At 52.4% G+C, this 57,671-nt stretch carries 56 protein-coding genes (1 of these 56 running past the window's edge); 17 read left to right on the top strand and 39 right to left on the bottom strand.

All coding sequences use genetic code 11. The features are described from left to right. Both G9C99_RS16595 and G9C99_RS16590 read right to left on the bottom strand, forming a co-directional pair. Positions 1-608 carry the 5' portion of a DMT family transporter gene (locus G9C99_RS16595; RefSeq protein WP_166418650.1) on the bottom strand. The gene continues 235 nt to the left of window position 1, outside the view, so only the first 608 of its 843 coding nucleotides appear in the window; its start codon is at positions 606-608; its stop codon lies off the left edge, out of view. Continuing rightward, complete coding sequence (locus G9C99_RS16590) at positions 608-1,981, bottom strand: FAD-dependent oxidoreductase (protein WP_166418649.1); 1,374 nt, start codon at positions 1,979-1,981, stop codon at positions 608-610. Before G9C99_RS16590 ends, G9C99_RS16595 begins: the two co-directional genes overlap by 1 nt. Positions 1,982-2,297: 316 nt before the next feature. Here G9C99_RS16590 and G9C99_RS16585 point away from each other — a divergent pair, with 316 nt between their 5' ends. The 5 genes from G9C99_RS16585 to G9C99_RS16565 all read left to right on the top strand — a co-directional run bounded on the left by G9C99_RS16585 (position 2,298) and on the right by G9C99_RS16565 (position 8,534). After that, the gene (locus tag G9C99_RS16585; protein WP_166418648.1) at positions 2,298-4,337 is read left to right on the top strand and encodes an ABC transporter substrate-binding protein; all 2,040 of its coding nucleotides are present in this window, start codon (positions 2,298-2,300) and stop codon (positions 4,335-4,337) included. 64 nt (positions 4,338-4,401) lie between these two features. Beyond that, positions 4,402-5,406 (top strand): ABC transporter permease, encoded by a 1,005-nt coding sequence (locus G9C99_RS16580; RefSeq protein WP_166418647.1) that lies wholly within the window; start codon positions 4,402-4,404, stop codon positions 5,404-5,406. A 4-nt stretch (positions 5,407-5,410) separates the two neighbouring features. Further along, positions 5,411-6,541, top strand: coding sequence for an ABC transporter permease (locus G9C99_RS16575; RefSeq protein WP_166418646.1), 1,131 nt, complete (start codon positions 5,411-5,413; stop codon positions 6,539-6,541). Next, entirely contained in the window at positions 6,538-7,533 is a 996-nt protein-coding gene (locus G9C99_RS16570; RefSeq protein WP_205859877.1) for an ABC transporter ATP-binding protein, read from the top strand. Before G9C99_RS16575 ends, G9C99_RS16570 begins: the two co-directional genes overlap by 4 nt. Next, entirely contained in the window at positions 7,530-8,534 is a 1,005-nt protein-coding gene (locus G9C99_RS16565; RefSeq protein ID WP_166418645.1) for an ABC transporter ATP-binding protein, read from the top strand. The genes G9C99_RS16570 and G9C99_RS16565 overlap by 4 nt, the downstream gene beginning before the upstream one ends. 48 nt (positions 8,535-8,582) lie before the next feature. Here the strand turns inward: G9C99_RS16565 and G9C99_RS16560 are convergent, their stop codons facing one another. The 3 genes from G9C99_RS16560 to rpiB all read right to left on the bottom strand — a co-directional run bounded on the left by G9C99_RS16560 (position 8,583) and on the right by rpiB (position 9,713). Beyond that, positions 8,583-8,780, bottom strand: coding sequence for a helix-turn-helix transcriptional regulator (locus tag G9C99_RS16560; protein WP_166418644.1), 198 nt, complete (start codon positions 8,778-8,780; stop codon positions 8,583-8,585). Then, the gene (locus G9C99_RS16555) at positions 8,780-9,148 is read right to left on the bottom strand and encodes a hypothetical protein (protein ID WP_166418643.1); all 369 of its coding nucleotides are present in this window, start codon (positions 9,146-9,148) and stop codon (positions 8,780-8,782) included. The genes G9C99_RS16560 and G9C99_RS16555 overlap by 1 nt, the downstream gene beginning before the upstream one ends. Before the next feature lie 124 nt (positions 9,149-9,272). Beyond that, the gene (gene rpiB, locus G9C99_RS16550; RefSeq protein ID WP_166418642.1) at positions 9,273-9,713 is read right to left on the bottom strand and encodes a ribose 5-phosphate isomerase B; all 441 of its coding nucleotides are present in this window, start codon (positions 9,711-9,713) and stop codon (positions 9,273-9,275) included. Positions 9,714-9,990: 277 nt separating this feature from the next. On the opposite strand from rpiB, the gene bioB reads away from it, so the two are divergent. The 6 genes from bioB to G9C99_RS16520 are packed head-to-tail and all read left to right on the top strand — an operon-like array spanning position 9,991 to position 15,391. Then, complete coding sequence (gene bioB / locus G9C99_RS16545) at positions 9,991-10,971, top strand: biotin synthase BioB (protein WP_166418641.1); 981 nt, start codon at positions 9,991-9,993, stop codon at positions 10,969-10,971. Next, positions 10,968-12,098: an 8-amino-7-oxononanoate synthase gene (locus tag G9C99_RS16540; protein ID WP_166418640.1), complete on the top strand. Its 1,131-nt coding sequence runs from the start codon at positions 10,968-10,970 to the stop codon at positions 12,096-12,098. The genes bioB and G9C99_RS16540 overlap by 4 nt, the downstream gene beginning before the upstream one ends. Next, a complete protein-coding gene (gene bioD / locus G9C99_RS16535; protein ID WP_166418639.1) occupies positions 12,095-12,715 on the top strand; it encodes a dethiobiotin synthase in 621 nt (206 codons plus the stop codon). The genes G9C99_RS16540 and bioD overlap by 4 nt, the downstream gene beginning before the upstream one ends. Continuing rightward, entirely contained in the window at positions 12,712-13,998 is a 1,287-nt protein-coding gene (bioA, locus tag G9C99_RS16530) for an adenosylmethionine--8-amino-7-oxononanoate transaminase (protein WP_166418638.1), read from the top strand. Before bioD ends, bioA begins: the two co-directional genes overlap by 4 nt. Continuing rightward, a complete protein-coding gene (locus G9C99_RS16525; RefSeq protein ID WP_166418637.1) occupies positions 13,995-14,615 on the top strand; it encodes a pimeloyl-ACP methyl esterase BioG family protein in 621 nt (206 codons plus the stop codon). The genes bioA and G9C99_RS16525 overlap by 4 nt, the downstream gene beginning before the upstream one ends. Beyond that, positions 14,612-15,391, top strand: a complete 780-nt coding sequence (locus tag G9C99_RS16520) for a methyltransferase domain-containing protein (RefSeq protein ID WP_166418636.1) — start codon at positions 14,612-14,614, stop codon at positions 15,389-15,391. The genes G9C99_RS16525 and G9C99_RS16520 overlap by 4 nt, the downstream gene beginning before the upstream one ends. Here G9C99_RS16520 and G9C99_RS18655 read toward each other — a convergent pair. The 6 genes from G9C99_RS18655 to G9C99_RS16490 all read right to left on the bottom strand — a co-directional run bounded on the left by G9C99_RS18655 (position 15,388) and on the right by G9C99_RS16490 (position 21,393). Continuing rightward, positions 15,388-15,996, bottom strand: a complete 609-nt coding sequence (locus tag G9C99_RS18655; protein ID WP_331460026.1) for a GntR family transcriptional regulator — start codon at positions 15,994-15,996, stop codon at positions 15,388-15,390. The two genes, G9C99_RS16520 and G9C99_RS18655, sit on opposite strands and share 4 nt — an antisense overlap. A gap of 105 nt (positions 15,997-16,101) precedes the next feature. Then, positions 16,102-16,467, bottom strand: a complete 366-nt coding sequence (locus G9C99_RS16510; protein ID WP_166418635.1) for a hypothetical protein — start codon at positions 16,465-16,467, stop codon at positions 16,102-16,104. A 141-nt stretch (positions 16,468-16,608) separates the two neighbouring features. Next, positions 16,609-17,754, bottom strand: coding sequence for an iron-containing alcohol dehydrogenase (locus G9C99_RS16505; RefSeq protein ID WP_166418634.1), 1,146 nt, complete (start codon positions 17,752-17,754; stop codon positions 16,609-16,611). Beyond that, complete coding sequence (locus G9C99_RS16500; RefSeq protein WP_166418633.1) at positions 17,751-19,133, bottom strand: aldehyde dehydrogenase family protein; 1,383 nt, start codon at positions 19,131-19,133, stop codon at positions 17,751-17,753. The genes G9C99_RS16505 and G9C99_RS16500 overlap by 4 nt, the downstream gene beginning before the upstream one ends. Positions 19,134-19,215: 82 nt before the next feature. Beyond that, positions 19,216-20,577 (bottom strand): glutamine synthetase family protein, encoded by a 1,362-nt coding sequence (locus G9C99_RS16495; protein WP_166418632.1) that lies wholly within the window; start codon positions 20,575-20,577, stop codon positions 19,216-19,218. Positions 20,578-20,601: 24 nt separating this feature from the next. Continuing rightward, entirely contained in the window at positions 20,602-21,393 is a 792-nt protein-coding gene (locus G9C99_RS16490; RefSeq protein ID WP_166418631.1) for an N-formylglutamate amidohydrolase, read from the bottom strand. 145 nt (positions 21,394-21,538) lie between these two features. On the opposite strand from G9C99_RS16490, the gene G9C99_RS16485 reads away from it, so the two are divergent. After that, entirely contained in the window at positions 21,539-22,411 is an 873-nt protein-coding gene (locus G9C99_RS16485) for a MurR/RpiR family transcriptional regulator (protein WP_166418630.1), read from the top strand. Here the strand turns inward: G9C99_RS16485 and G9C99_RS16480 are convergent. The 3 genes from G9C99_RS16480 to G9C99_RS16470 are packed head-to-tail and all read right to left on the bottom strand — an operon-like array spanning position 22,408 to position 25,661. Beyond that, the gene (locus tag G9C99_RS16480; RefSeq protein WP_166418629.1) at positions 22,408-24,081 is read right to left on the bottom strand and encodes a Na/Pi cotransporter family protein; all 1,674 of its coding nucleotides are present in this window, start codon (positions 24,079-24,081) and stop codon (positions 22,408-22,410) included. The two genes, G9C99_RS16485 and G9C99_RS16480, sit on opposite strands and share 4 nt — an antisense overlap. Continuing rightward, positions 24,081-24,848: an inositol monophosphatase family protein gene (locus tag G9C99_RS16475; RefSeq protein ID WP_166418628.1), complete on the bottom strand. Its 768-nt coding sequence runs from the start codon at positions 24,846-24,848 to the stop codon at positions 24,081-24,083. Before G9C99_RS16475 ends, G9C99_RS16480 begins: the two co-directional genes overlap by 1 nt. A 3-nt stretch (positions 24,849-24,851) precedes the next feature. Next, positions 24,852-25,661, bottom strand: a complete 810-nt coding sequence (locus G9C99_RS16470) for a DeoR/GlpR family DNA-binding transcription regulator (RefSeq protein WP_231704107.1) — start codon at positions 25,659-25,661, stop codon at positions 24,852-24,854. A gap of 114 nt (positions 25,662-25,775) precedes the next feature. On the opposite strand from G9C99_RS16470, the gene G9C99_RS16465 reads away from it, so the two are divergent. Then, positions 25,776-27,305: a sulfatase-like hydrolase/transferase gene (locus G9C99_RS16465; protein ID WP_166418627.1), complete on the top strand. Its 1,530-nt coding sequence runs from the start codon at positions 25,776-25,778 to the stop codon at positions 27,303-27,305. Positions 27,306-27,307: 2 nt separating this feature from the next. Here the strand turns inward: G9C99_RS16465 and G9C99_RS16460 are convergent, their stop codons facing one another. The 3 genes from G9C99_RS16460 to G9C99_RS18650 form a co-directional block, all read right to left on the bottom strand. Then, a complete protein-coding gene (locus G9C99_RS16460; protein ID WP_166418626.1) occupies positions 27,308-27,817 on the bottom strand; it encodes a GNAT family N-acetyltransferase in 510 nt (169 codons plus the stop codon). A 36-nt stretch (positions 27,818-27,853) separates the two neighbouring features. Next, complete coding sequence (locus G9C99_RS16455; RefSeq protein WP_166418625.1) at positions 27,854-28,357, bottom strand: hypothetical protein; 504 nt, start codon at positions 28,355-28,357, stop codon at positions 27,854-27,856. Positions 28,358-28,532: 175 nt separating this feature from the next. Further along, a complete protein-coding gene (locus G9C99_RS18650; protein ID WP_166418624.1) occupies positions 28,533-29,369 on the bottom strand; it encodes an alpha/beta hydrolase in 837 nt (278 codons plus the stop codon). Positions 29,370-29,611: 242 nt separating this feature from the next. On the opposite strand from G9C99_RS18650, the gene msrB reads away from it, so the two are divergent. Both msrB and msrA read left to right on the top strand, forming a co-directional pair. Continuing rightward, entirely contained in the window at positions 29,612-30,064 is a 453-nt protein-coding gene (gene msrB / locus G9C99_RS16445; RefSeq protein WP_166418623.1) for a peptide-methionine (R)-S-oxide reductase MsrB, read from the top strand. Then, the gene (gene msrA / locus G9C99_RS16440; protein ID WP_166418622.1) at positions 30,064-30,561 is read left to right on the top strand and encodes a peptide-methionine (S)-S-oxide reductase MsrA; all 498 of its coding nucleotides are present in this window, start codon (positions 30,064-30,066) and stop codon (positions 30,559-30,561) included. Before msrB ends, msrA begins: the two co-directional genes overlap by 1 nt. A 33-nt stretch (positions 30,562-30,594) precedes the next feature. On the opposite strand, the gene G9C99_RS16435 is transcribed toward msrA, so the two are convergent. The 22 genes from G9C99_RS16435 to G9C99_RS16330 form a co-directional block, all read right to left on the bottom strand. Then, positions 30,595-31,011: a hypothetical protein gene (locus tag G9C99_RS16435; protein WP_166418621.1), complete on the bottom strand. Its 417-nt coding sequence runs from the start codon at positions 31,009-31,011 to the stop codon at positions 30,595-30,597. A gap of 116 nt (positions 31,012-31,127) precedes the next feature. Further along, entirely contained in the window at positions 31,128-32,021 is an 894-nt protein-coding gene (locus G9C99_RS16430) for a carbohydrate kinase family protein (RefSeq protein ID WP_166418620.1), read from the bottom strand. Beyond that, positions 32,021-32,416 (bottom strand): RidA family protein, encoded by a 396-nt coding sequence (locus tag G9C99_RS16425; RefSeq protein ID WP_166418619.1) that lies wholly within the window; start codon positions 32,414-32,416, stop codon positions 32,021-32,023. Before G9C99_RS16425 ends, G9C99_RS16430 begins: the two co-directional genes overlap by 1 nt. Next, positions 32,406-32,816 carry an acyl-CoA thioesterase gene (locus tag G9C99_RS16420; protein ID WP_331460024.1) on the bottom strand — a complete coding sequence of 137 codons (411 nt, stop codon included), beginning with the start codon at positions 32,814-32,816 and terminating at the stop codon, positions 32,406-32,408. Before G9C99_RS16420 ends, G9C99_RS16425 begins: the two co-directional genes overlap by 11 nt. Positions 32,817-32,828: 12 nt before the next feature. Beyond that, on the bottom strand, positions 32,829-33,518 hold the full coding sequence (locus G9C99_RS16415; protein ID WP_166418617.1) for an ABC transporter ATP-binding protein: 690 nt from the start codon (positions 33,516-33,518) through the stop codon (positions 32,829-32,831). Further along, positions 33,515-34,258: an ABC transporter ATP-binding protein gene (locus G9C99_RS16410; RefSeq protein WP_166418616.1), complete on the bottom strand. Its 744-nt coding sequence runs from the start codon at positions 34,256-34,258 to the stop codon at positions 33,515-33,517. Before G9C99_RS16410 ends, G9C99_RS16415 begins: the two co-directional genes overlap by 4 nt. After that, complete coding sequence (locus tag G9C99_RS16405) at positions 34,251-35,234, bottom strand: branched-chain amino acid ABC transporter permease (protein ID WP_166418615.1); 984 nt, start codon at positions 35,232-35,234, stop codon at positions 34,251-34,253. The genes G9C99_RS16410 and G9C99_RS16405 overlap by 8 nt, the downstream gene beginning before the upstream one ends. After that, positions 35,234-36,151 (bottom strand): branched-chain amino acid ABC transporter permease, encoded by a 918-nt coding sequence (locus G9C99_RS16400; protein ID WP_166418614.1) that lies wholly within the window; start codon positions 36,149-36,151, stop codon positions 35,234-35,236. Before G9C99_RS16400 ends, G9C99_RS16405 begins: the two co-directional genes overlap by 1 nt. Before the next feature lie 54 nt (positions 36,152-36,205). After that, complete coding sequence (locus G9C99_RS16395; RefSeq protein WP_166418613.1) at positions 36,206-37,342, bottom strand: ABC transporter substrate-binding protein; 1,137 nt, start codon at positions 37,340-37,342, stop codon at positions 36,206-36,208. Positions 37,343-37,387: 45 nt separating this feature from the next. Beyond that, entirely contained in the window at positions 37,388-39,013 is a 1,626-nt protein-coding gene (locus tag G9C99_RS16390; RefSeq protein WP_166418612.1) for an AMP-binding protein, read from the bottom strand. Positions 39,014-39,016: 3 nt separating this feature from the next. Then, the gene (locus tag G9C99_RS16385; RefSeq protein WP_166418611.1) at positions 39,017-40,171 is read right to left on the bottom strand and encodes an acyl-CoA dehydrogenase family protein; all 1,155 of its coding nucleotides are present in this window, start codon (positions 40,169-40,171) and stop codon (positions 39,017-39,019) included. 3 nt (positions 40,172-40,174) lie between these two features. Beyond that, complete coding sequence (locus tag G9C99_RS16380; RefSeq protein WP_166418610.1) at positions 40,175-40,975, bottom strand: enoyl-CoA hydratase family protein; 801 nt, start codon at positions 40,973-40,975, stop codon at positions 40,175-40,177. Then, positions 40,968-41,417 (bottom strand): MarR family winged helix-turn-helix transcriptional regulator, encoded by a 450-nt coding sequence (locus G9C99_RS16375; protein ID WP_205859876.1) that lies wholly within the window; start codon positions 41,415-41,417, stop codon positions 40,968-40,970. The genes G9C99_RS16380 and G9C99_RS16375 overlap by 8 nt, the downstream gene beginning before the upstream one ends. Further along, positions 41,417-42,169 carry an SDR family NAD(P)-dependent oxidoreductase gene (locus G9C99_RS16370; RefSeq protein WP_166418609.1) on the bottom strand — a complete coding sequence of 251 codons (753 nt, stop codon included), beginning with the start codon at positions 42,167-42,169 and terminating at the stop codon, positions 41,417-41,419. Before G9C99_RS16370 ends, G9C99_RS16375 begins: the two co-directional genes overlap by 1 nt. Continuing rightward, positions 42,169-44,463 (bottom strand): bifunctional salicylyl-CoA 5-hydroxylase/oxidoreductase, encoded by a 2,295-nt coding sequence (locus G9C99_RS16365; protein WP_166418608.1) that lies wholly within the window; start codon positions 44,461-44,463, stop codon positions 42,169-42,171. Before G9C99_RS16365 ends, G9C99_RS16370 begins: the two co-directional genes overlap by 1 nt. Before the next feature lie 125 nt (positions 44,464-44,588). Beyond that, positions 44,589-45,521, bottom strand: coding sequence for a hypothetical protein (locus G9C99_RS16360; protein ID WP_166418607.1), 933 nt, complete (start codon positions 45,519-45,521; stop codon positions 44,589-44,591). A gap of 9 nt (positions 45,522-45,530) precedes the next feature. Further along, positions 45,531-46,535 carry a glycosyltransferase family 2 protein gene (locus tag G9C99_RS16355; RefSeq protein WP_166418606.1) on the bottom strand — a complete coding sequence of 335 codons (1,005 nt, stop codon included), beginning with the start codon at positions 46,533-46,535 and terminating at the stop codon, positions 45,531-45,533. Continuing rightward, positions 46,535-48,514: a glycosyltransferase family 2 protein gene (locus G9C99_RS16350; protein ID WP_166418605.1), complete on the bottom strand. Its 1,980-nt coding sequence runs from the start codon at positions 48,512-48,514 to the stop codon at positions 46,535-46,537. Before G9C99_RS16350 ends, G9C99_RS16355 begins: the two co-directional genes overlap by 1 nt. A gap of 22 nt (positions 48,515-48,536) precedes the next feature. Further along, a complete protein-coding gene (locus G9C99_RS16345) occupies positions 48,537-50,318 on the bottom strand; it encodes an FkbM family methyltransferase (protein WP_166418604.1) in 1,782 nt (593 codons plus the stop codon). A gap of 2 nt (positions 50,319-50,320) precedes the next feature. Continuing rightward, positions 50,321-51,127, bottom strand: a complete 807-nt coding sequence (locus G9C99_RS16340; protein WP_166418603.1) for a class I SAM-dependent methyltransferase — start codon at positions 51,125-51,127, stop codon at positions 50,321-50,323. A gap of 22 nt (positions 51,128-51,149) precedes the next feature. After that, on the bottom strand, positions 51,150-52,310 hold the full coding sequence (locus tag G9C99_RS16335; protein ID WP_166418602.1) for a GSCFA domain-containing protein: 1,161 nt from the start codon (positions 52,308-52,310) through the stop codon (positions 51,150-51,152). A 132-nt stretch (positions 52,311-52,442) separates the two neighbouring features. Beyond that, positions 52,443-53,432 (bottom strand): glycosyltransferase family 2 protein, encoded by a 990-nt coding sequence (locus tag G9C99_RS16330; RefSeq protein WP_166418601.1) that lies wholly within the window; start codon positions 53,430-53,432, stop codon positions 52,443-52,445. A gap of 233 nt (positions 53,433-53,665) precedes the next feature. On the opposite strand from G9C99_RS16330, the gene G9C99_RS16325 reads away from it, so the two are divergent. Both G9C99_RS16325 and G9C99_RS16320 read left to right on the top strand, forming a co-directional pair. Further along, entirely contained in the window at positions 53,666-56,926 is a 3,261-nt protein-coding gene (locus G9C99_RS16325; protein ID WP_166418600.1) for a glycosyltransferase family 2 protein, read from the top strand. A gap of 14 nt (positions 56,927-56,940) precedes the next feature. Continuing rightward, the coding region (locus tag G9C99_RS16320) for a class I SAM-dependent methyltransferase (protein WP_166418599.1) at positions 56,941-57,671 on the top strand (731 nt) is incomplete at its 3' end.

The following is a 57,671-nucleotide window of genomic DNA, read 5'->3' as shown; positions in this document are numbered from 1 at the left end:
CTGCGGGGAATGGCGCGCACGCGTTCCCACCGGGTGATAAACACAAAGCCTGTGATGAATATATGGGCAAACGCCCCCCAGGCGACGTATGAAATTGTATGGGCTGACAAACGCACGCCGATCCCATCAACCACTGAATAGGAAGATATACAAAGTCCGGTGCCAAGCGCAGACCAGACGGCCATTTTGCTGACGTGGCCCTTAAGAACATCCTTTGACAAAGTTAAAATGCCCAAAGCCACGCAAAGAATGCCGATCCATGCCCAAAATGGCAGAACCTCCCCAATAAGCAGTTGCGCCCAAAGGGTCACCAGAACCGGTGCGCTGCCTCGGGCAATTGCGTAGACAACGCTTAGATCCCCATGACGATAGGCCGTCCCCAACATTAAAAAATAACCAAAGTGTATAACCGTAGACAGCCCGACATAGGCCATTGCCTCCCATCCGGGGAAAGGCAGTATCGTGATAAGAATTGCGCCGGGGATAACTTGCCCCAGCGCAACCAGTCCTAGGATCACTGTGCGGTCCACTGCGCTTTTCACAATGGCATTCCAGATCGCATGCAGCACTGCTGCGCTGATCACCAGTGAAAAGGCAAAGGCGCTCATTAGTGGTGTCTACCGCCTTGGCGTTCGAGTTCTTTTTGAATGTCCGCTGGGTTCACTTCGGCCAGTGGTTTATCTGTTTTAACCGAAATCGCGGCGGCGATACCTGCGCCCTGCCCGGTTACAGCACAACAGGCCATATTGCGGGTTGCGGCGTGGCTGTCGCGATCACCCCCTGTTGCGCGGCCAGACACCAACAGGTTTTCAACGCCTTTGGGCAGCAGGTTACGATATGGAATTTGGAAATACCGGCCAGTCGTCGGCAGGATCAGAATACCGTACCCATCAATGAATTCCGGAAAAATACCGATGCTATCGTCAAAGCGGGCTTGTTCGCGCACATCATGGCTGGTCATGTTGTAGACTGTATCCACTTTGCGCGTGTCGCGAATGCCGATCGACATGCCAAAGTTACGCAACCGAATGCCTTCGCAGCCGGGGGTGTAATGGCGCAGGGCCTCAATCGCCAACATGGATTGACGACGCCCTTCGATTTCATACTTGGTCAGGCTGTCGGGGTCAGTGCCGTCGCAATCATCCATGTGGATGAGGTTCATATAGGTCAGCTCACCGGTGTCATGAACAGCCCCCCAAGTGCCCGCGATGGTGTTGAGATGCGGCGGGATCATCCCGTCCTTGATCGCCTGCTCAAATGGTTTTTTGAGGAAAGGTGAAAACATGTCGTCCTCTTTGCCAGAGGTTTCGATGTTCCATTCGCCGCCACCGCCCCAGTCTTTGTAGGTTTGGGGGTCGGATTTGATGCCATCCATGAATTTCTGTTTATCAACGCCCGCAACGTGGAACATGACAGAGGCGGCCATCATGTTTTCCTTGGGTGTCATAAAGGTCGGCGCGCCTGCGCGTTCTACCACGTCTGCGTCGCCGGTCGCGTCAATCACCCGTTTGGCAAGGATCGCTTCGCGGCCCGCTTTGGATTCCGTGATGATGCCGGTGATTTTGTTGCCGTCCATAATAGGGGCAACAAATTGGCGGTGCAGCATCGGGCGAATGTTTGGTTCATTCTCAACCATCTTATCCGCGACCAATTTGAACCCTTCGGAGTCAATTTCGTAGGATAAGGATTGGCTTTCGGGAACAGCCGCGCCCATTTCTTTGGCGCTTTCTTCAAATTCACGGGCGATGCCGTTGCTTTCGATGGTGTCCTCGTGGCGATACCAATGCATGCCTTCGACACCCACAACGGTCAAATTACCGCCAAAACAGCCAAACCGTTCAACCAAGGTGACTTCGACGCCGGCGCGTGCGGCGGCCAATGCGGCGGGTAAACCACCGGGACCAGAGCCAACAACCAGTACATCCGTTTGATGAATAACGTCAATTTCGCGAGCGGGTTCATTAATCTTGAGAGTCGCCATTCGATTCACCTCCGAATCACCTAATTTTATTGAACGCTACGCATAAATTATCAAATTGCACGCCAAATTTTATGACGGTTTGTTAAATTATTCACAAAAAGTACTCGCTCTGAAAAATTAATTACAAAAATATTGACAGAGTGTGTATTTCGCCGTCAAGTTACCTCCTACAGAATTGCCGTTGTAAGGGGATACGCATTTTGAATTTGCTTGAACGTGGGGGGAGCCACCGGGAGCAGATCAGGGACTCGTCACAAAAAATATACAAAAATGAGTCATTGCACCCTTAATGAACTGCTTGTCCAATGGAGGAAATATGAAACGTATATTGCTATCCGGAGTCGCATTTGTAGCGCTTCCCGTTGCTGCAATGGCCAGCTGCCCTGCGGTCACTGTCGCTGATATGCAAGGCGTTGCAGGTGGAATGTATCCACAGCAATACGACCTTGCTGAATTTCAATCTGCCGCATCTTGCGAACTGACATTTGCCCAAAACCCAGCGATTGCTGATCTGAATGCGCGCATTCGCGGCAATGGCGATTTGGCTGCTGTTGCTGATCGTCTGCCAGCCAACCCACTGGTTGTTGCGCCATATGACGAGGTCGGCCAATACGGTGGCGTTCTGGATGTTTTGTCCAACGCAACTGAATCTGGCACATCTGATTTCTTGTCTGTGCGTCACGTGAACCTTGTTCGCTATTCAGATGATCTGCAAACCATCGTGCCAAATGTCGCGTCTAGCTGGACTTGGAACGATGATTTCACCCAGTTGACGGTCAACCTACGCGAAGGCCACAAATGGTCTGATGGCGCTGCATTCACCGCGCATGATGTTGTGTTCTGGTATGACAACCTGATGATGGACACCAACGTAATCGCTGAGCCAAAAGGCTATGCGCTTGCTGGAGGTGAACCGATTGAGGTTCTGGCCATTGATGACACCACGGTTCAATTCAACCTTGCGGCACCAAAGCCCGGTTTGCTTGAAACCTTTGCGTCATCTTATGTGCAGCCATTTCAACCGCGCCACTTCTTTGAACAATTCCACCCGGCTTTGAATGACCAAGCAGACGCAAATGCACAGGCTGTAGGCTATGAAAACGGCTATGAGGCGATCAAAGCGTATTACGGCAACTCAGACTGGATGGATACGCCGTCACCGATGCTGACAGCGGGCGACAACTTGGCCGATCTGCCTGCAGATACAATGCCAACATTGGAAAGCCACATCTTGGTGTCTGAAAACACCGAGGGCCGCCATTACGTTGCTAACCCGTACTTCTTCCAAGTGGATACAGCGGGCAACCAGTTGCCTTATATCTCTGAAATGGACGAAACCTATGTGGGTGACGCCGAAGTTCGTATTCTGAAGCTGTTGAATGGCGAAGTTGACTACAAATCTCAGTCAATCGCGTTGGATTCAGCACCTGTTCTTCTCGAAGGACAAGAGGCCGGGAACTACACATTGGACGTTCGTCCAAGCATCTCTAGCCCGACCATTACGTTCAACGTGACAGCAAACGATCTTGATCGTCGTGCGATCTTTAATGATGTACGGTTCCGGACTGCGATGTCATTGGCGATCAACCGCGATGAACTAAATGAAGTTGCTTCATTCGGATTGGGCACGCCTCAGCAGTATATCGGGTTCTCTCCACGCCCTGCGTATATTGACGAAGCATGGTCCACCAATGGGCTGGCATTTGATCCTGATCAGGCAAACGCATTGTTAGACGAAATCGGTCTAGTTGATGCGGATGGCGACGGCGATCGTGACCTTCCAAATGGCGAACAATTTGTTCTGGATTGGCAGTTCTCTACGCAGCCAACGTCAGCACAATTCGTTGAATTGATCGCGCAAAACTGGACCGATGTTGGCGTTACAACCACCATTAAAGAGGTCACAGACGATGAGTTCCGCGCAGCGCAATCTGCAAACAACCTCGAAGTGGGGATGTGGAATAAAGGTCAGCCAGCCGGGTCTATCCTGGGTGATAGCGAAACTTGGATCCCGCCGTTTGATGGGTATTTCGATGTGCGTACCGGTATGCTTTGGGCTGAATACATCAGTTCTGAAGGCGCAAATGGAGTAGAGCCACCTGCATGGGTTGCAACGCTGAAAACAGCGCTGGATACTTACCAGTCATCCGCACCAGGTACGTCAGAATCTGAAGCGGCTGCACAGCAGATGGTTGAAATCATGGCAGGTGAAATGCTGTTCATTGGGACAGTGAATGCACCGGCTCCGGTTTATCACTCTAACAATCTGCATAACTTCCCGGATTTCCAGACTTCATCTTATGAATTCTACCGGACCTACCCTTACCGCCCATCACAGTGGTGGTTGGACGAATAATCCGCGCTTAGCGTAATACAGAGGCGGGCGTTTTCGCCCGCCTTTAGCGACCTTGGGGGAAGCCATGTTGCAATTTGGAAGGTTCGCCGCGACACGTGCGGTGATGGCATTGATCACACTGGTGATTGTGTCGTTTGTTGTTTTCTCACTTATGGAATTGGTTCCCGGAGACTGTGCGGAGCGCTATCTGGCGTATAAAACCACACAGGGTCAGGCGATCACGCTTGCCGACATTGACGCCGAACGGGTCCGCCTCGGGTTGGACCGCCCTTATATGATCCGCTGGGCCACGTGGCTGACGGGTGCGTTTCAGGGTGAATTTGGCGACAGCTGCATCCTGCGTGTAAACATTGCCCAGCTTTTGGGGTCTAAATTTTGGATTTCCCTTAGCATTTGCCTTGGCTCTTTGCTGTTGGCTTATGCAATTGCGATCCCGGTTGGGATCATCTCTGCAGCATCACGTAACGCGGCGATGAACAATACTTTGCGGATCGTCAGCTACCTTGGTCTTGCGATGCCAAACTTCCTTTTGGCTCTGATGATCATGCTGTTTTCAACGCTGTACTTTGGTGAAACGCTGACTGGTTTGTTTTCTGCTGAATACAAAGATGCGCCGTGGTCTTGGGCCAAATTTGTCGATTTGCTAAAGCATGCTTGGCTGCCGATCTTTATCTTGGGGTGGTCTGCTACGGCGTTTGCTTTGCAAACGGTTCGGGCGTTGATGTCTGATGAAATTGGCAAACTCTATGTGACAGCCGCCAGCGCGCGCGGCCTTTACGGTGGGCGTCTGCTGTGGCGCTATCCGGCCCGTCACGCGCTTGGCCCGATTGTGAATTCACTGGGCTTTGATTTGAACCGCATCTTTAATGAGCTGCCGATTGTGGCGTTGATCCTCACTTTGACTGAGGCAGGCTCACTCCTGCTTGAGGCCCTGGCCCGCTCCAATGACCAACAGCTGGCCGGTGCGATTATTTTCCTTTTGACCGCCTCCATCGTGACGCTGAACTTCTTTACCGATATTCTGCTGGCCGTTTTGGATCCGCGTGTACGCAAAAGCATTCTGAGGTAAGCCGATGACAACAACGACTGAAAATCAGAAAGCCAAAGAAGCCTATTTCACCGCCTCCCAAGGGCAGTTGATCTGGGCACGATTTAAAAAGCAACGCGCAGCGATGATTGCAGCGATGGTGTTGGCGATGTTGATCCTATCAGGGATCTTTGCGCCGATCCTGTCGCCCTATGACCCAACGATTGCGGGCCGCGATGCGGATTATCTGAATGGTGCCCCGCAGATCCCATCATTTTGTGACACCAACGGCTGTTCTATACGCCCCTTTTTACACACGGTGACACGGGAAAGATCGCTGGCAACAAATTTCCGCTGGGTTGAAACCATCAATGAAGATGAACGCCGCTATATGGAGTTTTTCGTCAGTGGTGACGAATACAAACTCTTTGGCCTGATCCCAATGGATACGCATTTGTTTGGCATGTCTGAGGGCTATGTGCATCTGTTTGGAACGGATAGTTCTGGCAAAGACATCTTCAGCCGCACCTTGCACGCGATTTGGACATCGCTTCAGGTGGGGACTATGGGGGTTGTGATTTCCTTTGTTCTGGCGCTGATCATTGGCGGGGTGTCGGGGTATTACGGCGGCTGGCTCGATAGCTTTATTCAGATGGTGACCGATGCCATTCGAACGGTGCCGGCTATTCCGCTCTTTATGGCGATTGCCGCGTTTATTCCGCCGGAATGGACAGCAGAGACCCGGTTTTTATTCATCTCGATGATCTTGGGGTTGATTGGTTGGCCAACCTTAGCGCGGCGCGTACGGACCCATTTGTTGACCGAACGAAACCAAGAATACGTGCTGGCGGCGCAACTGTGCGGGGCATCGGGTGGGCACATTATTCGCCGCCATCTTTTGCCGAGCTTTACCAGCTATATCATCGTCGATCTGGTGATTTCATTTCCGTATATGGTGCTGTCTGAAACCGCGCTGTCGTTCATTGGTTTGGGCCTAAAAGACCCGGTCAATAGCCTTGGCGTGATGCTTCAGAACGTGACCAGCGCGGATGTTTTGCTGAACTACCAATGGTACTTCATCCCGGTGATTTTCTTTGTCGCGCTTGTGATGGCCTTTGTGTTCGTGGGCGATGGTCTGCGTGACGCCGCTGATCCTTATTCGGAGGCAAATAAATGAGCCTGATCGATGTTGAAAACCTGACTCTCGAATTTGACACGGATGAGGGTCGCATCACCGCAGTTGACGATGTGTCGTTTTCACTGGCACCGGGCGAAGTCATGGGGTTGGTCGGTGAATCCGGTTCTGGAAAATCCGTCACCGCAAAATCTTTGATGAAGTTGAACGCGCGAAACGGTCACTACAGCCCAGATACCAAAATCACCCTGCATCTGGATGATGGCCCGGTCGATGTCATGTCCCTAACCAAGCCAAAGGATATGTCAGTGATCCGGGGCGGTGCTGTCTCGATGATCTTTCAAGAACCGATGGCCAGCTTTGCCCCGGCGATGACAGTGGGCAGCCAGATGGTTGAGCAGCTTTTGATCCACAGCGATATGAACAAAAGGCAGGCCAAAGAATTGTCTGTTGAAATGTTGGATCGTGTGGGCATTTCGGACGCGTCCCAGCGGTTTAACCAATACGCTTTTGAAATGTCGGGTGGTATGCGCCAACGCGCAATGATTGCTATGGCGCTGTCGACAAAACCAAAACTGTTGATCGCGGATGAACCCACCACCGCCTTGGACGTGACCATTCAGGCGCAGGTGATTGATCTGATGAAGGATCTGGTGGATGAATTTAAGATGGGCATCATCTTTATCACCCACGATCTGGGGGTTGTGGCCCAAACAGCTGACAAAGTTGCAGTGATGTATCTGGGTCGTATGATTGAACAGGGTCCGGTGCGCGATGTGATCCGCAATCCGCAGCATCCCTATACGCAGGGCTTGCTGGATGCATTGCCAAAGCTGGACGATCTTGGCGCGCCGTTGAAACCGGTACCGGGTGATATCCCCTCTCCGCTAGAGCGCCCATCGGGCTGCGTGTTCCACACCCGCTGTTCGCAGATCATGGGGGATGTGTGCAAACGCGACACCCCTGCATGGGCCAACACCAGCGAAGGCCACCGCGCCGCCTGCCATTTGCGTCATAAAGGGGCCTCAGCATGAGCGATCCTAACCTGATCAAAACCGATAAACTGTCTGTAGAATTCAACATCGGCGGCAGCATCTTTAACAAAAAGACGCTAAAGGCCGTGGATGGTATTTCCATCGACATTCCCAAAGGATCATTCTTTGGTGTTGTGGGGGAATCCGGGTCTGGCAAAACCACATTGGGCCGTGCGTTGTTGAACGCCGTGCCGATCAGTTCAGGGCACGCGACCTATGACGATGGTGAGGTGCAATATGACCTTGCCGAAATCAACGGGCCGGAACTGAAAGATTACCGCAAACGCGCACAGCTGATTTTCCAAGACCCCTACGCCGCGCTCAGCCCACGCATGACCGTGCGCGATATTATTGCTGAACCGCTTGAAGTTATGGGCCTGACCAAAACCCGCGAAGAAACCGACGCCCGCGTGCGCGAGATCGCTGAAAAATGTCGGCTGAACCTCGAACATTTGCGCCGCTTTCCACACGCGTTTTCTGGGGGGCAGAGGCAGCGTATTTCGATTGCGCGTGCGCTTGTTTCTGGACCGCAGTTTATCGTCGCTGATGAATCCGTGGCGGCGCTTGATGTGTCTATTCAGGCGGACATTTTGAACCTGCTCAAGTCGATCCAGGAAGAGATGGGCCTGACGTTTATGTTCATCAGCCATGATTTATCTGTGGTGGCGCATACCTGTGATCATGTGGCGGTGATGTATCTGGGCCGCATTGTCGAAAGCGCGCCAACCCGGCAGCTGTTTGAAAATGCTCGCCACCCGTACACCAAGGCATTGTTTTCGGCCATTCCATCCCTGGACCCGGATGACCGCGGCAAGGCGCAAAAGCTAGAAGGCGAAATTCCATCGCCAACCAATCAACCTTCGGGGTGCAAATTCCACACACGCTGCCCATTTGTCACTGACATCTGCAAACGCGAAGAGCCGCCGCTCGAAACCTGCGAAGAAGGCCACGCCGTGTCCTGCCACCGCTGGAAAGAGCTGCAATTGAACGATGTGGCGTGAATAAGACCTCCGAAGGGAGGGCTTATTCACGCCAATATTTTGATCGATCTAAGATGGGTCGTAGATAAATATGCCTTCGATCGGCTGGGCCAGAATTGTTGAAATTTTGAACGCCAGAGGCAAGCTAGGATCATACCTGCCGCGTTCCAGTGCATTGACTGTTTGACGTGATACTCCAAGCCGTGTGGCAAATTCAGCCTGTGACCAATTTTGCGCTTTGCGAAGCTCTTGAATACGATTTTCCATCAGTACCTCAGGCGGCCAAAGATCACACCTATAAGCCAAAAGGTGCCCATTAATGGCCAGATGACAAACATCGACATTTTGGGATAGCCAACATTTTCCAAAAACCCATAACCCAATGTGATCAGCCCTGTTGCTGCGAAAGAAATGGCCAGTGCCTCTAATTGCAATCTGCGTTGCATTTCATCTATGCGGTTAATTTCTTTGAAAATCACGATGCAAATTAAAAACGCAGGCAATACAGGCAAGAGGGTTATCCCAACACGCTGCCCTGGGTGATCGACGCCATTGGCCAATGTTGTAAGTGAAAAGACAAGTAAGATCACGTAGGCGGTGAAGCTTAGAAAAAGTGCAAATAAATATTTTTTCATGGTGCCCTCATTGTAAAGTATGCTTTACATATTTGAGGTGCTGAAAAAAGTAAAGCTCCCTTTACAAAAAAGAACGCCGTACAAGGGCGCTCTTTTGGATATTCAGGTAGATATAGTATCGTTTTTACGCCTCGATCATATCGACCCGCGTTGCGTGACGGCCGCCTTCAAATTCGGCGGTTAGAAACGCATCTACGATATCAAGCGCGATACCTTCGCCCACCACACGCGCGCCGAGTGAAAGCATGTTTGCGTTGTTGTGCTGACGGATCATGCGGGCAGAAAATGTGTCTGTGCAAACACCGCAGCGAATGCCTTCGACCTTATTTGCGGCCATCATGATGCCTTGCCCGGTGCCACAAATGATGATCCCTAGGGCACAATCACCTGAGGCCACGCGCTCAGCCGCAGCTTTGCCGTGAATGGGGTAATGGGTGCTTTCGGTGGTGGTGGGGCCAATATCAACAACCTCCCACCCGAGGGTTGCGATGTGTTTTGCAACCGCTTGGCGCAAGTCGATAGCGGCGTGATCACTTGAGAGGACAATGCGTTTGTTGATGGTCATGATAAAGCCGTTCCGTTTCCCAGGGCAATATAGCGCCACAACCTGATTGATTTTGGCGCGCTTTGATGTGGCGGATACCTTATTTGGCTGGGGTTTTCTAGGTCTCGCGTGCGGTGAGGTGTTAATTCAGTAATTCTAGTTGTCTGTTTTTCTCGAAATATGCGGTGAGTGTGAAACCCAAGATGTCGCGGTAGGCCGAAGGGATTTTTGTTGCGCTTTGCATTTTTATCGATAAATAAATAGTAAGTAATAATTCACTTAGGAAATTATCGATAAAATGACCCAAACGCAAACCACTTGGACGCGCGAAAGTGCAGAGCGCCTATACAACCAGCCTTTGATGGATTTGCTCTTCGAGGCACAAACAGTACATCGGGCGCATTTCGATCCGAATAGAGTCCAAATGTCCCGGTTGCTGTCGATTAAGACAGGCGGATGCGTTGAGGATTGTTCATATTGTTCTCAATCCGCACGCAATGGCTCTAAATTGCCTGCAGCCAAACTGATCGAGGTTGAGCGCGTTCTAAACGAAGCCCGCAAAGCCCGAGATGCAGGAGCAACCCGGTACTGTATGGGCGCAGCGTGGCGGGAACCTAAGGCCAGAGATATGGATGCGCTCACGGCGATGGTCGAAGGCGTTAAGGCGATGGGGCTGGAAACCTGTATGACGCTTGGCATGCTGGATGACACTCAGGTCGTTCAGTTGCGGGACGCTGGTTTGGATTATTACAACCATAATATTGATACCTCTGAGCGTTACTATTCAGAAGTCATCACGACACGCACATTCACCGATCGGATCGACACATTGAACCGTGTCAGAGATGCCGGAATAAAGGTGTGTTCAGGGGGCATTTTAGGGATGGGAGAGAAAGATATTGATCGCATCGATATGCTTTTAACCCTAGCAAATCTGCCGGTCGCGCCGGACTCTGTGCCGATCAATATGCTGATGCCGCAGGCCGACACACCCTTGGCCGATGTCGCACCATTAGATCCAATCGAATTCGTGCGCACCATTGCGTTGGCCCGTATTTTGATGCCGCGCTCGCATGTGCGTTTATCAGCGGGACGCAGCGAAATGAGCGATGAAATGCAGGCGATGTGCTTCTTTGCTGGCGCTAATTCTATCTTTGTGGGGGATACGCTGTTGACCGCTGACAATCCTGAGGAAGACAGCGATATGGCACTCTTTGCAAAACTTGGAATACGCCCAATGGAGGCAGAAACCCAAGCCCGCGTGGACGCGGCGGAATGAAAGCCAAGACAAGGCTGAAGGGGATTTTGGATGCCTTAACCACACGGCATAAACTACGGCAGCTTTCCCCTCAGCGCGGCATTGATTTTGCATCAAATGATTACTTGGGTCTCGCGGAATCTGACCTGTTGAAAGCTGCGGGTCAGCAGGCTTTGGCGCGTGGCGTTCCCGTTGGTTCTGGTGGATCACGCTTGTTGCGGGGCAATCATGCAGAGCATCAAGCGCTTGAAGCTGAAGCCGCAGCCTTTTTTGGCGCTGAAGCGGCCTTGTTTATGGGCGGAGGTTTTCAGGCAAATCAGGCGATATTTGCGACCCTTCCTGCGGCTGATGATCTGATCTTATATGATGAATACATCCATGCCAGCGCCCATGAAGGGATCCGGCTTGGGCGGGCCGAGGCGCGATCGTTTGCGCATAATGATGCGGCGGCCGCTCAGCAGATATTAGGCCAGTGGCGTGCTTCCGGTGGGAAGGGGCAGGTCTGGATTGCAGTGGAAAGCGTCTATTCCATGGAAGGCGATCTTGCACCGCTCGATGATCTGGCGGCGATTGCCCGTATAAATGGTGCGGTTTTGGTTGTGGATGAGGCGCACGCGACGGGTGTTTTTGGCCCCAATGGGCGCGGTCTGGCATATGGGTTAGATGCGGAAATACTAACGTTGCACACCTGTGGTAAAGGGCTCGGTATTGCGGGTGGGTTGGTCTGCGGTGCAAAGGTGATGATTGATTTTTTGATCAACCGGGCACGTCCATTCATCTTTGCCACTGCGCCGTCCCCGCTCAATGCTGCATTGGTCAGGTCGGCATTGGCCGCATTGCAAAATCAGGACAATCTCACAGAGCAGGCCCAAGAGCGTATGCGACGTGCGCATTCAGAGGCGCACAGGCTTTTGGGTCTCAGCGATCTACACAGCCAAATCATTCCGGTGATCATTGGTCGTGATGATCAGACGATGGCGCGTGCGGAGGCGCTTCAGGCGCGCGGGTTTGATGTGCGTGGTATTCGTCCCCCGACAGTACCGCGCGGTACCGCACGTTTGCGGATTTCACTAACGGGCAGTGTCACAAATCCAGACATCACCGCATTGTTTGAAGCCATTGCGCAATATCATTCAGAGGCAGCATGAACACTTTGGTTATCACAGGCACCGATACGGGTGTGGGCAAAACAATTTTCGCAGCAGGCCTGACCGCTGCGCTTGGGGCGAGCTATTGGAAACCGGTGCAGGCTGGTTTGGATGAGGCCACTGATAGCGAAGTTGTGGCATCGCTTTCACAATGTCAGGTATTGCCTGAAACTTATCGTCTTAGGCGTCCCGCATCGCCGCATTTGTCTGCTGAAAATATGGGTACAGAAATTAATCTGGCACGCTTGTCTTTGCCTCGGGTCGATGGCCCGCTGATTGTTGAAGGGGCTGGCGGTGTCATGGTTCCCTTAACGCGCGATGCTTTCTATTTGGATCTGTTTGCGCAATGGCAGGCCCCTGTTATTTTGGTGGCGCGTACTGCGCTTGGAACGATCAATCACACGGCGCTGTCGCTTGCGGCATTGCGGCGTGCGGGCTGCCCTGTTGTTGGGGTTGTGTTTAACGGTGCGCCTGAGCCAGATGTTGAGCAGACGATTGTTGAAATGTGTGCTGTGCGTCATTTGGGGCGTTTGTCCCCTATTCAAAACCTAACGCATGCTTCGCTTTTGCGTGCTTTTGATGCCATTGACCTCACATCAATTCGGAGCGCGCTGTGACCCCTCTGGAGTTTGACGCCCGCCATCTATGGCACCCTTATACAAATGTTGCAGAGGCTGGCCCAATGCATCTGATCACCGAAGCCAACGGCGTCTGGCTCACGCGTGATGATGGTGGGCAGATGATTGATGCGATGTCGTCATGGTGGTGCGCAATCCATGGTCATCGGCACCCGACCATAACACAGGCAATGCAACGTCAGCTGGCACAAATGCCCCACGTCATGTTTGGGGGGTTGTCGCATATGCCTGCGATCGAACTCGGTCAAAAAATGATCGGCCTACTTCCCGACGGGCTAGATCGGATTTTTTATTGCGACAGTGGCTCTGTGTCGGTTGAGGTCGCCTTGAAAATGGCCGTGCAGTACCAAATGGCGAAGGGGCACAAAGATAAGGTTGAATTTGCGACCATTCGCGGCGGGTATCATGGGGATACCTGGAAAGCGATGAGCGTGTGCGACCCTATCAATGGAATGCACGGGCTGTTTCGCGGCGCGCTATCGATCCAGAATTTTCTGCCGAGACCAAGTATTCAGATCGGCCAGGAATGGGACGATGACCCCCTCAAAAACGGGCTGGCATTGCTTGAAGGCTTGCTGATGGAAAAGGGGGCACAGATTGCAGGGCTGATCGTAGAGCCAATTGTCCAGGGTGCAGGCGGAATGTATTTCTACCACCCTAACTGGCTGAAGGGGGCCCGCGATTTATGTGATCAACATGATATTCTATTGATCTTTGATGAAATAGCGACCGGTTTTGGCCGTACGGGGAAACTGTTTGCGATGGAGCATGCTGGCGTGATCCCGGACATTGTGTGCTTGGGGAAGGCGCTAACAGGTGGGCATATCTCTTTTGCGGCCACAGTTTCGACTGATGCGGTGGCACGTGGTATCGGAGAAAGCGCAGCAGGCGTTTTTATGCACGGTCCGACGTATATGGCCAATCCTTTGGCGTGTGCAGCCGGTGTGGCCAGCTTAAGCCTGCTTGAAAGTGGGGCGTGGCGCACTCAGGTTTCTGGGATCGAAACCCAGATGCGCCAAGAATTGGAAGCCGCCCGAACCCTACCTGATGTTGTTGATGTCAGGGTGTTGGGGCCAATTGGCGTAATTGAAATGAAGCAACGGGTTGATCCGAAAATTGCGCATCAATTGGCGGTCGAAACGGGCGTATGGCTGCGTCCGTTTGCCCATAATATCTATTGCATGCCGCCCTATGTCATTTCGCAGCAGGACCTGAGCAAAGTGACTTCGGCAATGGTGGCATTGGCCCGTGGTGCACCATGAACAAACATTGGTTGACGCGGCAAAGCTCGGATAAATTGACATTGGTTTTTGGGGGCTGGGGGTTGGGGCCTGCCCCGTTTTTAGGCTTGGCTGGTGATCAGGATGTGTTGGTGGTGGATAACTATACCTGCATTGAAGATCCGTTGACCGAAACTAAAGACTACCAAAGCGTGCGCCTGTTAGCCTTCTCTTATGGTGTTGCGTCTGCGGCGCATTGGCTGTCGCGTTTTGGCCTGAAACCTGATCGTTCTGTTGCGGTGAACGGCACACTGTACCCCGTTGATAAGCGCAAAGGAATTGCACCCAATGTATTCACTGCAACAGTTGAGGGTCTGAGCGACGAAAGCTTTGCTCTATTTTGCCGACGCGCCGGGCATCCTGATTTGCCGCCCGTAATCGATGTTCTAGCCGCACAAGCAGAACTAAGGGCCATCGCGGCGCGTGGACCAGCATCAACATTTGCGTTTGATCGTGTATGGATATCTGACCGCGACCGGATCGTTCCCGCATCTGCACAAATAGCCGCTTGGGAAACGCATCTAAATGCCGTTCGGCATATTTCAGCGCCGCATCAACCCTTTCGGGCTGGCCAAGCTTGGCAGGAGTGGTTTGATTGATCTGCAACGTTTCAAATCGGGTCCAGCGCAGTTTTGACCGTAGTTTTAACAGTTATCATGGAACGGCAAGCCTGCAGGCGTATATCGCGCAATGCCTTGTGCGTCGTTTGCGGGATCTCGGGGCCCCACAGCATTTTTCGAACGGGTTTGAGGTTGGATGTGGAACCGGACATTTAACCAACGCCCTGTGTCAGACGACATCTTTTTCACGCCTAATCTTAAATGATCTGACCTTTGCTGCACACCAAACCGCGGAGCGCGCCAGCGCGCAGTTTATTCAAGGCGACGCGCGCGAAATTTCATGGCCAAAGGCGCCTGATTTGATTGTATCCGCTTCGGCGATTCAGTGGATGGATCATCCAGCAGACTTTGTGCAACGTGTTGGGCAGGCATTGGCGCCCGGGGGATGGTTGGCCATTTCTGGTTTTGGGCCTGCGCAATTTTTAGAATTGTCTGAACTTGGATCATCTGCAAATGCGCCGGGATTATGTGCAGTGGATGTTTTGTCATCCGCACTCAGACCGATGAATATTCCGGGCATCGAAATTCTTGAGGTACGCGAAAATCTCAGCACACTTTGGTTTGAGAGCCCGCAGCATGTTCTGCGGCATTTGCGCGAAACTGGTGTGAATGGAAAGGCGTCAAAGGTGTGGACGCGGTCATCTCTTTTGCAGTTTTGCGATGAGTATGTTCAAAAATTCGGTGGTCCAGACGGGGTGCCGTTGACCTATAATCCCACTTGGATTATTGCGCGCAAAACTCTCACGTGCGTTTAAGTTAACCGTGTTAAGTGACGTTGAAGCACGGCACTCGCCTTTGGCGCATCTCTGTCGAGTATCGCGGCGATAATGGCCTGGTGATCAGGATCCACACGGGATTTCCAGCGGTTGGCGTATTTCGCGAGAAAATGACGCGCATACAGCAGTTGCAGATTGTTTATCTCTTCGGTGAGGCGCGCCATGCCACAGCCCGCAATAATGGCCATATGAAACTGGCGGTTTGCCTCTTCCCATTCCAGGGCCGTTTCCGCCATATCGCATTGCTCTTGTACGTTGATGGCATGTTTGATCTGATCGCCTGTGAGGTTGGGCACGGAATGGAACAGCGCGAGAGGTTCCAGCGCCTGACGCATCAAACTCAATTCATCTACGGCCCCTTTGTCCAGCGGGGCCACACACATTCCGCGACGCGGCAGGCTTATAGCCAACCCCTGCGCAACAACACGCATCAACGCTTCGCGAACGGTTGCCTGACTCACCTTAAATTCCCGTGCAAAATGATCTTGGGGGAGCTTTTCGCCGGGTGCGAATTCTCCGCAGACAATCTTTTGAACAAGTTGCTGTGCGATCACGTCAGATTTTTTGTTATGTGGGTCCGTCACGGAAAATTCGCTGCTATGATTATTCTAGCTTGTTCAAATACAAGAAAACCCCCTTCGTTAGAAGGTTAAAGTGAATGAGGGACGCAGGCATTTTGCAGTCGTAATTCAGTGTATAATGCGAAATGTCCCTAACCGCGTATTTGCACCCGCCAAAAAGCCAACATAAGTCTCATCAGGAAGCTGACCAATACTTATGCAAAGTGTTTGGCCACGACGCAGGGCCTCCCAGCGACTACAGACTTGATTGCTGTCTAACCACCACACACCGCTGTCATTGCCCAATAGAGGTACGATTGCCTCAAAGGTATTGTCTGCCGAAATCGTTGCGGTACCTGAAAAACGAGTACGGCTAAAGGCGATCCTGTGATCTGTGCTGAACAGCTCCACCAGCTCCTCAGCCGTCAAGATTTCGACGTCTTCTTCACAAGCCATCAAAAACGTGGCGAGACACAAGGTGATAAAAAGGCGCATTTGATCCGTTTCTTTCGGGGGCACGGTCGAATTTGCCGGGTGGAGGCAAAACCATCAATCCCTGAGTTTACACATCTCCGTTAGGTAAAAACGCCAAAAGGCGACCCAAAGGCCGCCTTTGTGCATGATGCTTACCGCAATTTAGATGCAGTCGATGAACAGCTGCTTGGTGTTTTCGGTGGTCAACTCAATCGGGTTGCCGCCGCAGCTTGGGTCATTCAGGGCCATTGCTGTCAGTTCATCAACGCGATCTGTGCCAACACCCATGTCAGACAGTTTATGCGGGATCGCCATGCTGTCGTTCAGGTTTTGGACGTAATCGCGGAACCCTTTGAACCCGCCAGAAATGCCCAAATACGCAGATGCCATATCAAAGCGGTCTGCAATGGCTGGCGCGTTAAAGGCCAGAACCGCAGGCATACACACCGCATTGGTGGTGCCGTGGTGGGTGTTATAAACCGCGCCAATCGGATGGCTAAGCGCGTGAATAGCACCGAGACCTTTTTGGAACCCGGTTGCCCCCATCGCCGCCGCTGACATCATATGCGCGCGCGCCTCTAGATCAGTACCATCGGCATAGGCGCGTGGCAGGTATTCCTTGACCAGACGCATCCCTTCTAGCGCGATGCCTTGTGACATCGGGTGGTAATGCGGGCTGCTAAACGCCTCAACACAATGGGCAAAGGCATCAAGCCCGGTGCCTGCTGTGATAAACTTCGGCATTCCAACGGTTAGTTCAGGGTCACAGATGACAACCGCAGGCAGCACTTTGGGGTGAAAGATGATCTTTTTCACATGGGTGACGGAATCTGTGATGACCGACGCGCGACCCACTTCTGATCCGGTGCCTGCGGTGGTCGGCACAGCAATGATCGGCGCGATGGCATCTGCGTCGGCGCGGGTCCACCAATCGCCAATATCTTCAAAATCCCAGATCGGGCGGGTTTGACCGGCCATAAAGGCAACCATTTTGCCAAGGTCCAAACCAGAACCACCACCAAAGGCAATAACGCCGTCATGATCGCCCGCTTTATAGGCGGCAACGCCGGCTTCTAGGTTCAGCTCATTTGGGTTTGGATCAACCTCTGAAAACATACCACGGCCAAGGCCTGCGGCCTCCATGATATCGAGTGTTTCAGTTGTGATCGGCAGACCCGCAAGACCCTTATCGGTTACCAACAAGGGGCGTTTGATCCCAGCGGCTGCGCAGGCTTCGGGCAGTTCTTTGATCCGGCCATTGCCGAATTTCATTGTGGTCGGGTAGGACCAGTTGCCAACAAGGTTCATGATGTCACCTTTTTCAAGTGGTAGGATTTTGGGCGTGTGAGGTTGTGGTAGCCAATGACAGACAGACCGCCACCGCGCCCTGTGTCTTTGCACCCGGTCCAGCATAGGCCCGGATCAAGGTAGTCAGCCCGGTTCATAAACACGGTGCCGGTTTCGATTTGATCACCAACAGCGGCCGCGCGATCCAGATCAGCGGTCCACAGAGACGCAGTCAGGCCAAAGTTGCTGTCGTTCATCAATAGAATTGCTTCGGCATCTGATGACACCTTCATGATACCCACAACCGGGCCAAAGCTTTCTTCGCGCATCACGCGCATGTCGTGGGTTACGTTGGTCAGGATTTGTGGGGTGAGGTATGCACCGCCATCGTCTGCCGCCATCGTGTCGATATGGGCCACTGCGCCTGCTTCAATGGCTTCAGCGATTTGTGCGCGTACATCATTGGCAAAGCGCACGCTGGCCATCGGGCCGATGGTGGTTTCTGCGTCCATTGGGTTGCCAAGGGTATAGCCGTTTACGATCGCCACAGCCTTTTCAAGGAAGGCGTCATATAGGCTTTCGTGTACGTAAATCCGTTCAATGCCACAGCAGCACTGGCCAGAGTTGAACATCGCGCCATCAATCAACGTATCAACCGCTGCATCAAGGTCCGCGTCTTCCATCACATAACCCGGGTCTTTCCCGCCAAGTTCAGTGCCAACGCCGGTAAATGTGCCCGCCGCCGCGCGCTCCATCGCCTGACCACCGCCAACAGACCCGGTGAAGTTCACAAAGTTAAAGGCCTTGCGTGAAATCAGTTCAGATGTGGTGTCGTGGTCTAGGAATACATTTTGAAACACATCCGAAGGAACGCCAACGCTATGGAATGCTGCGGCCATACGTTCACCGACCAGTAGAGTTTGGGTCGCGTGTTTCAGGATCACGGTGTTCCCAGCAATCAGCGCAGGCGCCACGGTATTGATCGCGGTCATATAGGGGTAGTTCCAGGGGGCAACGACCAGGACCACGCCATGCGGCAGTCGTTTGATATAGCGTTTAAAGCTGTCGTCTTCGCCCACTTCGATATCGGCCAACGCGGTCTGCGCGATAGAGGCCATGTGGCTGGCGCGTTCGTTAAACCCACCAAATTCACCGCCGTATCGTACAGGGCGTCCCATCATATGGGCAATTTCGGGCACGATCACATCGTTCATTTCACCAACGGCCGCCACACCGGCCATCACCAGATCAATGCGTTCCTGCAACGGGCGTGCAGCCCATGCCGCCTGCGCGTTACGGGCGTTTTCTGCGGCGTCAAAGGCTTCGTCGCGCGTCAGACACGTGCGTTCAGCATAAACCGATCCATCAATCGGTGAGATACATTTCAGAACTTTGGTCATGGCATCCTCTTAAACCAAAGGCTCTGCCGACATGCGCCGACAGAAACCCAGTAGGCGTTCACCGCCGTATAAATCTATGCGCTTAGGCGCGTTCAAAGCCGCGGGCGATTTCATAATCGGTCACCACACGGTCAAATTCTTCGAGTTCCCATTCCGCTGCGCGGCTATAGTGATCAATCACATCTTCGCCCATGGCATCGCGTAGCATTTTGGATGACGTCAACGCCGCCATCGCATCACGCAGGTTTTGCGGAATGAACCCAGTATCCCCTGCATAAGCATCGCCAACGGTCGGCGGATCAAGCGGCAGTTGATCTTCGATCCCTTTGATACCCGCAGCCAATTGCGCAGCAATCGCCAGATATGGGTTCAGGTCCGATCCACCCACCCGGCATTCAACCCGCACAGATTTTGACCCAGCCGCACAGAGGCGGAACCCAGCAGTACGGTTATCAACGGACCAGATGGTGCGCGTCGGGGCAAAGGTGCCTTTCTGGAACCGCTTATAGCTGTTCACATATGGCGCGAGAAAATAGGTATAATCCGGCGCGTATTTCAGCAGACCCGCCATGTAGTTTTTCATCAGATCGGACATGCCGAGTTCATCATCCGCATCAAAGAACGCATTTTTTCCATCTTTCCAAAGCGACTGATGCACATGCGAAGAGGACCCGACCCGGTCATGAGACCACTTCGGTAAGAACGTCACCGCGCGGCCCTTTTGCCAGGCGATTTCCTTAATCGCGTGCTTGGCGATGGTGTGATAATCGGATGTATCCAGTGCTTCGGCGTATTTGATGTTTAGTTCTTCTTGGCCTGCTTCGGCCTCGCCTTTGGTGCCCTCAATCGGCAGTCCAGCGGCATAAAGATGATTGCGCACCGGGCGCATCAGGTCTTCTTCTTTGGTGGTTTGGAAGATGTGGTAATCTTCGTTATAGCCTGAAATAGGCTCTAGATCGCGGAACCCCGATTTGCGGATATCGTCAAAGCTTTTCTCAAAGATAAAAAATTCAAGCTCTGTCGCGGCAATCGCAGATAGGCCCATTTCCTCAAGCCGTGCGAGCTGCTTTTTCAGAACCGCACGCGGTGAATGGGGGATCGGTTCGTGGTGATGATGATCAAGCACATCACATAGCACCATAACGGTTGCATCCAACCACGGCACCGGGCGCAGCGTCGCCATATCGGGGCGCATCACGTAATCGCCATAGCCGCTTTCCCAACTGGTTGATGCATAACCATCTGGCGTTGCCATCTCCAGATCGGTGGCCAACAGGTAGTTGCAGCAATGGCTTTCTTCCCAGCCACCGTTCACAAAATGGGCGGCGTGAAACCGTTTGCCCATCAGGCGGCCCTGCATATCAACAAGGCACATCAAAACAGTATCAACCTCACCAGAGGTAACCTGCGCTTTTAGGGTCTCAAAACTCAGAATGCCGGACATATCAAGGTTCCTGTCTGGTTGGGGTTAGGTGTGGGAACGACCCAATTGGATCAGCCCCAGATGCACAAGCGCCGGACCAATGAGGGTCAGCAGCTCTTGCGCCATTTTGGCTTCGTCTTCGGGGTTGGTGGCCAGATCATTGCGCACCTCAATCATAACATTTGGCAAGCCGCGCGATTGACCGTGTAGCTTTAATGAATGGGTCACACCATCAGCGGGACCATAAGGTTCATTGCGCCGCACAACGCGTTCACCAAGGCTTGGGGCTTGATACAGCATTGCATCTGCAAAGGCGCTGTCGTCGTCATGCAGAACGCCAATTTCAACGTCGCGCATAGCGCCGTGGTAAATCGGGGTAAAGGTATGCATGGTGATGACTGCGGTTGGAATGTCCTGTGCAACCCGTCGAGCCAAAACCGCGTCTACTTCTGCGCAAAAAGGAACGTAAACTGTTTGTGTCCGTTCTGCGCGCGCCTCGGCCGAAAGGTTTACGTTGCCGGGGACATCAATCAATTCTGATTTAGACGGCATCGCGCTATCGGCTTCGGGTGGTCGGTTGCTGTCATAGACCAGACGTGACACCGTGCTGGTCACCAGAGGGGCGTCCAGTGCTTTTGATAGAATCTTCGACATTGCCAGGGCGCCAGGATCCCAAGCTGCGTGGCTTATGCGTGCTTCTGCTGTTAGGCCCAAGCCATGGTATCGCTCCGGGATAAAGTTCGATGCGTGTTCACATAGGATCACGACCGGACCCCGTCCCTCAGGATTGAGTGTCTCAACCACGGTCTCACATGGTTCAGCAGTGGTGTGCAGCATTGAAAATTCCCTCTTGTGATAAAATACTTTCTAAAAATACGCCTTGTGTCAATATATTTTCATAGCAGAAATACATTCCTTCGGCTTTACTGGCTTAATGCGTACAAAACGCATAGTATCCGGGTGAACAAGACAGGAATATGACGTGCCCAAAGCGACCTCGACCGTCCGTGAATTGATCCGGGAACATTATGATTCATTGACACAAGCCGAACGCAAATTGGCCAATTCTCTGCTTGAAAACTACCCTGCGGCTGGCTTGGCCTCCATTACCATTGTTGCGACGAATGCAGATGTATCAACACCAACGGTTGCCCGCATGGTTCAAAAGCTGGGCTTTAAGGGCTACCCGCAATTTCATCAGGCGTTGCGCAATGAACTCGAGGCCAAAGGATCAGGCCCAACGCAGCGGCGCGAAAACTGGGCGGCTGAGGTGCCGGATTCTCATATGCTGAATCGGTTTGCAGATGCGGTGATGAACAATCTCGGTCAGACGTTTACCAATATAGACACGGTTAAATTTGATGCCGCCGTTCAACAAATGGCAAATACTGATCATCGCCTTTATGTGGTGGGCGGGCGCATTACGCGCGCTTTGGCCGATTACGCGTTTACCCACCTTCAGGCGGTGCGCGAACGGGTCACGCATATGACCTCCTCCTCCGCAACCTGGCCGCACTATGTGTTGGATATGGTCGAAGGCGACACCTTGCTGATGTTTGATGTGCGGCGCTATGAAACCAATTTACAAAGACTGGCTGAACTGGCCGCCGCGCGTGGGGTAAAGGTGATTTTGATCACCGATCAATGGGCCTCTCCGGTGACAAAGGTTGCGTCACAGGTGTTCAATTGCTGGGTTGAAATCCCATCAGCGTGGGATTCCAATATCTCAACCATGATGCTGCTTGAGGCGTTGATCGCCGCCACCCAAGAAGAAAGCTGGCCAGAGACCCGCGACCGCTATGATCAATTGGATGAACTCTTTGACATGACGCGGCTGTTTCGCAAATTCAGTTAGGTATCGGCCTCGTCCAGCGATTCAATCAGGCGCGTTTCTAACAACTGTCCACTGCGATAGAGCAGCGGATAGGCAATCGCAGCGCATTGACTGTTGAGATCACGTAAACCCCTTAAAGTTTCAAGGTGAATATCGCTGGTTTCAAAGCTGGAAACACCGCCTTCGGCCAAACGCTTCAGGTGCTTTTTGCGGCTTTTGCGTTCAAACCTGGCGATTTCGCCTTTTTCGCCCACCAACAGACGCGCGCTTTCGATGTCTTCGGACAGCAGCACGTTTGAGGCAAGCCGCATACTGGCCAGAACCGTTTCATGCAGCGACCGTAATTCCGACCACCCCGCCGGGGAAAAGCTAAGGCCTTTTTTCGCTTTTTGACGGGCCAGCGGCATCAGGCGTTTGGCAACGGTATCGCCAGCAGTTTCAAGGCTGATGGCATATTCGGCCAATTCACGCGCGGCTTTGATATCCGGTTTGGACCACTCAGCCAAAGGCAGCGACGCCATATATTGGCGAATGCCTGATAGGGTTTTATTGACCAGTTGATCGAGCGCGATCAACTCTTCGATCCGGTCTTGATCGCCGCTTTCGTAGACTTCCATCGCAGGCGCGGCCATACGTTCAACCATTTCACCCATGCGCAGCACTTCGCGTTTCAGACTGGGCAGGGCAAGGCGTGGGTTGTTCAGAACACTATGGTCTAGCGCGCTCATGCTTTCATCCAGCGGATTTGTCCCGCCTTGGGCACCATCCGGCAGATAGGCTTCGGCCAAACCGCCCAAACGATGCACAAATGGCAAGGCGACAATCAGCAGCGTGACGTTAAAGGCAATATGCGTATTGATCAGCGTCTGCGCGGGACCAATCATCGTCAGGTATTGCGTGACCGGAATGAGGTTCACGGTCAACAACATCAAAAACGCCCAACTGCCCCGCAATCCAAAGTTGGCAAAGGGCACACGCCGCGCTAGCGGTGGCATCCCCCGCGTCAGCCAAATCGGGATCAAAGCAGACCCAAGGTTTGCCCCCAACACCAGCGATATGCCGGCCTCTAGCGGGATCGCCCCGATCGCAACCAACGTCACACACATCAAAATCGTCGCAACGCTTGAATGCATGATAAAGGCCAGCGCCGCCCCAACCAAAAACGCGGTGATATAATCGCGCGCCAGATAATCCGCGAGCGCGGGTAAAAACGCGCTTTCGCGGATTGGGTCCATGGCTTCGCGCAGAAACCGCAGTGAAATCAGGATAAAGGCGACACCCATCAGAATACGCCCATATTGGCGCAGGCGCTTTTGATCGCTTTTCACAAACAACCAACCCCCAACAGACAGGAGCAAAGGCACAAGCCAATCCAGCCGGAAACTTAGAACCTGAATGATCAAGGCAGACCCAAGATCACCCCCCAAAACAACCGCAAGCCCGGTACCAAACGCCATCACGCCGCTGGCTGAAAACCCTGCAACCAATAGGGCCACCGCCGCCGACGATTGCAATACAATCGCCAAGCCAAGCCCCGCAGATGACGCGCCAAGCAGGCTTTCTTTTTCCGTCAAAATACGCTGAAACGACGCGCCAAAAGCGCGTTCAATCCCAGTGCGCACCATACGAACAGCGAACAGCAACAGCATCGTTGCGCCTGCCAGGTTCAAAAGAAAGCCAAGGATCGCCATTATACGTTCACCAACTCAAGCAATTGCGCGTGCAATTCAGGTGTGGCTGCGGTGATGGTGCGCCCATCAGATTGCATGTTTAAGGCGTTTCCGGACCAATCTGTCATGATCCCGCCTGCGGCTTCAACCAATGCAGACACTGGCAAATAGTCATAGGGTTGCAAATCAAAATCAACGACGCAATCCACATGCCCCGCCGCCACCAATGCATGCGGATAACAATCATACGCCATGCGTCGGGTTTGGCCTGCCTTAGTCAGGCGATTAAACACCTCAGGATGTTGGGCATATAGTTTTTCGCCCTCATTGATGAACAGGATCGCCTGCCCCAGCTCTGTTTGTTTGGATACATGAATAGGAGCACCGTTCAGCGTCGCCCCCTGCCCTTTGGCCCCCGCAAAGATTTCATGCATCGCGGGCATCCCCACCACACCCATAGTGGGTGTGCCGTCAATCAAATGGCCCAGGAGGAAGCCAAAGAGGGGATGCCCGGATAAGAAGGATCGCGTGCCATCAATTGGGTCCACAATCCACATTTGCGCACGCTCTGCGCCTTCCATGCCGTGTTCTTCGCCAAAAATTCCGTGATCGGGAAACTGCGCACTGATCATGTCACGCACCACAGCTTCGACCGCTTTGTCCGCATGTGTGACCGGGCTTTCGTCGGCTTTGAACTCAATCCCTAACTGACCGCGAAAATACTTCCGGGCTTCGATCGCTGCAGTTTCTGCAATTGCAATTGCATCAATTAAGTTTGGGGATGTCATGGATTAGTCTTTCTTGTTCGCAATGTACGTTGCAACGCGCCAATTCGCCAAAGATTTGGTCAAAGGCGCATCCGGTGCAGCATCGGTTATGAGGTCAGTAATACGCTCAGGGGGGCAGGCCACCACCGGCGCGCGTTGTATAAATTTACGAGAATCCGCGGCCATCACACAGCGCCGCGCCTGTTCTGTAATTGTACGGGTGAGGTCAGCCTCAGAGGGGTTCATCACCATAAACCCATAGTCAGCTGAAATTGCATCGCACCCCAGTATGGCGACGTCATATGAAAACTGACGCGCATAGGCTTCTGTCGCAGCACCAAATGCCCCGCGCTCAGAGTGGAAAATTTCGCCGCCTGCCAAAAAGACCCGATTGCCATTGTGATTGGCCAAAGCTGAAGCCACTGTCACTGAATTGGTCACCACCATCAGTTTGCGCCGAATGCGCAATTGTTCTGCGATATAAGTGGTGGTGCTGCCAACGTTGAGAAACACGGTCATTTCATCGTAGACCATTTCAGCGGCCGCTTGGGCGATGCGAGTTTTGCCTTTGGGGTTTTGCGATAGCTTGCCGGTAAAGACAGGAGTGTCTTCGTTGCCCCGCAGATAAGTACCGCCATGCACACGTTCTACCTGACCGCTTTTGTCCAGTGCTTTGACCAGACGGCGCACGGTCTCTTCGGACACATCCATGACCTGTGCGATCTGTGCATTTCGCGCAGATCCGCCAAGGCGTCGCAACACGCTTAGCAATTCATGTCCCCGGTGGGTTATGGTGTCTTTTTCTTTTGGCATTTGCCCGTACTGATTTGTCATTTTTGGTTATTTCCCTCAAAAAACCACATTTACCCACATTTGTCCAGAATAAAGCTTGAAACCCTTAGCAAATCAGCGTTTCCTGCGCCGTAACACATTGGCAAAGGGTTCGTCATGTCACAGCAAAACGTCATGTTTATCATCATCGATCAACTGCGCGCTGACGCTTTGTTCGGGGGATTGGCGAAACACGTTGATTTACCAAACCTGCGGGCTCTGATGGGCGATGGGGTAACTTTCAAACGTAACTATTCTGTGACAAACCCCTGCGGCCCATCGCGTGTATCGATCCTGACTGGGCAATACGCGATGAACCATCGTTCTGTGCGCAATGGAACGCCTTTGCGCCACGACACACCCAACATCGCAACCGAGGTGCGCAAGGCGGGCTATATGCCTTTGTTGTTTGGCTACACAGACACCGCCCAAGACCCCCGCGCCTACCCTAAAGGCGACCCAGCCCTGAAAACCTATGAACATCCAATGCACGGGTTTCACGAGGTCACGGAAATGCGGCTTGAGGAAAGCTACCCGTGGCGGGCTGATCTGATCGCCAAAGGCTATGACGTACCCGACAGCTATGATGATTATTACATTCCGGTGGCCCAAGACGGCCAGCCGCGCCGCCTGAATGATCCGGCGTTTTATCGCGCCGAAGACAGCGATACTGCGTTTTTAACCAATGCTTGCCTGACGGAACTCGGGGCGCGCACGGCTGAAAATTGGTTTGCGCATCTGACCTATATTCGCCCACATCCCCCGCTGGTTGCGCCGACGCCCTACAACACGATGTATGACCCGGCCACGCTGCCTCTGCCGCTGCGCAATGGCACCCAAGCCGATGAAACAGCCGTGCATTCCTTTATGGCCCCGGCCCATGCCAGCCAAAACGCAGCAGGGTTTGTTGATGGCTTTGAGGGCCTCAAAGGCACAGACGACGACATTCGCATCATGCGCGCGGTCTATCTGGGGCTCGCAACCGAAGTGGACGATCACATCGGGCGGGTTGTTGATTTTCTGAAAACTTCCGGCCAATACGACAGCACCCTGATTGTCGTCACTGCTGACCACGGCGAAATGCTGGGGGATCGTTATGAATGGGGCAAAATGTCGGTCTATGACGCGGCTTATCACACGCCCCTGATTATTCGCGATCCACATAACCCGCAGGCCCATGGAACTGAGGTCACCAAACTCACCGAAAGCATCGACATCACCCCGACCATTTTGGAATGGATCGGCCGGGACATCCCGGATTCCATGGATGGCGCGCCGTTGACCGAGTTCCTACAAGGGGGCACACCCAACTGGCCGGATCATAGTTTTTCAGAACTTGATTTCGGCAATCCCGTCGGCAGTACAAAATGGCAGGACATGCTGGGCATCGGCCCCTCTGTTGCTAATCTGAACATCCTACGCGGCCCGCGTTATACCTTGGTGCATTTCAACGCTGACCTGCCGCCCCTGTTGTTTGATCATGAGGCCGAAGGCGAATTGCGCAACGTCGCAGCAAACCCTGAAAACGCGCCCATCGTGCTGGAAATGACCCGTCAAATCCTATCCCACCGCATGCAAAATGCCGATCAAACCTTGGCGACAACCATGATCACGTCAGATGGTCCCGTGCGGGGGCGGCGCTCTTAAAGTTAGTCCAGTGCGTACACATAAACGTTGTTCAAATACGCCTGATCCTTTAGCCGGAAATGTGTTTCCCCGATCTGTCTAAACCCTTGGCGGTGGTAGAATTCTATCGCGGGGGTATTTTCGGAATTGGTGGTCAGCCAAACGGATGTAATGCCCTGATCTTTGCAATGGTCAGAAGCCGCGCGCAACAGCGCCTTGCCGATGCCTTTTCCATGATGTCGGGGCTGGATGTAAAACGTCGAAATCTCGGTGTCTGAACACCCATCGACCGGGCCTTCGCTGCCAAAAGAAACCCGGATAAACCCATCAATCCCATCTTCATTTTCCGACACGAGAATATATTCAGATGGATCGGCTATAATGGTTTCCACCTTAGCCGTCGTGAATTCCGATAAAACGTAATCCGCAAAGAACCCGTTAATCCCCCGCTTGAGATACGTGCCCAGCCACACCTCAATCGACAGGGCGGCGATGCTTGATGCATCTGAAATCTCTGCGCGGCGTTGTGTCATTTTAACCCGTCACATTTCATAAGTGTTGATGATAAATTAGTACCACAACACCCCCGAAACAAGCATCACATATCCCAAGAGGCGTGGGATCATGGCAGCCAAGTTTGCGTAGTGATACAGGGGCATAAACATGACCCCCAAAACAACTGCTATAAATATATGAACGGTGTTTTGATCTTGGGTGGGTAGAAAAAATATTCCCCCTGCAATCAGTATAAAAACAACAACCGGCCATGAAAAATAAAGGATCGAACCAACCACTGATTTTGTCAAATACCTGTCTAAATTATACCGCTGAATTGGAAGTTTATTTTCGGATTCAACCACCATCATCATCAGAATGTATCCAATAATCATGCCGCCTATTTCGCAAACCAAGAAAAGCTCCGCCGGGGAACTTATGTGATCCCAAGCCATTGCAGCACCACAGAGCGCAAGTAACTGACAGACATAAAATAGAGCGATCCAAAAATACCAATTATTTCGATCTGATATTTCACGATACGCAATCAATGATCCTTGGAATGCATCGGCACCCATCAAAAAAGCTGCCCCAATGACGATGCCCTCAAATATAAATTTGAGCTTAGAAGAGCAGATGTATCTTGGGCCACGCCCATCGAGTTATACATCCCAATGGACATGAACGCTGAAATTATAACGATCCAAAGATTGGGGTAGGATAGGTGGAATGTTTTCATTGGGTGTCTCAAGCTTAATACGAGTGACTGGCAGAATCTTGGGCCGAAACCAAACGATCCCACACACGTTCGGCCATATAGGGTCCAATGTGATAGTACCAATGCCCGTGGTGGGGCATAGTGATTAATTCGACCCTATGTCCAGCATTAGACAGGGCTTCGGCGCTTTCTTGGGCGAATGTGGTGGGGACCAATGGGTCTTGGTCCCCTAGGAAACTGTAAATCGGTATTGCACCGGGTTTTTGGCGCACCTCAGAGGCAGACAAAGCTCCGGCATGAGTGGCAACGGCGCGCCATGGTCCGTCAGTACGATTGGCGAGGTATTGCGCCACGCCAGCCCCGGCTGAATGCCCAAACAGGTAAATCTGATCTGGGTCTATCGAATATGTTGCTGCGGCATCGTCTAATACAGCTTCTAAATAATCTGCAGTGGCTTGGCCTAAGGGCCACCCTGCCTCATTATTGGAATCTGGCGCGATGAGATTGATGTCAGCCTCGTGGGCGAAATCATCCCACATATCCAGCATAGATCGGCCATCTCGCCCCGACCCATGTAGCAATACCAACGTTGGGCGTGGCGTGACTGATGCGGATTTGACCCCATGCCATTCGTATTCAATCTCAGGTCCAAACCCAAACAAAGACGGCATTGTCAAAATATGGGTTTCCCCGATTTGCGCGGGCGCACTGTAGTCCTGCACCGCAGGGTCGCGCAGGAGTGAACCTGAAAACATCTCTTCGATCAAAACACCGGGGATGTGGGGTGCTGTGGGTGTGGCGGGTTTTAAAATCATCCCTGCCAAAACAACACCAATGAAACTGACACAAATCAAAATAGATAAAAGACGCACTTCAATACTCACCTATCAAAAATCAAACGCGGAAAAACAACTTTTGCGTGCGCAAATCGTATGCATAAACCTCATTTGAAACCAGACGTTTTCTGCATGTTTCCCTTATGCTGTTTTTTCGACTATTCCTTTGGCGTTTGCTACAGCTGTTCAACCCTTCCTGATCTGCTGTAACAATTGTCGAAATTTACTGCACATGTGCCTATTTAACCGTCAACATCGACCCACCAAAGGAGACGACCATGACGACATACGAAAAATCAGACGCCGCCATCGCCGCCTTAACACCAGAGCAATTTCGCGTCACACAACGCGACGGCACAGAACGCCCCGGCACCGGAGAACTGCTTTATAATAAAGAGGTTGGCATCTACGTTGACGTGGTATCGGGTGAACCCTTGTTTGCCTCAGCTGATAAATTCGAAAGCGGCTGCGGCTGGCCCAGCTTTACCAAACCGATTGAACCCGCCCACGTGAACGAGCTGCGCGATGCAAGCCTTGGCATGGTGCGCACAGAGGTCCGATCAGCCCATGGTGACAGCCACCTCGGGCATGTTTTTCCCGATGGCCCCCAAGATCGCGGTGGCTTGCGCTATTGCATTAACTCTGCGTCTTTGCGGTTTATTGCAAAATCAGAAATGGAATCAGAAGGTTACGGCGCCTATCTGGATCAAGTCGAAGAAGGAAACGCATAATGGCACATGAAAAAGCAATTCTCGCAGGCGGTTGTTTTTGGGGCATGCAGGACCTCATTCGCAAACGCCCCGGCATCGTGTCTTCGCGGGTTGGGTATACAGGCGGTGATGTTCCAAACGCCACCTATCGCAACCACGGAACCCATGCTGAAGGCATTGAAATCATCTTTGATAATGACGTCACAAGCTACCGTGATTTGTTAGAGTTTTTCTTTCAAATTCACGACCCGACCACGCTTGATCGTCAGGGAAATGATATGGGTGCGTCTTATCGTTCGGAAATTTTTTATATCGACAGCGAACAACGCGCCGAGGCGCTGCGCACAATCGATGATGTAAACGCTTCAGGGCTTTGGCCGGGTAAGGTCGTGACCAAAGTCAGCATGGCAAGTGATTTTTGGGAAGCCGAGCCAGAACATCAAGATTATCTGGAAACGCGGCCAAATGGCTATACGTGTCACTTTGCACGACCAGATTGGAAATTACCCAGATCATAAAGCAAAGGCCGACGTCACTGTCGGCCTTTTCGTTTAGAGCGGTGGAAAACCATCGCCGCGACGCAGAGGTTGCCCTGTTTGGGCAGACAAACGTGGTAACGGGCAGCCTTGCATTGCGGCGGAACGGGTTAAAGCGGTGTAGTGTCCGCGCGCAACGGACAATTGGGCAGCTTCATCCCTGGTAAAAGGAAGGCCCGCAAACGCGATCCCTGTCACCAGTAAACCCGCAGTTACATAGGTCGCATCCAAATTCGCACGACGGCTTTGGCGGCTTGTGACCTCGGTCACGTAGTTTGCCAATTGGGTCTGTTCAAAACGCAATTGTTCGCAAGTTGCACCGTTGTAAATAATACTGGGGATATATGTTTCAGAAATCCGTTGCGGGTATTCCGCGCAGGCACTCACAAAAATGGTCGCACAGATCGAAACGGCCTTAACAATTGTTTTCATAAAAACCCCCAAATAATAGGTACCATTGAACAAATGCCGCGCTTCAAGTCAACATATCAGCGATAAGTTGTATGAAATGCGCCGGAAAACCTTACTCATGCTGCGTTATTAGCTGGTTAATTCAGTTCAGATTGCCATGGCGGATTTGCACCGCGTCGGCTTACGGTGATTGCCGCAGCCTTCATGGCAAACTCCAGCGCAGTTCGCACGGTATCTGATGTAAGGTCGTGGAATGCGCCCTGTTCCCGAAGGCTAACCAGAAGACCTGCATTCACCGTATCCCCTGCCCCAATCGTATCAACGATTTTGACGGATTCAGCTTTGACATGTACGGTTGATTGATCCGGCAATATAGCCTGCGCACCGTCCCCACCTTTGGTGATGATCAACACCCCTGTCATCTGCGAAGTCACCTGCGCGATCTGGGCGCTTGGATCAGCGGCTTCGGGGCAAATCCATGCCATATCTTCATCTGACATTTTGACCATATCGGCGCGCCGTATCATCCGCCAAAGACGATCCCGATAGCCGCTTTCATCCGTGATAAACGCGGGGCGAATATTTGGGTCAAACAGGATAAACCGCTTTCCTGCCTCACGGTCTGCCAGAGCCTCATATGCTGCGCCAGATGGATCACCGCACAGACTGATCCCGCCGAACAACAATGCTTCGGTGTGCTCAGGCATCTGCGTAAACTCAGACACCATGCGCCCGGCGCTGCCTTCGTCGTAAAACCGATACCTTGCCTGACCATCGATCAGCTTTGCAAAAGCCAGCGTGGTGGTCCGATCAGAAACAGGTGAATACGTGAAATCAACACGGCTTTCTTCGAGATGCTCGCGGATTTGATCCCCAAAGAAATCTGACGATAGGCCGGCGACCATCCCGGACGAAACACCAAGGCGCGCCATCGCCACCGCCGTGTTCAACGCGGCACCACCAACGGCCGGCACAAATTGACCCGCCTCTTCGATCATATCAATCAGGGCTTCGCCACAGGACAAAAGCATCAGGAAATCTCGGCAGTGGCTTCGATTTCCAATAGGGCCTCATCTTCGACCAGACCGGCAACCACTACCATTGTCATGGCGGGAAAATGACGTCCAAAGACCTTGCGATACACCGCGCCAACCTCTGATTGTCGGGCAAGGTATTCCTGTTTGTCGGTCACATACCAAGTCAGACGTGTCACATCGGTGATGGCCCCACCGGCCGCTAAAACCACATCTGATATATTGCTCAAGGCTTGCTCCATCTGACCGATGAAATCGTGGCTTTCGAACACTTGATCTTTGGTCCAGCCAATTTGTCCGCCCACATAAAGGGTGCCTGATTTACTCAGAACGCCGTTGGCATATCCTTTGGCTTTCGCCCAACCTGCGGGTTCGATAACTTTATGCGCCATTGTTTTGGCCTTTCTCTAAATCGGTCGCGATGGCGTGGTGTAATACCTCAGGCCATGGGCTGGATTTGCCAGTCGTTAGCGCGACATATACCAAAGTGCTTTCGCAGTGAAAACGGTGCTGTTCCCCGCAATGGGCATCTAAAGTCAGTTGTAAACTGCTGGTGCCAACACGGATCGGAATTAGGGTCAGCGTCAACATATCACCATGGCGGCTGGGGGATCTGAATTCGGTATTCAGACGTGCTGTGGGCACGCCAAAACCCGTGCTGTGCATAATTTCAAACGGGGTGCCGAGATGATCAAACCATGCCTCAATACAATCATTGATCATTTCAAAGTAGCGCGGATAAAACACGATCCCGGCTGGGTCGCAGTGTTTAAACAGCACCTTCTGTGGCATCGTAAACATTGCCTAAACCCCCAAATAGCGCGTTGTAATATCTGCGGTCAGATCCGCAGGGGCACCGGACCAAACATCACGCCCCTTTTCCAAAATCACTGCACGATCTGCAACACTTGCCAATTCCTTAAGCGATTTATCAACCACGAGCAAAGACAGCCCGGACTGCGCCTTAAGGGTGCGAATGGCGGTCCAAATTTCCTGACGTACGACAGGGGCCAACCCTTCGGTCGCCTCGTCCAATATCAACAGGCGCGGGTTGGTCATCAAAGCGCGCCCAATCGCAAGCATCTGCTGTTCACCACCCGACAGCGACGACGAAAGCTGATCGCGTCGTTCCTTAAGGCGCGGAAACAATTGCGCGACTTTTTCAAAATCCCATTCACCGTCGCGCGCTGCAACGATCAGGTTTTCTTCGACCGTAAGATTTGGAAAACACCGCCGCCCCTCTGGCACCAACCCGATCCCCAGTTGGGCCGCTTTGTGGGAGGGCAGCCGATTAAGAGATGTACCGCCAAACTGAATATCACCTGATTTCATGCCCATCATACGGGTTAGGGTCGATATTGTGGTGGTTTTTCCCATCCCATTGCGCCCCATCAGCGCGACGACTTCGCCCTCGGCGACGCTGAGATTAACGCCAAATAAAACCTGTGACGCGCCATAGGCAGCCTCAAGCGCGGTGATGTTCAGCAATGTCATGCATCATCCCCCAAATAGGCGCGCTGCACTTCGAGATCGTTGCGAATGTCATCGACAGCCCCTGTTGCGATAATGCGGCCATAGACCAAAACGGATATCCGATCCGCGAGCGAAAACACCGCATCCATGTCGTGTTCTACCAATAGGATGGGGGCCTCATGCCGTAGATCATCGAGTAAAGCAGTCATATCTGCTGACCCCTCTAGGCCAACCCCAGCCATGGGTTCATCCAACAAAAAGACCTTGGGTCGCAGCGCAAGCGCCATCGCCAATTCCAAACGCCGCCGTTCGCCATGTGACAGATCAGAAGCGCGGATTGCCTCGCGTCCTGCTAGTCCTGCCCGTGCAATGAAACCCAGCGCTTGGTCGCTAAAGGCGGTTTTGCGCAAGGCCGCGCGCCACATGCCAAGGTTCTGATGCCCCTGCACTGCCAACACCACGTTTTGCAGAACGGTAAATTCCGCCGCAACCGATGACACCTGAAAGCTCCGCGCCAATCCAAGACGCGCACGCGCTGCGGTATCTAAGGCGCTGATGTCTTGCCCATTTAGAATGACCTCACCTTTGTCGGGTCGCATCCCCCCAGCGATTTGCTTGATTAGGGTTGATTTGCCCGCACCGTTTGGGCCGATCAAGGCGTGAATTTCCCCGGCGTGTAGATCGATGTTTACATTGTCGCTCGCCTTTAGCGCACCAAAGAATTTTGACAGGTTGGTGACGGATAAAACGGTATCAGTCATGGGCGACCTCCCGACCGGCCAATGTGCCAATCACACCACCGCGTGCAAACAACACCACAGCCAGCAAAATCAGCCCCAGATAGAACTGCCAGAAATCACTGATACCGCCCAACCAATGTTCCAGCAGGATAAACAGCGCCGCCCCGACAACGGGACCAAACAGCCGCCCAACACCGCCCAAAATGACAAAGATCATGATTTCACCACTGGTGTGCCAGCTGAACATGGTCGGACTGACAAAACGATTGAGATCCGCAAACAATGCCCCGGCCAATCCCGTGATCATGCCGGAAATAACAAAGGCGGTCAGGCGCAGTTTAAACGGGCGCACGCCCACAGCCTCTAGCCGCTCCGCGTTCTGCCTTGCGCCGTGTAGGGCAAGACCGAAACTTGAACTTGATAGCCGTGCAGACACCAACAGCGCGGCACATAATAGCACAAAACAAATGCAGTAAAATTGAATTGGGTCCAAGGTATTCAGCCCCGGAAATCCATTCCGCACGTAAATCGAAAGCCCATCTTCGCCGCCATATGCGGGCCACGAAATCGCAAAGTAATATAGCATCTGACCAAAGGCTAAGGTGATCATGATAAAATACACACCCGAGGTGCGCAGACTAAGCGCGCCGATAAACAGGGCCGTGATCCCGCTAAAGACAATGGCGACCGCCCAGATGATCAGCATGGACTTTGTGCCCTCAACCTCAAGCGCGCCGATCTGCATGGGCGTATAGCTTTGGGCGTGGCTGGCAAGAACACCCATGGCATAGCCGCCCACCCCAAAAAACGCCGCATGACCAAAGGACACAAGCCCCCCATACCCAAGCGCGATGTTCAACCCGACCCCCGCAAGCGCAAGGATCACAACCTTAGTCGTGAGCGTGATGGTAAAGGGTTCATCCATCACCACAGCCCACAACGGAACCAGGATAAGCCCCAATAAGATCGCCAGATTAATCCATGTTTCACGTTGCATCAGGCCACCTTAAACAATCCGCTGGGGCGCCACAAAAGCACCCCGGCCATTAAGATATAAATCAACATCGACGCGAGAGATGCGCCAACAGTGGTCGCGTTAATCGGGTCCATGAAATAGCCAAACACCGTAGGTAACAGCGCGCGTCCTAAGGTGTCTGTCAGCCCCACCAAAAGGGCCCCAATCAACGCGCCTTTGATCGATCCAATGCCACCAATCACAATCACCACAAAAGCAAGGATCAGCACGGGTTCACCCATGCCAACCTGCACCGATTGAATGGCCCCAACCAACGCACCAGCCAATCCGGCCAAAGCCGCGCCAAGTGCAAATACGATGGTATAAAGCCGTGAAATATCGACCCCAAGGGCGGCGATCATGTCCCGGTCGCTTTCGCCGGCGCGAATACGAATGCCAAGCCGGGTTTTTGCGATCAACCAGAACAGGCCCGCCGCAACACACAGACCCACAACGATAATCGCCAATCGATACAGTGGGTACTGAATACCACCGGGCAACGAAATAGGCCCCGACAACAGATCAGGCACATCTAAAAACAGCGGAAATGATCCAAACATCCAACGCGTGCCTTCAGAAAACACAAGGATCAACGCGAAGGTTGCCAGCACTTGATCCAAATGATCCCGCGCATACAGACGGCGGATCACCGTCATTTCGACAATGGCCCCAGCCGCCGCTGCCGCCGCAAGACTCGCGAGTAACCCTAAGAAAAAGGACCCCGTCGCCGTCGCAACTGCAGCGCAGGCAAATGCCCCCACCATGTAAAGCGATCCATGCGCGAGGTTGATCAACCCCATGACCCCAAACACCAGCGTCAGCCCGGCGGACATGAGAAACAACATCACCCCAAGCTGCAACCCGTTGAGGATTTGCTCGATCAGCAAAACCATTGTCATTGAAAGACCCCAATCATTAGGGGCAGTCGCACCGCGCGCCTGCCCCTTTTGTTTTTACATTTGGCATTCAGCCGCATAGGCATCAGCACGGTCTGTCAGCGCTGTACCGATAATGCGGTTGGTGAAAATATCGCCGTCCTGAATGACTTCACGCACGTAGATATCTTGGATCGGGTGATGGTTTGGTCCGAATTCAAAATCACCACGCACTGAATCAAAATCAGCCGCCTCAAGCGCAGTGCGGAAGGCGTCCGCGTCATTTACATCCGCCGCCGCAATCGCAGACAGCAACAGGTTGGCTGTGTCGAACCCTTGGCTCGCGTAAAGCGATGGACGACGGCCATATTCAGCCTCAAATGACGCGGTAAAGTCTGCGTTAGCGGCATTGTCCAGATCCGGGCTCCACTGTGATGTGTTATGCACGCCAAGTGCTGCGTCACCAACCGCCTGCAAAATACCCTGATCAAAGGAAAACGCCGGGCCGACGACGGGTAAATCAACGCCACTATCCGCAAGCTGTTTCAAAAACGCGATCCCCATACCGCCGGGCAAGAAGAAATAAACGCTATCCGCCCCAGAGGCCCGGATTTGCGCAATTTCAGCCGCGTAATCTGTTTGGCCGAGTTGGGTGTAAATCTCGCCTGCGGTTTCGCCTTCATAGTAGCGTTTGTAACCCGACAGCGCGTCGTGGCCTGCGGGATAGTTTGGCGCAAGAATAAAGGAATTGGTATAACCAGAGCCGTTGGCATGTGCGCCTGCTGCTTCGTGCAGGTTATCGTTTTGCCACGCGACGTTATAATAATTTTCATGACAGCCGCGCCCTGCCAATGCAGATGGGCCTGCGTTTGGCGACAGATAAACAACACCCTGTGCGGTTGCCGATGGCACAACAGCCATTGCGAGGTTTGACCAGATAATACCGGTCATCACATCAACGCGTTCTGATTGGATCATGCGATCGGCCAATTGCACGGCCAGTTCCGGTTTGCGTTGATCGTCCTCAATGATGACTTCGATATTATCGACGCCCGACTGTTCTATCGCCAACATAAACCCATCGCGCACATCAATACCAAGACCCGCGCCGCCACCCGAAAGCGTGGTGATCATACCGACTTTTACATCTTCTGCGGCAGCTGCACCCGCCATAAGCAAAGCCGCACTGGCCGCTAATGTTCCAAATTTCTTCATCGTTTTATCCTCCGGTTGGTGTTGTTTAGGGATCAATGCCCCTATTCACTCTGGGCTGCCTGCTTTGCGCAAGCGAAAGCGCTGGATTTTTCCAGTCTCGGTTTTTGGCAGGCCGTCGCAAAAAACGATAGACCGCGGATATTTAAACGGGGCGATGGTGGTTTTGACGTGTGTTTGCAGGGCTTGAATGGTGTCTGCGTTAGCGTCAGCCCCTGACAACACCACATGTGCCTCAACGACCATGCCGCGCGCCTCGTCCGGGGCGCCGATCACGGCACATTCCGCAACATTGGGATGGGCCAGCAGCGCGGCCTCTACTTCGGGGCCAGCGATGTTATAGCCAGACGACACAATCATATCATCATTGCGCGCCGCAAAATGCAGATGCCCATCCGCATCCATCGAAAAACTGTCGCCGGTGATATTCCAGCCATTGACGACATAATCCGCCTGCCGGCTATCTGCTAAATATCGACACCCGGTCGGGCCACGCACGGCTAGACGCCCAACCTCACCGGGTTCTACGTCTTGCCCGGTTTCGTCCAAAATGCGGACCTCATAACCCGTGACAGGTTTTCCGGTACAAGCGGCACGGCTATCATCAAAACGGTTCGACACAAAGATATGCAGCATCTCGGTGGCACCAATGCCATCAAGCATTGGTTTGCCTGTCTTAGCCTTCCAGTCGTCATACACAGGTGCAGGCAAGGTTTCCCCCGCCGACACAGCCGCGCGCAGGCTAGACAAATCGGCCCCCTCTTCCATCGCGGCCAACATCACCCGGTAGGCGGTTGGCGCGGTAAAACAAACCGTTGCTTTGTAATTCTCGATCATCTCAATCATGTTGGGGGGCGTTGCTGTTTCGAGCAATGTTGCCGCCGCGCCAAACCGCAAAGGAAAGATCGCCAATCCCCCCAGACCAAAGGTAAACGCCAAAGGCGGAGAGCCGATAAAAACATCCTCAGGTGTCACGCCCAATACTTCTTTGGCGTATCCATCCGCGATGATCAGTAAATCCCGGTGAAAGTGCATTGTTGCCTTAGGTGATCCCGTGGTGCCGGATGTAAAACCCAACAGCGCCACATCATCGCGCCCCGTCTGCACCGCATCAAACTGCACAGGTTTTTCCAATGCCAAGCGATCAAGGTCAGCATCGTGATTTGATGTGCCATCAAACCCAACAAGCGTTTTCAGAAATGCGCTTTGCGCAGCACAGGTTTCCAATTCATCCAGCAAACGCGTATCACACAATGCATGGGTAATTTCCGCCTTATCAATGATTTTGGTCAACTCGCCCGCGCGCAGCATTGGCATGGAATTCACCACCACAGCGCCGGCTTTGGTCGCGGCCAACCAGCAGGCTACCATTGCCGGATTATTAGCAGAACGGATCAAAACACGATTGCCCGGACGCACCCCTAAATCATCCACCAACACATGCGCCAATCGATTGGTCCAATCGGTCAGTTCTTTGTAGGTGCGTCGCCGTCCATTGCCGATCAACGCGGTATGGTCGCCAAAACCACGCGCCACCATGGCATCCGTCAATTCAACAGCAGCATTCAAATGATCGGGGTATGCGAACCCCCTGAGGTTAAACTCTGGCCAATCCGCCACCGGGGGAAGGTTGTCGCGCGCGAATGTGTCTTCATGTGCGGTTGGCCCTAGCATCGGTTATTCCTCCTGAAACTGCGTCATGGTTTGGCGGGCGATGATGATTTTCTGAACATCCGACGCGCCCTCATAAATCCGCAATGCGCGAATTTCGCGGTAAAGCAGTTCAACCGTTTCGCCGGATTTCACCCCGTCACCGCCAAACAATTGCACCGCTTTGTCGATCACCTTTTGCGCCTGATCCGTGGCAAAGAGTTTGGCCATTGCCGCCTCTCGCGTGATGCGGGGTGCGCCGCTGTCTTTGGCCCACGCAGCGCGGTAAATCAGCAATGCGGCCGCATCAATATCCATCGCCATTTCCGCAATGTGACCCTGCACCATCTGCATTTCAAATAAAGATGTGCCACCAATTTTACGCTCTGATACCCGCGTTAGAGCCTCATCCAAGGCGCGCCGGGCAAAACCCAGTGCCGCCGCCGCAACTGTAGATCGAAACACATCCAGCACCGACATCGCGATTTTAAAACCAGCACCTGAGACGCCAATCAGTGCAGTTTTTGGAATCCGGCAATCTGTAAATTTTAGCCGCGCCAGAGGATGCGGGGCAATGGTTTCCAATCGCTCCGTCACGTCCAAACCGGGCGCGTCGGGCGGAACGATAAACGCCGACAATCCTTTAGCACCCGGCCCTTCGCCTGTGCGGGCAAAAACCGTATAGACGTCGGCAATACCCCCGTTTGAAATCCACGTCTTTTCGCCATTCAGAACGTATTCATCACCCTCAAGAACCGCAGTCATCGTTGAATTAGCCACATCTGACCCGGACTGAGGTTCAGTCAGCGCAAAGGCAGAAATTGCCTCTCCTTTACGTGTTTTGGGCAACCATTCAGCCTTTTGCGCCTCAGTTCCAAACAATGAAATCGCACCGGTTCCCAGCCCTTGCATGGCAAATGAAAAATCCGCCAACCCACCATGGCGCGCCAGTATTTCCCGTGACAAACACAGGGTGCGCACATCTAGAATACCATCCTCAGATGCAGTCGCTTCTAACCACCCAGCATCCCCCAAGGCCCCAACAAGCGCGCGGCACAAAGCGTCGGTGTCCCCATGGTCCACCTCTGCCAACGCACGCGTGGCCCATTCATCCAAACGCTGCGCATAATTGCGGTGCGCCTCATCAAAAAATGGCCAGCTGAGGAAACTTTGGTCAGACATCGTTTAATCCCCCTCAAACACTGGTTTTTCTTTGGCGACAAAAGCGTCATAGGCTCGGGTGAAATCCCCGGTCTGCATGCAGATTGCTTGCGTCTGCGCCTCAGCCTCGATCGCTTGTTCAATCGACATGGACCATTCCTGCGCCAACATGGTTTTGGTCATCATATGGGCAAAATTCGGCCCCGCTGCGATGCGCTCTGCCATATCGCGCGCAGCCATTGGCAGGGCGTCAGCGTCAACAAGACGGTTGTAAAACCCCCAATTCAAACCCTCATCCGCCGTCATACTGCGCCCGGTATAAAGCAGTTCTGCCGCCCGGCCCTGACCAATAATCCGGGGCAAGATCGCACAAGCCCCCATGTCGCAACCCGCCAGCCCAACACGGGTAAACAGAAACGCGGTTTTAGCCTCAGGAGTCGCAATGCGCAGATCAGACGCCATCGCAATAATTGCCCCGGCGCCCACGCAGACACCGTCCACCGCTGCAATCACCGGCGTTCCGCAATTCACAATGGCTTTGACAAGATCCCCGGTCATTCGGGTAAAGCGCAGCAGCTCTTTCATCGACATTTTGGTCAACGGACCGATGATATCATGTACGTCACCACCAGAACTGAAATTGCCACCGTTTGAGGCAAAAACAACTGCCTTTATATCCTCATTGTAGTGCAGATCGCGAAACCAATCGCGTAGCTCTGCATAACTGTCAAAGCTCAGCGGGTTTTTACGCTCAGGACGGTTTAACGCCACCACGGCAACGCCACCCTCAACGGTCAATAAAAAATGCTTTGGGGCGTTAGTCATTGTGGCTCTCCAATGAGATGTTCAATTGATCAAGTGTGTCTGACAGCTGCTCTGCACCTTCTGCGTCAAAGGATTGCAAAAGTTCTGATACCCAGGCTTCATGCGCCTCTGCCAAAGTCGCAAAATACGAAATACCCTCAGCTGTGAGCTGCACTTTCATCGCGCGACGATCCTGTGCCACAGGGGTTCGCGTCACCAAACCATCCTCAACCAATCGCTCAACAATCCCGGTTACATTGCCATTGGAGACCTTCAAATCGCCCGATAACTCGCTCATCCGCAAACCATCCCGATTACGATCCAACGCCGCCAACACATCAAATCGCGGCAGCGTGCTGCTATACTCCGCCCGAAGTTTTTCACGCAGCTCCCCCTCAATACGACGCTGCGCCTTTAGCAAACGCAACCACAGTCGCAACCGCGCCTTTGAAACATCAGCCATCAGATTTCCCCTCCTGAAATCGGCAGCGCGTGGCCGTTTACGGACCACGTTTGATCAGAACATAACCACAAAACACTGGCCGCAATTTCATCTACTGTAATCAAGCGCTGCTGCGGGTTGTCTTTGGTCAGGCTTGAAATGGCGTCTTGTTTTGACATACCCGTTTTTTCCATAATCACCTGAATTGACCGATCCAAAAGCGGCGTATCGGTAAAACCCGGACAAATCGCATTCACTGTGATCCCGGTTTTCGCCAGTTCAAGCGCTAAGGACCGTGTGAGGCCAACAACCCCATGCTTCGCTGCACAATATCCCGATACATAGGGGTATCCTTTGAGCCCTGCGGTTGAGGCAATCGCAATCATCCGGCCCGAACCGGCTGTTTTCATGTCGGGCAGTGCTGCCTGCCAAGACTGAAAAACCCCCTTTAGATTCACGCCCACCATTGCATCAAAATCATCAGAGGTCATTTTGCCAAACGGTTTACTGTCTGCCGCCCCTGCGTTGGCCACAACAATATCAATCGGGCCATTTACCGCACGGGCCTGATCATAGGCCTCCTGCACCGCATCCGCATCTGTAACATCTGCCGTAACGCACACCATCTGATCCTGTGCGACCGCCTGTAATAGCTCTAATCGACGCCCTAGGATCGTTACCTTTGCCCCGGCACCCAACAACGCCTGCGCAATCGCGGCCCCTGCACCGGATCCGCCACCCGTCACCACCGCATGTTTGCCTGCAACGCTCATCACACTTTTCCAATCTGTTCAGCCGCGCGCGCGGCCAACCGTTCTGCCTGATCGCGTCCAGGGCCATAAGGATCTGGCCAAACTTCATGGCCATCTCCCAATTCAATCGCCGCATGCAATGTCCAATAGGGATCAGACAGATGTGGCCGCGCAAGACAGACCAAATCCGCACGACCCGCCATCAAAATCGAATTCACGTGATCCGGTTCAAAGATATTCCCAACCGCCATTGTTGCGATCCGGGCCTCATTGCGGATGCGATCAGAAAACGGTGTCTGGAACATCCGTCCGTAAACGGGTTGCGCCTCGGGTGTGGTTTGCCCCGCGGAGACATCAATAATATCCGCACCAGCCGCTTTGAACATTTTAGCGATCTCGACGGCTTCGGCCGGGGTGACACCTGCGTCCGCCATCCAATCATTGGCAGAAATACGGACCGACATTGGTTTATCATCTGGCCACACGGATCGCATCGCCAAAAACACCTCAAGCGGATAGCGCATTCTGTTTTCTAGTGACCCGCCATAGTCATCCGCACGATGGTTGGTCACTGGCGAAATGAAAGAACTGATCAGATACCCATGTGCGGCGTGGAGTTCGATCATATCAAACCCCGCGCGCTGCGCCATTTCGACAGAGCGCACAAATTCCGCCTTCACCTGATCCATATCTCCGCGTGTCATTTCACGCGGGGTTTGGTTGCCATCTGACCACGCCAAAGCCGAGGCCGACATCAACGGCCAATTGCCCGAAGCCAGAGGCGCATCCATCTCTTGCCACCCAACCTGCGTTGACCCTTTGCGCCCGGCATGACCGATCTGGCAACACATCTTTGCCCCGGTCTGTTGGTGCACAAAATCAGTGACACGCCGCCAAGCCGCCTCATGCTCTGGGGCATATAGGCCTGGGCATCCGGGGGTGATGCGTCCCTCTGCCGAAACGCAAGTCATTTCGGCATAAATCAACCCTGCACCCCCTTTGGCGCGCTCCCCATAATGCACGAGATGCCAGTCGGTCGGGCATCCGTCCACGGCCTTATATTGCGCCATCGGGGACACAACGATGCGGTTTTTCAACGTCATGTCGCGCAGTTTATAGGGGGCAAACATCGGCGCACGCACGGGCGTGGCGGCAGGCACTCCTGCGCGTTGCTGAAACCACGCCTCCGCCCCTTTTAACCAATCAGGATCACGCAGACGCAGGTTTTCATGGCTGATCCGTTGGGATCGCGTCAGCAGGGAATAGTTGAACTGAACAGGGTCCAAATGCAGATAGCGTTCGACCTCCTCAAACCACTCAAGCGAATTGCGCGCCGCAGATTGCAGGCGCAGAACCTCGACCCGGCGTTCGTCTTCGTATTTGGCAAACGCATCCGCAAGGCTGTCTTGGGACTGCACATAGTCCGCAAGGGCAATCGCAGATTCCAACGCGAGCTTACTGCCCGACCCGATCGAAAAATGCGCCGTTGCCGCGGCATCCCCCATCAAAACAATATTTTCATGGCTCCAGTGCTCACACAGCACACGGGGGAAATTGATCCAGGCTGACCCGCGAATATGACGGGCATTTGTCATCAAAGAATGCCCACCCAAATGCGCTTTGAACACCTCTTCACAGACCGCGATGCTCTCGTCTTGGCTCATCTCGCCAAAACCGAACTTTTCCCATGTCTCTTCGGTACATTCCACGATGAACGTCGCGGTGTCGCCGTCAAATTGATAGGCATGCGCCCAGAGCCAACCATGTTCGGTTTCTTCAAAAATAAAGCTAAACGCATCGTCAAATTTCTGATGGGTGCCCAGCCAAACAAATTTGCAGACACGGGTATCAACATCCGGTTTGAAATGCTGCGCCAGATCAGTGCGTGTGCGGGAATTTAGCCCATCAGACGCGACAACAAGATCGTAATCGCGTGCATATTCCGTAGCACTGCGCGCCTCGGTTTCGAACTGCAGATCAACACCCAATTCACGCGCGCGATCCTGCAGAAGCAACAAAAGTTGCATCCGCCCAATACCGCAAAACCCATGGCCCGAGGAGGCAACACATTGACTACGGTAATGCACGGCGACATCATCCCAATAGGCAAAATGGGCGCGAATGGCTTCAGCGCTAATCGGGTCATTCTGCGCGAGATTGTCCAGCGTTTCATCAGACAGAACGACCCCCCAACCAAAAGTATCATCCGGTTTATTGCGCTCGATCACAGTGACCTGCGCCGTAGGCTGACGCAGCTTCATCGATATCGCAAAATAGAGCCCCGCCGGGCCGCCACCTAGGCAAGCGATCTTCATCCATTATCCCCTGTGTCAGTGTCGAACACGTTCTTGGGAAATCAGGTTAGGGCGTTTCATATTTATTTCAAGCTTAAAATATATCGATCTACAGAGATCATAAAATCCTACACCAATTGACGAATTTATTCTTTTTGTAACAACACCTTGAATACTTCTGTCAGCTCTGAAATCTGGGCTGGGCTGTAACCGCTTGGCAGGTCAATTTCCGGAGTTTCCAGATCGCCTGTTGCAAAAAGAACGCTTAAGCTTGGGAAGAAATCTTGGCGCAGATCTTCGTTGCTGTCAGCATATTTATCTAAATACGCCCGCCGTTCTGCTTGCGTTAGAACACGTGCTTTTCCACCCGGATCAGCCGGCAGGGCCCGTTGAATTTGGCGCACCTTCGGATGACCAGCCTCCCCCAAGGCCTGCATCAACTGAATACGACCAATCGAAGGAGAGGTGTTTTCAACTCGGGATTCTGGCACATTTTGCGCCAATGTTTTAAATCCCATCACATCCAAGGCATCCGTCACGGTTGACCCGCCAATCAGGCTGCTGCGTTCGCAAATTCGGGGATGCACATCACATTCCATATTAAACCATGGGCGCAGTTCAGCCATATAATCCGACCCGGACCCCTGAAACTTTTCAATGTAATCCCAGATCGATCCCTTAAACCGCCCATTCTTCATCTTTTGCAGGTATTTGCTTTCGATATAGCGATCTTGGCGGCGGATATAGACCAGCACATTCAGCGGATAATCCCGCAAAATTGGCACAGCTGACAGGATCTTATCCGGCGCCATTCCAAAGAACATCTCTGACGAAATCAACGCCACCTGTTCGGGGCCGGTTTCGATTTCACGTGTGATGTGTTCACCAATTTTAATCAGCTCATCTTCGCGGTTTTTATTAATTGCGATGGCCAGTTTATTGGCTGATGAATGCCCCGGTGCCGTTATATATTTCAGGCCGGCCGCAGATAGGTCTGACAAGTTTTCGTTATAATAATGCTGCAAAGCGGTGGTGCCGCTTTTTGCCGTCCCAATATGAAGCCAAATTTCCTGAACCATCTGTTTCGCCTATTCTGCAAATTTCGGATCACCCCAAAGGGTCGATTGGTAGAACGCAATCAGTTCATCAAACTCTGGATTTTGGCGCGCATCCTGAATCCGGGAACGGTGTATATCACAGGCCGCTTCATGTAACTTAGCCAACTCTGGGTCCGACTTTAGCTTTTCAAGGTTAGCCTGCAAACGTGGCTGAAAATCCAACATATCAGGGTAGGATTCCGTATTCTGATTACGCTTACGCCAGTATTTCCAACCTTTCGTTCGGCTGGACCGGACAGCGTCGCCGCGCGATAGTTTTGTCAGGAAGCTTTCCATAGAACGCATGGAATAGTGGTACAGCACGGCCAGGTCATACCTGCCGCTGCATTCCATCCCTGGTTCGCGGCCATCGCGAAACACATCCGGCACAGGTTGACCTGATCCATCAACCCAAGTGACCTCATCCCGCCGTGTTGGGCGTATGATAGGGCGGTGGTTTTTGCGATTACGCCAGACATCACTATTGCGAAACAGCGTTTTGACGCCGCGCCTTGATGAGGTCCCTTCAGGAGTTTCCTGACGCATCCCGTGGGTAAATTGGGATGTCACCGGAACATCTTCATAGGCCTCAATACCGGAGCATCCCATCAAACATTCCCCAATAGAAATAGCGTCTGGTCGGCCCGATGCCTCGATCAATTCATGGATCGTTCCAGTGCCATCTTTGATATGCAGAAACTCATCTACATCACTGTGCATGATCCAATCTGAACGGCGATATTCCTTCAATTGGGGCACGTATTTCAGCGCAGTGCCTTGCGGTGTCCCCCTATCAAATAGGCCAAACGGGTTAGGCAGGTGGGTCACAATCCCCATATCATCCAACCGATCCAACATCGTATCAGTTCCATCGGAACAGTTATTGGTCAAGACGATGAAATGGCTGACACCAATCATCTGGTTCCACGCAATCCATTCCAAAATGAACGGCGCTTCGTCCTTCATCACAGTGACGACGGTAACACGATCAGACATCAATCATCCTCTTCTGGGGTGATTTCATCAGGATCGATTTCAACCACACCTGTGATCTTATCATAGAGTTGTAAATAATCTGGGCGCGCCTTGAGTTCCTCGATCTTAGCGCGATGCCATATCACTGCTTTGTCGTGATAATCCGCAAGAACAGGGTCTGATTTCAATTCATCAAACAACGCGCGGGCCCGATCAAGGCGGGGTAGGATCGAGCTGTCCTCATCCATGGCATAATCACGCGCCACCCAATAGCTAAGGCCCTGATCCTGATCCACGTGGTTGATCCGGCCGCGATCGCGTTTGACCAGATAACTGTCAGCCGAACGCAGCACATAATGATTGAGCGTCACCATCGCGTAGCCGATTGATCGCTTGGTTGAACGCCAGCCATTATTGGTCAGCAACATCTCAGGCATTTTGCGCCCAGACCCATTGACCCAACGCACTTCATCCAGACGTTCTTCGTCCAAGGCAAGCGGGCGATGCACGCCTAGTTTTTGATAAGGGCTCGGCACCGCGAACATGGTTTTAAACCCCCACCCCAGACGCGGTTTTGGCAAAAACTCTGGTGCGCAGCGGGTGAATTGTTCGGTGATAAAACGATCTTCATAGGCGTGCACATCGCCATTGCCGAACAGCTTCCATGTCATTGAAATCACGTTGGGATAATTGGCGGCCTCAAACAGGTCTTGCATCGTGCCATCACCGACATGGATATTAATAAATTCATCATTGTCGATGCACATCGCCCAATCTGAATTCTTGTATACATCCTGTTCAACCGCGTGGTTCAGCGCGCCGCGCTGTGGCTTTTGCCCTTTGTCCTTTTTGTAGGGGTTATCAAAGCGGGTGACATGGCCCATTTCCTGCAAACGATCCAGGATTTCATTGGTGCCATCATTACAATCGTTGGTGTAAATCAGGAAATGCTTCACCCCAATCGACAGGTGATAAGCAATCCATTCCAGAATGAACGGGCCTTCGTTTTTCATCGCAGAAACGATCAGAACATTATCGGATTTTGGTGTAACGGCAGGCGGGTCAAGATATTCAAACTTTGCCGCTGCTTTTTGTTCAAGCGCAGTCATCGCGCGACGCAGTTCCAGAATATTCAGGTCATGAACGGATGCGCTTTGTTTCACCAATCCGGTGTTTTCATCGATGTCACCGACGGCTTCTTCCAGGTTGATATTATACTTTGCCAACATCTTTCCGAAAAAGGATGTCGCCACTGGCAACCGGGTTTCGCCAGATAAGGCTGAGCGCCGCAACCGGCGCCCCCACATATGCACGCCGTAACTTTGATCTGTGAGCTTGGGTGTCACCGGATCGTTGGCATCAAACAGATCATTTCGTTCCTTAAATTCACAGGGAAAGAAAGAACGCGCTGGCAAAATATTCGCGACCTCGCCGCTTTTCTTTAGGAAATGCGTCAGCCCATGCACGCCAAACAGGCCCCGTTTCAGGTTGGCAGGTGCAATAGGCTGGCCTTTGTCTTTGGCGGTCTGAGCGTCGGTTAAGTCATCGCCCTTTAGCCACGCAGGCACGGGGGCCGGATCATCAGCAACAGCACTGATCGCTTGTAAACTGGGGGAGCTTGCAGGCAAACGCAGGGCGGCCCCAGCAATTTGTTTATCCTGACGCTGCCAACACACGACCGGATCATCACCAAAATCCCAAGGCCGCAAGCACAGCATATCCAAATCGGCCCAAATGGTATTTTCGGCAATCAACAGGCGATACTTGAAGCGATCCGCGAGGATTTCAACATCATCATAAGAATAATCACCAAGATCCTTTTCAAGTGGCAAAATATCCGCCGCATTCCGGATGACCACACCTTCAGGAACACCCTCCAATGGGCCATATGTAAACAGTTGATAAACATGCCCTTCGGCCACAAAGGACGTCATCGAAAGCTGTTCTATATATGTGAGGGTCTCACCGATCCAGAGGCCGGAAATCGTAGGTAGCGTCATTTGTTATTGCCTTTATTGACGGTTAGCCCGCTTCGGAAAAATAGGTGTCAGTGATCCAATCCCTAAGCTCTTTGACTTCGGGTTGGTCTTTAATCTCGTTTAAACGCGCTTTGTGACGTTCAACGCAAAGCGCATGCAATGCGGCGATTTTTTCATCCGCCAACAGGTCGGCTTCAACCGCACGGGCTGCCGGGATCTGATGATCAACCCAACCCTGTTCCGCATCACCACCTGCGCGCACGCGGTAATATTTCTGGTTCACCTTGCGCCACTTGGCCACCACATCCCCGCGATCCATTTTGATCAAGTAGGAATCCACACTGCGCAGCGCATGATGATTGAGCGCCACCAAATCATAAGCGCCGCGACAATCGTAACTTTTCTGATCATGATCCATGGCGAATTCAGGTGGCACAATACGGCCAGACCCATCAACCCAAACCAATTCATCCTCGGTCCCCGGCACCATAATCGGGCGGTGATTGGCAGGTCGTTCAAAGGCGCCCATACCATTCAAAATCGTTTTAACCCCACGCCGTGCCTTCCATCGGCCGGGTCTGGTGCTTTCGTGGGTTTTGAAGTTTTCGGTCAACCAGCCATCTTCATAGGTTTCATGCCCGCCGGAGGTGAAGTTCAGCTCGCTCATGGAAAGCGCATGAAACGGGCCGGCAGCCTTTAGCAAATCAGTAAAATGGCCCTTACCCGCGCGAATGTTAATGAACTCATCCACGTCCATCGAAATGATATAATCAGAGCGCCGCACAACGGGCATTGTCAGCCCATATTTAAACGCGATCGGTTGGTAATAAGTCTTTTCCATCATGATCGCAGGGTTCGGCATATGGGTCACGATGCCCAGTTCATCCAATCGATCCAACAACAGATCAGTGCCATCTGTGCAATGGTTGGTGAACACCACAAAATTTTCAATCCCGATGGATTTATGAAAGGCGATCCATTCCAGAATGAACGGACCTTCGTTTTTCATACAGGTGATAATCGTGACGTTAGGGTTATCTAATTTATGCTCAGGGCTCGGCATTTCAAAAGGGGGGCTCGACGCGACAGTAACCGGCGCAGCCGGGCGCTCAAACACCCAAACAGAGCCTTTTAAATAATCCTGATGCACCTCGAACCCAAGCTTTTCAAACACAGAAAAGATATGCGCCTGCCCCTCGTCGCCGTACACTTTGGGGTGCAGTTCAATGATGATCGTGCGCACACCTTCAAGCGTGGAATTATCAAAAACTTCTAGCTCACCACCCTCAATGTCCGCGATTAAAACGGTTGGTTGAACGTCGTTTAAAACAGTGTCCAAGCCCATACCTGGCACAGATGCGACCGAAACATATGGTCTTGAATCTGGCTCCATGCTGGAGGCCCAAAAATCAGCACGCAGGTAAAAATCCTGGGCCGGACTATCCGTTGCTGCAACAACCCCATTGCGCAATTCAACATTGGTGATTTTGTTCACACGGTGGGTTTCATGGATCAGGTCAATCAGATCTGGATTGGCTTCAATTGAAACAACCCGATCAATCCCTTCGACTTGGGCCGCGATACTTGAGACAAGCCCAAGCCCCGCCCCCAACTCCAACACACGATCCCCCGCACGCACCAGTTTTTTCACCGCTTCGCACTCGCCCTTTTCATAACGGTTGTTACGCATAGGGCGTTCGATTTTTGGCGTAATGATCTCAGGCACAAATGGAACATGAATGCCCATGACCTCGATCGCCTCTTCATAAGAATATCGCGATGGTTGGCTTTCGGTATCAGATGGCAAAGGGGCGCTGGCAGACATGATTAAACCTTCTCTGCCTCGGTGATCTGATAGCCAAGGTTTTTAAACGTGCGCAGCGCTTTTTGCCGGATCAAAGGATCTTGGCGCAGGCGTTGGGTCATATAGCGTTCGACATTGCTAATCGCGATATTTTCTTCATACCGCTGTCGTACCAACTGTTCAGACAGGCACAAATCATCGGTAAAACCTTCGGCCTTTTTCACACTATTCGGGCCAATAAACAGGGCGGTGATAAAACCGCCGCCAAAGCGAATATCATGCGGAATATTTTGGCTTTCGAGATAACTGCGCGCATTGATGACAGCCGGAAAAATGATGTGGCTGTCATCAAAGACAACGATACAATCGTCATTCATGACCTCTAGCACATTTAAAAAATCACCAAAGGCCGCTGTGATTGTATGTTCCCCATCAATGAAGGCCAGATCAAATTTCACCTTGGGTTTCGAGGTGCGCAAACAGGCCGACGTATCATCGATGGTGCGCAGCTTTGACATTTGTTTTTTGCTCGCGTGGGCGCGCAAACCTTCTAACATATCTTCGGTACTGACGTGTTCATAATCGCTGACAGTGCCACGTTCATCAGGTGTCAAATCCGGGCGCAAATCAATCGACAAGGCATAGCTGCAATCACTGTCTTCGACATGCGGCTGTAGCGATTTACCCAGATACGATCCAACCTCAAGATACCGATACGACCCCTCTGATGAGGCAAGCTCTTGCAAACGGATCAGGGTGGCGATGCCTTTGCGGCCCACCTGCCCTTTCAGTTTAAAGTCTTCTTTCGTCAAAGTGTTTGGCGCAACCATGGTCAGTCCCCTTTGATCGCGGCTAGGCCGCTTCGGTTTCGGCGTTTGCGTCGACCAATTCTTTTGCGAGTTTGAGATAAGCTGTGTTCAGTTTTTCATCGTCGTGCAGTTCACCCTTTTTCACCAGTTTGTTCAGCTGGCCCCAACGTTGGTTTAAAATGCAACGACACATCGCCGGCGGGAACAGCGCCGCCTCTGCCCCGGCCTTGGCCCAGGCGTTCAGAATTGACGGTTTTGGCACATCGCCATCCGCGCACCACGTGTGTTCAAACAAGGTCATAATGAAATCAAGCGGCGCCCGCTTTGGATGCCGACGATCTGCCACATATGGCAGCTTAAAGACGTCTGTGATGATTTCAAAAGACGGCCAATAATGCAGGTACCCTTCGTCTTCAAATTCACGAACAGTTTCATCAATTGCGACCCGAAGCACGCTTTTAGAGACTGAATTGGACGTCAGGCATGAATTATCGCGGAAGGTCGCAATCAACGGGATCGGCGACAGAGTGAACATGATTTTTGCATCAGGACGGTGTTTGCGGATCAGATGATAAATCGCGCGAAGGTTTTCTTTGTTTTCATCCACCGTTGAAACGCGGAATTTATGACGTTCAGGGTCATAAGCGTCTTTGGGAATGGTGCGCCAAAATACGTTGCTTGTGACTTCATCGTACCAAATTTCGGACAGACCAAAGGTCAGGATAAACACATCAGTGCTGTCAAAAATCCGCTTGGTTTCAGCCTGAATCTTGGGGTCATACCCATAAGATTCCGCTTTATAACCGTGCCATAAATCCTCGTCGAAAATCTTATTTTCCCACGCCCATTCGAACTGCTGACGAATAACAAATGAATTCACCATGCCTTCGCCACAAGTCACCACGTAGGCGTCTTTGGCTTCTTCGTCTTTGTTCAGAACCCGGTAATTACGACGCGCCAGCCATTCGGAAATATTAGCGGCAAAGCAACTGCCAAACGCAGTAATTTGCGTATCAGGCGTGATGAATGGCTCTTCCGGCTCCCACCCTTTTAGCACGTGACGCTGCACCGCATTCGCGGGGATCATGCGTGCCATGGTGGGATTATAATGGGTGTGTTCACCGCGGAACCAAGTCCGAAACTCGGGGGTATCTTTGGTGGTTGTCTGGAAATTAAAATGCTGTGCTTTGGTCTTTTTGGCCATGCCCGGTGTCCTCAATATCAACTTTGTTGGCATTTTGATCTGATCTTGCGCCAGATTATGCCCTTTTTTATTTGTCTTAATCCTAACATCTCAGGGGAAATTAGGGCCATTGTTTCCATATTTGCATCATTTTTATGCCGCTTGTGACTTTTGAGATGCGAGCCTGCGGTGGAGTTTTGCAAACTCTGGCTCTTCTCTTAGCTGCCGCACCCCGACCCGCCACTGCCGAAACGATCGGCGCCGAATACCCATCAATCGTCCATTGGTAAGGTCATCCAAAACAGCCATTTCATCGACAGTTTTTGGCATTAAATCCCTCAGGCCCGTGTCTTCGACCTGATTGTAATTGAAGCGGTTCCAATATTGCATATTGACCTGCCGCCCAACATTTGACGCGCTGCCCCTAGCCGATTTCAACAGAAAACTTTCGATATCCCGCACGGCGTAATGGTTGATCTGCGCAAAGGCGCGCTGCCCCGGATCAAGCGATCGAAACCCGCTGGTTTCAAACGCCTCCTGCGGCAAGCCTGATCCGTTGCTAAATCGCAGCGTTTCTTTTTGCGGCTCTTTGGGAAGGTGAATGCCCGGACGCAGAAATGATTTTGTCCGAAACAACGTTTTTACGGGGATCATCCGGGTTGTGACCAGATCATCGCGATCCGCCCAGGTGAACCGCTCCGTCATCATGCGTTCATCAAAGCTATCGAGAAAGCTGTTGCCAAACAGGCGCCAGTTCAGCCTGATTTCATCGACCTCGCCAGCCCTCTGTTCAACTGCGGATACAAGTGAATCCAGCGTGCCCTCTGGCGTTTTGATATGCAGAAATTCATCGCCATCCAACCCAATGCACCAATCCGCATTTTGATAGGCTTCTGTGTGGGACGCGCGCCGCAATGCGCGGTTCTGATAGGGTGGGTTTTGGAAATTTGGTCGAAATTCATTCAGGTGGTATTGGACAATTCCAGCCTTATCCATCACCTGCAAACTGCGGTCGGTAAAGTCAGTTGATCCGTTTTGAAAAATGATAATATCATCAAAACCAAGACGCTTATGATGGGCCACCCATTCTAATAAATGCGGTCCCTCATTCTTCATCGTGGCGACTAAAACATAGCGCGCCATACTGCCTCCCTGCACGCGGAAACACTGCAAATCCCCTTTTGGGGTAACGGCTGTGATTACTGCTCTACGCGCCTATATGTTATCTTTTTAGCAACAATAATCCGTACAAACTGCCCATTGTCAACTTATTCACAGGCGGTTCTAGACGCATTGTGCCCAATCCACTACGCTTTGGGCAAAAGAATGGGGCGGGGCACGTATCCCAGCCCGAGGTACAGGTATTTAGGGCAAAAATGACAGATCTTCATCAAATTGGCATGCTGTGGATGCGCGGCTCACTTAGTTTTCTTGAGCAACTCTGCGTAAAATCCTTTCTCGATGCGGGTCATCACACGATCCTATATACCTACGAAGAGGTCGGCATGGTGCCGGATGGCGTGGAGTTTCGCGACGCCTCTGATGTGTTGCCGGAAACGGGTTTTCTGGTTCATGAACGCACTGGCTCCCCTGCGCTTCATTCCGATTTGTTCCGCTATCACATGCTGCGCGATGCAGACCGGATGATCTGGGCTGACACCGATGCCTATTGCCGCAAACCCTTTGTCACAAAGACCGGCCATTTCTACGGCTGGGAAAGCAAAAAGCACATCAACGGCGGTGTTCTTGGCCTGCCCAAAGACAGCCCTACCCTAGAGGGACTGTTGAACCATTGTTCTGACGAATTTGCGATCCCGACCTGGTATGGCGACGATTACGTGCAGGAGTTGCGCGATAAAAAAGCCGCCGGAAATCCTGTGCATGCCGGCGAACAGCCTTGGGGCGTTTGGGGGCCGCATGCGGTGTCTCACTTCCTGCATGAAACCGGCGAAGACCGCTATGCCTTTGCCCAAGACGGCCTATATCCCTACACATTCAAAGACCGCCGCAAGATCGTAAAGCCGAACAATAAGATCAGCGATTACGTCACTGACAACACCTTTTCCGTGCACCTTTACGGCCGCCGGATGCGCAAATTCCTCGCGGAACATTACAAAGGGGTGCCAGATCCAACCGGACTATTGGGACAGCTGTTGATCAAACATAAGGTCAATCCACTGGACGCACCGCTGCGCGATTATCCAAACCCAGACCGCGATAGCGCCTTTGCCAAAGTGTTCCGTGAAGAAATTGACGGCAAACAATATCAAGCCGCAACGCCTACGGCGAAACCAACCCCCGTCCCTGTGCAGGCTGCTACTCCGAAATTGACATCTGACGCTGCGCCACTCAATTCCGTTGTTGGCGTCACCACCATGAAAAACGAAGGCCCCTATATTCTGGATTGGGTCGCCTATCACATGTGGCTCGGATTTACGCATTTCCTTGTTTATACAAACGATTGTTCCGATGGAACCGACGAAATTCTTGATCGCTTGGAACGGCGTGGTCTGGTCACGCGCATAGATAATCCGGCCAATATAGATGCCGGCGAACGCCCACAGCGCATCGCGCTGGCCATGGCGCAGGAACACCCGGTGATCCAAGCCGCCGATGCCTATATGGTCTTTGACGTTGATGAATATATCAACATTCACACACCCGAAGGCACGATCCGTTCCCTCATGGATGCCACCGGAAACCCAGAACTTATCGCAATGACATGGCGGTTCTTTGGCTGTTCTGGCGTCACTGAATTTGCCGACGTTCCGGTACCCATGCAATTTGCCAATTGCGCGCCGCAGCTCGTGCGGGTGCCGCATCACAACTGGGGTTTTAAAACCTTTGCGCGGTTCCCATCGACCTATTCAAAATTCGGTATTCACCGCCCATTGAAACCTACATCTAAAACGATGCCTCATTGGGTCAACGGTTCTGGCGATCCAATGCCGGATCGTTACCTCGAAGATGGCTGGCGTTCCTCATTGGAAAGCTGGGGCTACGGGCTGGTGACGTTGAACCATTATTCCATCCGATCGCTCGACAGTTATCTCGTGAAACGCGATCGTGGCCGCACCAATCACATCAACCGCGAACAAGGTGTTGAATATTGGAACGTGCATAATCGCAATGACCAAGAGGATCGTTCAATTGAAGTGAACTTCGAAAAGGCGCAAACTATTCGCGGTATGTTGTTTGCCGATCCGATCCTGTCAGAACTGCATGAAGCATCGTGCAATTGGCATCGTGAACGCGTCAACATGTTGAAATCAAAAGATGACTACAACGCGCTTTATCAGATGTTGGCCCAAGAACCGATGTCACACGCCGTTATTGAGGACGACAGCATTGGCGCCCGTGTGCTGCCTGATCTTGCGTTAACTGGTGCGGCGTTTGACAATGGCAAACCCATCGTCACGGCCAAGCCTTTTCAACCCGAGCCGCCAAAGCCAGCCAAAAACCAAGGTGGGAAAACAGCGGCGCAGAAAAACAAAAACGCCGACCCCATTCTATTGGGTGCCGACGCACAAGAAGCCTACGACAGCATCCGCGAGCGTGTCGAACGTCAGTTTCCACACCTCGATCCGATTGCGCCTTTGTCGCGGGATAAAATCACCATCGTCACCACGGTCCGCAATGAGGCCCCGTTTTTGATCGAATGGATCGCCTATCATCGTTCGATCGGTGTTACTGACTTTTTGATCTACACAAACGATTGCACCGATGAAACGGTCGCCCTACTCGACCGTTTGCAGATGCTTGGCTATGTCACCCGACTTGATAATCCGTTCAAAGTCGATAAGGGTCAGAAACCACAGCGCGGCGCATTAAACCACGCTGTTGATCACCCTCTGATCACGGAATCCGACTGGCATATCTGCATGGACTGCGATGAATTTATCAATGTTCACGTGGGCACCGGCACCCTTTCAGAGTTGTTCACCGAAATGAATGAACCCAATGTTGTTTCAATGACTTGGAAGTTTTTCGGCAATGGTGGCATCAACGATTATGAGGACCGCTGGGTCAGTGAGCAATTCACCCGCTGTGCGCCGCAATTCATTCCAAAACCGCGTTTGGGATGGGGGATCAAAACCCTCGTTCATAAATCTGCCCCCTATAGCAAACTGGGCGTACACCGCCCATTGAACGCAGATGAGGCACGCCTGTCAGAGGCCCGTTGGGTCAACGGCTCTGGTCGGATCATGCCGGAACAGATGTTGAATTCGAACAGCTGGCGCTCAACCAAACGCACGCTTGGCTATGATCTTGTGACGCTTAATCACTATGTTCTGCGTTCGGCCGACAGCTATCTGGTCAAACGGGAACGCGGGCGCGTGAACCATGTTGATGAAGACATGGGCGGCTATTACTGGGATCGTCGCAACTACAATACCGAAACCGATGATCGCATGCATGCGCATCAGGCCCGCGCCCGCGCTGAGGCTGACAAAATGCTCGCCGATCCTGAGGTCTCCGGCCTGCACGCTGCCGCCGTTCAAACGCATAAATCCAAGGTTGCCGCCCTAAAGGCCAATCCAGATTACGCGACGCTATATGCCAAGATCTCTGCCCCCAATCAGCCTGACGCAATTTTCATGCTGGAACGGTCGGAAGAAGAGCTCACGAACGCTTAGGGTAAGGTATTGATATGATTACACTCGAAGACGCAATGAAGGTCTACCACAGTGACATCATCACTGGGTTAGATACCTCAATGTTCAGCGATGCAGATATCTTGAATATCTTATTGCAGCGGTCTGAGGTTTTGAATGACCAGCCCAAGCCCGGTAAAATCATTCGCGCCTGGACAAACGGCGACACCGGCCCCATCGACGACATCATCGCGCGTATGGGGCATGATCTTATCAAACGTGCTGCGGCATTTATCTATCTCGAATTTCTCGAACTGCGGCCACATCTGGATCAACTTTCGCTCAAACGGGTGGCTGACATCGGTTGTGGCTATGCCTTTGTCGATCTGTTTATGTCCAAAACCTATGACAATGACATTGTTCTCATCGACATCGAAGAGAATGAGCATCGCCATTTCGGGTTTGAGGATGAGGGCGCGGCCTACACCAGTCTTTCGGTTGCGCGTGCGATGTTAGAGGGCAATGGTATTGCGGCGGATCGGATTACGACGATTAACCCAAATACCCATGATCTGGGGGCGGTAGAACCTGTTGATCTTGTGACCAGCTTTGTATCGTGCGGTTTTCATTATCCCTATGATATGTATATGGATTTTTACAAAACAGGCGTTGTTTCTGACGGTTTTATTCTTTTAGATTTGCGTCGTCGGAAGGCGGATGCGGGGATTGAGGGATTGTCTGCGTTAGGTTCTGTTGATGTGATTGAAGAAGCGGCTTACGGGAGCGC

This window comes from Cochlodiniinecator piscidefendens (assembly GCF_011326755.1).
In the GTDB taxonomy this organism is placed as follows: Bacteria; Pseudomonadota; Alphaproteobacteria; order Rhodobacterales; family Rhodobacteraceae; genus Cochlodiniinecator; species Cochlodiniinecator piscidefendens.
Note: the sequence above shows the minus strand (reverse complement) of the source record. Positions and strands in the feature narration are given on the sequence as shown.

Coding starts and splice junctions, on each gene's coding strand:
- G9C99_RS16590 (WP_166418649.1), bottom strand. CDS start 1,981: ATGGCGACTCTCAAGATTAATGAACCCGCTCGCGAAATTGACGTTATT.
- G9C99_RS16585 (WP_166418648.1), top strand. CDS start 2,298: ATGAAACGTATATTGCTATCCGGAGTCGCATTTGTAGCGCTTCCCGTT.
- G9C99_RS16580 (WP_166418647.1), top strand. CDS start 4,402: ATGTTGCAATTTGGAAGGTTCGCCGCGACACGTGCGGTGATGGCATTG.
- G9C99_RS16575 (WP_166418646.1), top strand. CDS start 5,411: ATGACAACAACGACTGAAAATCAGAAAGCCAAAGAAGCCTATTTCACC.
- G9C99_RS16570 (WP_205859877.1), top strand. CDS start 6,538: ATGAGCCTGATCGATGTTGAAAACCTGACTCTCGAATTTGACACGGAT.
- G9C99_RS16565 (WP_166418645.1), top strand. CDS start 7,530: ATGAGCGATCCTAACCTGATCAAAACCGATAAACTGTCTGTAGAATTC.
- G9C99_RS16560 (WP_166418644.1), bottom strand. CDS start 8,780: ATGGAAAATCGTATTCAAGAGCTTCGCAAAGCGCAAAATTGGTCACAG.
- G9C99_RS16555 (WP_166418643.1), bottom strand. CDS start 9,148: ATGAAAAAATATTTATTTGCACTTTTTCTAAGCTTCACCGCCTACGTG.
- rpiB (WP_166418642.1), bottom strand. CDS start 9,713: ATGACCATCAACAAACGCATTGTCCTCTCAAGTGATCACGCCGCTATC.
- bioB (WP_166418641.1), top strand. CDS start 9,991: ATGACCCAAACGCAAACCACTTGGACGCGCGAAAGTGCAGAGCGCCTA.
- G9C99_RS16540 (WP_166418640.1), top strand. CDS start 10,968: ATGAAAGCCAAGACAAGGCTGAAGGGGATTTTGGATGCCTTAACCACA.
- bioD (WP_166418639.1), top strand. CDS start 12,095: ATGAACACTTTGGTTATCACAGGCACCGATACGGGTGTGGGCAAAACA.
- G9C99_RS16525 (WP_166418637.1), top strand. CDS start 13,995: ATGAACAAACATTGGTTGACGCGGCAAAGCTCGGATAAATTGACATTG.
- G9C99_RS16510 (WP_166418635.1), bottom strand. CDS start 16,467: ATGCGCCTTTTTATCACCTTGTGTCTCGCCACGTTTTTGATGGCTTGT.
- G9C99_RS16505 (WP_166418634.1), bottom strand. CDS start 17,754: ATGAACCTTGTTGGCAACTGGTCCTACCCGACCACAATGAAATTCGGC.
- G9C99_RS16500 (WP_166418633.1), bottom strand. CDS start 19,133: ATGACCAAAGTTCTGAAATGTATCTCACCGATTGATGGATCGGTTTAT.
- G9C99_RS16495 (WP_166418632.1), bottom strand. CDS start 20,577: ATGTCCGGCATTCTGAGTTTTGAGACCCTAAAAGCGCAGGTTACCTCT.
- G9C99_RS16490 (WP_166418631.1), bottom strand. CDS start 21,393: ATGCTGCACACCACTGCTGAACCATGTGAGACCGTGGTTGAGACACTC.
- G9C99_RS16480 (WP_166418629.1), bottom strand. CDS start 24,081: ATGGCGATCCTTGGCTTTCTTTTGAACCTGGCAGGCGCAACGATGCTG.
- G9C99_RS16475 (WP_166418628.1), bottom strand. CDS start 24,848: ATGACATCCCCAAACTTAATTGATGCAATTGCAATTGCAGAAACTGCA.
- G9C99_RS16470 (WP_231704107.1), bottom strand. CDS start 25,661: ATGACAAATCAGTACGGGCAAATGCCAAAAGAAAAAGACACCATAACC.
- G9C99_RS16465 (WP_166418627.1), top strand. CDS start 25,776: ATGTCACAGCAAAACGTCATGTTTATCATCATCGATCAACTGCGCGCT.
- G9C99_RS16460 (WP_166418626.1), bottom strand. CDS start 27,817: ATGACACAACGCCGCGCAGAGATTTCAGATGCATCAAGCATCGCCGCC.
- G9C99_RS16455 (WP_166418625.1), bottom strand. CDS start 28,357: ATGGGTGCCGATGCATTCCAAGGATCATTGATTGCGTATCGTGAAATA.
- msrB (WP_166418623.1), top strand. CDS start 29,612: ATGACGACATACGAAAAATCAGACGCCGCCATCGCCGCCTTAACACCA.
- msrA (WP_166418622.1), top strand. CDS start 30,064: ATGGCACATGAAAAAGCAATTCTCGCAGGCGGTTGTTTTTGGGGCATG.
- G9C99_RS16435 (WP_166418621.1), bottom strand. CDS start 31,011: ATGAAAACAATTGTTAAGGCCGTTTCGATCTGTGCGACCATTTTTGTG.
- G9C99_RS16430 (WP_166418620.1), bottom strand. CDS start 32,021: ATGCTTTTGTCCTGTGGCGAAGCCCTGATTGATATGATCGAAGAGGCG.
- G9C99_RS16425 (WP_166418619.1), bottom strand. CDS start 32,416: ATGGCGCATAAAGTTATCGAACCCGCAGGTTGGGCGAAAGCCAAAGGA.
- G9C99_RS16420 (WP_331460024.1), bottom strand. CDS start 32,816: ATGCCACAGAAGGTGCTGTTTAAACACTGCGACCCAGCCGGGATCGTG.
- G9C99_RS16415 (WP_166418617.1), bottom strand. CDS start 33,518: ATGACATTGCTGAACATCACCGCGCTTGAGGCTGCCTATGGCGCGTCA.
- G9C99_RS16410 (WP_166418616.1), bottom strand. CDS start 34,258: ATGACTGATACCGTTTTATCCGTCACCAACCTGTCAAAATTCTTTGGT.
- G9C99_RS16405 (WP_166418615.1), bottom strand. CDS start 35,234: ATGCAACGTGAAACATGGATTAATCTGGCGATCTTATTGGGGCTTATC.
- G9C99_RS16400 (WP_166418614.1), bottom strand. CDS start 36,151: ATGACAATGGTTTTGCTGATCGAGCAAATCCTCAACGGGTTGCAGCTT.
- G9C99_RS16395 (WP_166418613.1), bottom strand. CDS start 37,342: ATGAAGAAATTTGGAACATTAGCGGCCAGTGCGGCTTTGCTTATGGCG.
- G9C99_RS16390 (WP_166418612.1), bottom strand. CDS start 39,013: ATGCTAGGGCCAACCGCACATGAAGACACATTCGCGCGCGACAACCTT.
- G9C99_RS16385 (WP_166418611.1), bottom strand. CDS start 40,171: ATGTCTGACCAAAGTTTCCTCAGCTGGCCATTTTTTGATGAGGCGCAC.
- G9C99_RS16380 (WP_166418610.1), bottom strand. CDS start 40,975: ATGACTAACGCCCCAAAGCATTTTTTATTGACCGTTGAGGGTGGCGTT.
- G9C99_RS16375 (WP_205859876.1), bottom strand. CDS start 41,417: ATGGCTGATGTTTCAAAGGCGCGGTTGCGACTGTGGTTGCGTTTGCTA.
- G9C99_RS16370 (WP_166418609.1), bottom strand. CDS start 42,169: ATGAGCGTTGCAGGCAAACATGCGGTGGTGACGGGTGGCGGATCCGGT.
- G9C99_RS16365 (WP_166418608.1), bottom strand. CDS start 44,463: ATGAAGATCGCTTGCCTAGGTGGCGGCCCGGCGGGGCTCTATTTTGCG.
- G9C99_RS16360 (WP_166418607.1), bottom strand. CDS start 45,521: ATGGTTCAGGAAATTTGGCTTCATATTGGGACGGCAAAAAGCGGCACC.
- G9C99_RS16355 (WP_166418606.1), bottom strand. CDS start 46,535: ATGTCTGATCGTGTTACCGTCGTCACTGTGATGAAGGACGAAGCGCCG.
- G9C99_RS16350 (WP_166418605.1), bottom strand. CDS start 48,514: ATGACGCTACCTACGATTTCCGGCCTCTGGATCGGTGAGACCCTCACA.
- G9C99_RS16345 (WP_166418604.1), bottom strand. CDS start 50,318: ATGTCTGCCAGCGCCCCTTTGCCATCTGATACCGAAAGCCAACCATCG.
- G9C99_RS16340 (WP_166418603.1), bottom strand. CDS start 51,127: ATGGTTGCGCCAAACACTTTGACGAAAGAAGACTTTAAACTGAAAGGG.
- G9C99_RS16335 (WP_166418602.1), bottom strand. CDS start 52,310: ATGGCCAAAAAGACCAAAGCACAGCATTTTAATTTCCAGACAACCACC.
- G9C99_RS16330 (WP_166418601.1), bottom strand. CDS start 53,432: ATGGCGCGCTATGTTTTAGTCGCCACGATGAAGAATGAGGGACCGCAT.
- G9C99_RS16325 (WP_166418600.1), top strand. CDS start 53,666: ATGACAGATCTTCATCAAATTGGCATGCTGTGGATGCGCGGCTCACTT.